Origin of the sequence: Microlunatus ginsengisoli (assembly GCF_039537205.1) — a bacterium.
Lineage (GTDB): Bacteria > Actinomycetota > Actinomycetes > Propionibacteriales > Propionibacteriaceae > Microlunatus > Microlunatus ginsengisoli.
In genome coordinates this window covers 1-56129 of record NZ_BAABAB010000013.1, presented here as the reverse complement: position 1 = coordinate 56129, position 56129 = coordinate 1, and the positions used below count along the sequence as shown (strand labels likewise).

The 56129-nt window shown below is 71.4% G+C and carries 52 protein-coding genes and 2 tRNA genes (1 of these 54 running past the window's edge); 24 read left to right on the top strand and 30 right to left on the bottom strand.

The features are described from left to right. The 4 genes in view from ABD747_RS09365 to ABD747_RS09350 are tightly spaced (at most 9 nt apart) and all read right to left on the bottom strand, a layout consistent with a single transcriptional unit that may run on beyond the window. Positions 1–91: the 5' end (the start) of an ATP-binding cassette domain-containing protein gene (locus ABD747_RS09365; protein WP_344803717.1), read on the bottom strand. Its footprint begins 581 nt before the window's first position; only the first 91 of its 672 coding nucleotides appear in the window; the start codon lies at positions 89–91; its stop codon lies beyond the left edge, outside the window. Then, entirely contained in the window at positions 88–1152 is a 1065-nt protein-coding gene (locus ABD747_RS09360) for a peptidoglycan-binding domain-containing protein (RefSeq protein ID WP_344803715.1), read from the bottom strand. Before ABD747_RS09360 ends, ABD747_RS09365 begins: the two co-directional genes overlap by 4 nt. Before the next feature lie 3 nt (positions 1153–1155). Next, positions 1156–1866: a hypothetical protein gene (locus tag ABD747_RS09355; protein WP_344803713.1), complete on the bottom strand. Its 711-nt coding sequence runs from the start codon at positions 1864–1866 to the stop codon at positions 1156–1158. 9 nt (positions 1867–1875) lie between these two features. Then, positions 1876–2373 (bottom strand): hypothetical protein, encoded by a 498-nt coding sequence (locus ABD747_RS09350; protein ID WP_344803711.1) that lies wholly within the window; start codon positions 2371–2373, stop codon positions 1876–1878. 186 nt (positions 2374–2559) lie between these two features. Here ABD747_RS09350 and ABD747_RS09345 point away from each other — a divergent pair, with 186 nt between their 5' ends. The 5 genes from ABD747_RS09345 to ABD747_RS09325 all read left to right on the top strand — a co-directional run bounded on the left by ABD747_RS09345 (position 2560) and on the right by ABD747_RS09325 (position 7308). Beyond that, positions 2560–3261, top strand: coding sequence for a response regulator transcription factor (locus tag ABD747_RS09345; RefSeq protein WP_344803709.1), 702 nt, complete (start codon positions 2560–2562; stop codon positions 3259–3261). Beyond that, positions 3258–4538 (top strand): sensor histidine kinase, encoded by a 1281-nt coding sequence (locus tag ABD747_RS09340; protein ID WP_344803707.1) that lies wholly within the window; start codon positions 3258–3260, stop codon positions 4536–4538. The genes ABD747_RS09345 and ABD747_RS09340 overlap by 4 nt, the downstream gene beginning before the upstream one ends. Positions 4539–4744: 206 nt before the next feature. Then, on the top strand, positions 4745–5044 hold the full coding sequence (locus ABD747_RS09335) for a hypothetical protein (RefSeq protein ID WP_344803705.1): 300 nt from the start codon (positions 4745–4747) through the stop codon (positions 5042–5044). 108 nt (positions 5045–5152) lie between these two features. Beyond that, positions 5153–5731, top strand: coding sequence for a TetR family transcriptional regulator (locus ABD747_RS09330; protein ID WP_344803703.1), 579 nt, complete (start codon positions 5153–5155; stop codon positions 5729–5731). Between the two features lie 83 nt (positions 5732–5814). Next, positions 5815–7308: a long-chain-fatty-acid--CoA ligase gene (locus ABD747_RS09325; protein ID WP_344803701.1), complete on the top strand. Its 1494-nt coding sequence runs from the start codon at positions 5815–5817 to the stop codon at positions 7306–7308. Positions 7309–7337: 29 nt separating this feature from the next. Here the strand turns inward: ABD747_RS09325 and treZ are convergent, their stop codons facing one another. The 9 genes from treZ to ABD747_RS09280 form a co-directional block, all read right to left on the bottom strand. After that, positions 7338–9149 (bottom strand): malto-oligosyltrehalose trehalohydrolase, encoded by a 1812-nt coding sequence (gene treZ, locus ABD747_RS09320; RefSeq protein ID WP_344803699.1) that lies wholly within the window; start codon positions 9147–9149, stop codon positions 7338–7340. Further along, positions 9146–10213, bottom strand: a complete 1068-nt coding sequence (locus tag ABD747_RS09315) for a UDP-N-acetylmuramate dehydrogenase (RefSeq protein ID WP_344803697.1) — start codon at positions 10211–10213, stop codon at positions 9146–9148. The genes treZ and ABD747_RS09315 overlap by 4 nt, the downstream gene beginning before the upstream one ends. A gap of 5 nt (positions 10214–10218) precedes the next feature. Then, positions 10219–10635: a MaoC/PaaZ C-terminal domain-containing protein gene (locus ABD747_RS09310; RefSeq protein ID WP_344803695.1), complete on the bottom strand. Its 417-nt coding sequence runs from the start codon at positions 10633–10635 to the stop codon at positions 10219–10221. After that, on the bottom strand, positions 10632–11066 hold the full coding sequence (locus ABD747_RS09305; protein ID WP_344803693.1) for an FAS1-like dehydratase domain-containing protein: 435 nt from the start codon (positions 11064–11066) through the stop codon (positions 10632–10634). The genes ABD747_RS09310 and ABD747_RS09305 overlap by 4 nt, the downstream gene beginning before the upstream one ends. Positions 11067–11107: 41 nt before the next feature. After that, a complete protein-coding gene (locus ABD747_RS09300) occupies positions 11108–11812 on the bottom strand; it encodes a sirohydrochlorin chelatase (RefSeq protein WP_344803691.1) in 705 nt (234 codons plus the stop codon). 202 nt (positions 11813–12014) lie between these two features. Then, positions 12015–12182 carry a 50S ribosomal protein L33 gene (rpmG, locus tag ABD747_RS09295; protein WP_344803689.1) on the bottom strand — a complete coding sequence of 56 codons (168 nt, stop codon included), beginning with the start codon at positions 12180–12182 and terminating at the stop codon, positions 12015–12017. 39 nt (positions 12183–12221) lie between these two features. Further along, positions 12222–12297 (bottom strand) — tRNA-Met (locus tag ABD747_RS09290). A gap of 94 nt (positions 12298–12391) precedes the next feature. Further along, positions 12392–12464 (bottom strand) — tRNA-Thr (locus tag ABD747_RS09285). A gap of 255 nt (positions 12465–12719) precedes the next feature. Beyond that, entirely contained in the window at positions 12720–14111 is a 1392-nt protein-coding gene (locus ABD747_RS09280; protein ID WP_344803687.1) for a glutamine synthetase family protein, read from the bottom strand. A gap of 12 nt (positions 14112–14123) precedes the next feature. On the opposite strand from ABD747_RS09280, the gene ABD747_RS09275 reads away from it, so the two are divergent. After that, a complete protein-coding gene (locus ABD747_RS09275) occupies positions 14124–15248 on the top strand; it encodes an amidohydrolase family protein (RefSeq protein WP_344803685.1) in 1125 nt (374 codons plus the stop codon). A 46-nt stretch (positions 15249–15294) separates the two neighbouring features. On the opposite strand, the gene ABD747_RS09270 is transcribed toward ABD747_RS09275, so the two are convergent. Then, positions 15295–16218, bottom strand: a complete 924-nt coding sequence (locus tag ABD747_RS09270; RefSeq protein WP_344803683.1) for a homocysteine S-methyltransferase family protein — start codon at positions 16216–16218, stop codon at positions 15295–15297. A gap of 100 nt (positions 16219–16318) precedes the next feature. On the opposite strand from ABD747_RS09270, the gene ABD747_RS09265 reads away from it, so the two are divergent. Beyond that, complete coding sequence (locus ABD747_RS09265; RefSeq protein WP_344803681.1) at positions 16319–16930, top strand: TetR/AcrR family transcriptional regulator; 612 nt, start codon at positions 16319–16321, stop codon at positions 16928–16930. A 114-nt stretch (positions 16931–17044) separates the two neighbouring features. On the opposite strand, the gene ABD747_RS09260 is transcribed toward ABD747_RS09265, so the two are convergent. Further along, positions 17045–19303 carry a glycoside hydrolase family 3 N-terminal domain-containing protein gene (locus ABD747_RS09260; protein ID WP_344803679.1) on the bottom strand — a complete coding sequence of 753 codons (2259 nt, stop codon included), beginning with the start codon at positions 19301–19303 and terminating at the stop codon, positions 17045–17047. 138 nt (positions 19304–19441) lie between these two features. On the opposite strand from ABD747_RS09260, the gene ABD747_RS09255 reads away from it, so the two are divergent. From ABD747_RS09255 to ABD747_RS09225, 7 genes are all read left to right on the top strand, one after another. After that, positions 19442–20515, top strand: coding sequence for a YncE family protein (locus tag ABD747_RS09255; RefSeq protein WP_344803677.1), 1074 nt, complete (start codon positions 19442–19444; stop codon positions 20513–20515). A gap of 139 nt (positions 20516–20654) precedes the next feature. After that, a complete protein-coding gene (locus ABD747_RS09250; protein ID WP_344803675.1) occupies positions 20655–22349 on the top strand; it encodes an alpha-keto acid decarboxylase family protein in 1695 nt (564 codons plus the stop codon). Positions 22350–22611: 262 nt separating this feature from the next. Beyond that, positions 22612–24144, top strand: coding sequence for an APC family permease (locus ABD747_RS09245; protein ID WP_344803673.1), 1533 nt, complete (start codon positions 22612–22614; stop codon positions 24142–24144). Further along, a complete protein-coding gene (locus tag ABD747_RS09240) occupies positions 24141–25751 on the top strand; it encodes an amidohydrolase (protein WP_344803671.1) in 1611 nt (536 codons plus the stop codon). The genes ABD747_RS09245 and ABD747_RS09240 overlap by 4 nt, the downstream gene beginning before the upstream one ends. Further along, on the top strand, positions 25751–26365 hold the full coding sequence (locus tag ABD747_RS09235) for a TetR/AcrR family transcriptional regulator (protein WP_344803669.1): 615 nt from the start codon (positions 25751–25753) through the stop codon (positions 26363–26365). The genes ABD747_RS09240 and ABD747_RS09235 overlap by 1 nt, the downstream gene beginning before the upstream one ends. A 173-nt stretch (positions 26366–26538) precedes the next feature. Continuing rightward, a complete protein-coding gene (locus tag ABD747_RS09230) occupies positions 26539–27558 on the top strand; it encodes a hypothetical protein (protein ID WP_344803667.1) in 1020 nt (339 codons plus the stop codon). Beyond that, positions 27555–28586, top strand: a complete 1032-nt coding sequence (locus ABD747_RS09225) for a carbohydrate kinase family protein (RefSeq protein WP_344803665.1) — start codon at positions 27555–27557, stop codon at positions 28584–28586. The genes ABD747_RS09230 and ABD747_RS09225 overlap by 4 nt, the downstream gene beginning before the upstream one ends. A gap of 24 nt (positions 28587–28610) precedes the next feature. Here ABD747_RS09225 and ABD747_RS09220 read toward each other — a convergent pair whose 3' ends face one another. Then, complete coding sequence (locus tag ABD747_RS09220) at positions 28611–29261, bottom strand: serine hydrolase (RefSeq protein ID WP_344803663.1); 651 nt, start codon at positions 29259–29261, stop codon at positions 28611–28613. 289 nt (positions 29262–29550) lie between these two features. Next, on the bottom strand, positions 29551–30018 hold the full coding sequence (locus ABD747_RS09215) for an NUDIX domain-containing protein (RefSeq protein WP_344803661.1): 468 nt from the start codon (positions 30016–30018) through the stop codon (positions 29551–29553). A 206-nt stretch (positions 30019–30224) separates the two neighbouring features. Here ABD747_RS09215 and ABD747_RS09210 point away from each other — a divergent pair, with 206 nt between their 5' ends. Beyond that, complete coding sequence (locus ABD747_RS09210) at positions 30225–31121, top strand: aminoglycoside phosphotransferase family protein (RefSeq protein WP_344803659.1); 897 nt, start codon at positions 30225–30227, stop codon at positions 31119–31121. 25 nt (positions 31122–31146) lie between these two features. On the opposite strand, the gene ABD747_RS09205 is transcribed toward ABD747_RS09210, so the two are convergent. Genes ABD747_RS09205 through ABD747_RS09185 form a run of 5 tightly spaced genes read right to left on the bottom strand, consistent with a single transcriptional unit; the run spans position 31147 to position 36829 of the window. Continuing rightward, positions 31147–31401 (bottom strand): anti-sigma factor family protein, encoded by a 255-nt coding sequence (locus ABD747_RS09205; protein WP_344803657.1) that lies wholly within the window; start codon positions 31399–31401, stop codon positions 31147–31149. Beyond that, positions 31398–32030, bottom strand: coding sequence for an RNA polymerase sigma factor (locus tag ABD747_RS09200; protein ID WP_344803655.1), 633 nt, complete (start codon positions 32028–32030; stop codon positions 31398–31400). The genes ABD747_RS09205 and ABD747_RS09200 overlap by 4 nt, the downstream gene beginning before the upstream one ends. A gap of 28 nt (positions 32031–32058) precedes the next feature. Continuing rightward, positions 32059–33243: a cation:proton antiporter gene (locus tag ABD747_RS09195; protein WP_344803653.1), complete on the bottom strand. Its 1185-nt coding sequence runs from the start codon at positions 33241–33243 to the stop codon at positions 32059–32061. A gap of 5 nt (positions 33244–33248) precedes the next feature. Then, positions 33249–35180 (bottom strand): thiamine pyrophosphate-binding protein, encoded by a 1932-nt coding sequence (locus ABD747_RS09190; RefSeq protein ID WP_344803651.1) that lies wholly within the window; start codon positions 35178–35180, stop codon positions 33249–33251. Continuing rightward, positions 35180–36829 carry a glutamate synthase-related protein gene (locus ABD747_RS09185; RefSeq protein WP_344803649.1) on the bottom strand — a complete coding sequence of 550 codons (1650 nt, stop codon included), beginning with the start codon at positions 36827–36829 and terminating at the stop codon, positions 35180–35182. The genes ABD747_RS09190 and ABD747_RS09185 overlap by 1 nt, the downstream gene beginning before the upstream one ends. 138 nt (positions 36830–36967) lie before the next feature. Between ABD747_RS09185 and ABD747_RS09180 the strand changes: the two genes are divergently transcribed. Continuing rightward, a complete protein-coding gene (locus ABD747_RS09180) occupies positions 36968–37612 on the top strand; it encodes a hypothetical protein (protein ID WP_344803647.1) in 645 nt (214 codons plus the stop codon). A gap of 32 nt (positions 37613–37644) precedes the next feature. Then, positions 37645–38529, top strand: a complete 885-nt coding sequence (gene mmuM, locus ABD747_RS09175; RefSeq protein WP_344803645.1) for a homocysteine S-methyltransferase — start codon at positions 37645–37647, stop codon at positions 38527–38529. On the opposite strand, the gene ABD747_RS09170 is transcribed toward mmuM, so the two are convergent. Together ABD747_RS09170 and ABD747_RS09165 are read right to left on the bottom strand one after the other, a co-directional pair. Further along, a complete protein-coding gene (locus tag ABD747_RS09170; protein WP_344803643.1) occupies positions 38526–39671 on the bottom strand; it encodes a serine hydrolase domain-containing protein in 1146 nt (381 codons plus the stop codon). The two genes, mmuM and ABD747_RS09170, sit on opposite strands and share 4 nt — an antisense overlap. 99 nt (positions 39672–39770) lie before the next feature. Continuing rightward, a complete protein-coding gene (locus tag ABD747_RS09165; RefSeq protein WP_344803641.1) occupies positions 39771–40394 on the bottom strand; it encodes a TetR/AcrR family transcriptional regulator in 624 nt (207 codons plus the stop codon). A gap of 110 nt (positions 40395–40504) precedes the next feature. Here ABD747_RS09165 and xylA point away from each other — a divergent pair, with 110 nt between their 5' ends. Next, complete coding sequence (gene xylA / locus ABD747_RS09160) at positions 40505–41683, top strand: xylose isomerase (RefSeq protein WP_344803638.1); 1179 nt, start codon at positions 40505–40507, stop codon at positions 41681–41683. A gap of 85 nt (positions 41684–41768) precedes the next feature. Here the strand turns inward: xylA and ABD747_RS09155 are convergent, their stop codons facing one another. The 3 genes from ABD747_RS09155 to ABD747_RS09145 are packed head-to-tail and all read right to left on the bottom strand — an operon-like array spanning position 41769 to position 46660. Beyond that, the gene (locus tag ABD747_RS09155) at positions 41769–43232 is read right to left on the bottom strand and encodes a sugar porter family MFS transporter (RefSeq protein WP_344803636.1); all 1464 of its coding nucleotides are present in this window, start codon (positions 43230–43232) and stop codon (positions 41769–41771) included. 58 nt (positions 43233–43290) lie between these two features. Continuing rightward, the gene (locus ABD747_RS09150) at positions 43291–45633 is read right to left on the bottom strand and encodes a glycoside hydrolase family 65 protein (protein WP_344803634.1); all 2343 of its coding nucleotides are present in this window, start codon (positions 45631–45633) and stop codon (positions 43291–43293) included. Positions 45634–45679: 46 nt separating this feature from the next. Further along, the gene (locus ABD747_RS09145) at positions 45680–46660 is read right to left on the bottom strand and encodes a carbohydrate kinase family protein (protein WP_344803632.1); all 981 of its coding nucleotides are present in this window, start codon (positions 46658–46660) and stop codon (positions 45680–45682) included. A 156-nt stretch (positions 46661–46816) separates the two neighbouring features. Here ABD747_RS09145 and ABD747_RS09140 point away from each other — a divergent pair, with 156 nt between their 5' ends. After that, complete coding sequence (locus ABD747_RS09140) at positions 46817–47995, top strand: ROK family transcriptional regulator (protein WP_344803630.1); 1179 nt, start codon at positions 46817–46819, stop codon at positions 47993–47995. 43 nt (positions 47996–48038) lie between these two features. On the opposite strand, the gene ABD747_RS09135 is transcribed toward ABD747_RS09140, so the two are convergent. Next, on the bottom strand, positions 48039–48701 hold the full coding sequence (locus ABD747_RS09135) for a PadR family transcriptional regulator (protein ID WP_344803628.1): 663 nt from the start codon (positions 48699–48701) through the stop codon (positions 48039–48041). A 183-nt stretch (positions 48702–48884) separates the two neighbouring features. Here ABD747_RS09135 and ABD747_RS09130 point away from each other — a divergent pair, with 183 nt between their 5' ends. After that, positions 48885–51137 (top strand): heavy metal translocating P-type ATPase, encoded by a 2253-nt coding sequence (locus ABD747_RS09130; protein ID WP_344803626.1) that lies wholly within the window; start codon positions 48885–48887, stop codon positions 51135–51137. Positions 51138–51180: 43 nt separating this feature from the next. Here ABD747_RS09130 and ABD747_RS09125 read toward each other — a convergent pair whose 3' ends face one another. Beyond that, complete coding sequence (locus ABD747_RS09125; protein WP_344803624.1) at positions 51181–51399, bottom strand: heavy-metal-associated domain-containing protein; 219 nt, start codon at positions 51397–51399, stop codon at positions 51181–51183. Between the two features lie 214 nt (positions 51400–51613). On the opposite strand from ABD747_RS09125, the gene ABD747_RS09120 reads away from it, so the two are divergent. The 4 genes from ABD747_RS09120 to ABD747_RS09105 are packed head-to-tail and all read left to right on the top strand — an operon-like array spanning position 51614 to position 54479. Then, positions 51614–51931, top strand: coding sequence for a putative quinol monooxygenase (locus ABD747_RS09120; RefSeq protein ID WP_344803622.1), 318 nt, complete (start codon positions 51614–51616; stop codon positions 51929–51931). A 4-nt stretch (positions 51932–51935) separates the two neighbouring features. After that, entirely contained in the window at positions 51936–53099 is a 1164-nt protein-coding gene (locus ABD747_RS09115) for an iron-containing alcohol dehydrogenase (RefSeq protein WP_344803620.1), read from the top strand. 38 nt (positions 53100–53137) lie between these two features. Then, positions 53138–54190, top strand: coding sequence for a zinc metalloprotease (locus ABD747_RS09110; RefSeq protein ID WP_344803618.1), 1053 nt, complete (start codon positions 53138–53140; stop codon positions 54188–54190). Beyond that, positions 54174–54479 (top strand): hypothetical protein, encoded by a 306-nt coding sequence (locus ABD747_RS09105; protein WP_344803616.1) that lies wholly within the window; start codon positions 54174–54176, stop codon positions 54477–54479. Before ABD747_RS09110 ends, ABD747_RS09105 begins: the two co-directional genes overlap by 17 nt. A 352-nt stretch (positions 54480–54831) precedes the next feature. On the opposite strand, the gene ABD747_RS09100 is transcribed toward ABD747_RS09105, so the two are convergent. Continuing rightward, positions 54832–55923 (bottom strand): glycoside hydrolase family 172 protein, encoded by a 1092-nt coding sequence (locus ABD747_RS09100; RefSeq protein ID WP_344803614.1) that lies wholly within the window; start codon positions 55921–55923, stop codon positions 54832–54834. Positions 55924–56129 lie beyond the last annotated feature (206 nt).

Sequence of the window (56129 nt, the reverse complement as noted above, 5' to 3'; positions counted from 1 at the left end):
GCTGCCCGGCGACCAGATCCAGGTCGAGCGGCGGGAACAGCGCCGGGGCACCGGGGAAGTGATGGCTGAGTCCGCGGGTGGAGACTCTCACGATCCCTCGCCGCACGCCGTGGCCGTGATCGCCGGCCCCAGATCGACCCGCCCCAGCGGAACCGCGGAGGTGACCAGCGAGGCACCCAGCCCCGACCCGACGATGCGGACGGCGACCACCTGCTCACCGCTCTCGACGCAGGCGTGCCGGCCCTCGATCCCGAACAACGCGGCCGGCGGCACCTTGAGCGTGTCCAGCGGGGTGCTCAGCCGGACGCTTGCCGTCGGGTCGCCGCCGTCGCGCTGCTGGGCCGCGAACTCTGGTGTCTTCGCCACCGCGGCGAGGAACTCCGGATCGGTCAGGGTGGCTCCGGACCCGGTGGTCCCGGACAGGGCGGTTCCGGACAGGGCGGTCCGCACCCCGTACAGCTCCGCCGTCCGCTTCCCCGGCAACAGTCCGGTGGGCAGCTGCAGGTCCACCCGGGACAGGCCGCCCTTGACCTTGGCCCAGCCGGCGCCGGCGATCGCCTGGTCGCCGACCCGGAGATCGCATGACGTCGGCGTCACCACGCGTCGAGGCAGCCAGACCAGCCGGTCCACCGCGATCCGACCGGTCGGGGCCAGCGCGCCCGCGCGCCGCTGCAGCGTGCGGACGGCGGTGGTCGTCATCGACCCGTAGTAGCCGGTGACGCGAACCTCGAACCCGAGCCGGGCGAGCTCCCGCTGCAACGAACGGACGTCGCGGCCCTTGGCTCCCGCCGCGAGGTCGCGATACAGCGGCATCGAGGTCGCCAGGGCCAGCACCGGAGTGTCGTCCAGCCGGCCGAGCGATCCACCGGATCGCAACGCCCGGCCCGGCCGGCAGCTGGTGGCGGTGACCCGGCCGGCTCCCGGGCTGCTCACCGTCGTGGTCCGGCTCAGCGTGAAGCGGACCGGCACGGTGTGCTGATCGGCGAACTGCTGCGCGGTCACCTCGGCCTGGTCGGGCACCGGTGCCGCGGCGAGGTCGGCGGGCGCGGCGAGCGGACGGACCGCGACGCCGACCAGCAGACCCAGCGCACCGCACACGACGGCCGCGAAGCCGGCGACGGGAAGGAGCCGGGCGAGACGCATCCTGGCCATCGCTCAGCCGATCCCGACCGCGATGCCGGCGTTGGAGAAGCAGGACTGCGCCTTCGGGTCCTTCGGGTCGAACGGTGGCGTCGTGCTCTGGGTCTCCAGCCAGCCCTTCAGCTGCGCCGCGGTGTACGTCGCCGGCGCGAGACCGGCCGAGACCAGGCAGCGGGCGGCCACCTCCATCGGATCCGACAGCAGCTCGGCGTTGCCCTGCTGGATCCGGTAGAGGCTCTCGATCACGATCAGGTTGCCGGTCGCGCACCGCTTGTCGGCGTCGGCCCAGGCCTCCATCCACTTCTGCGGGTCCTTGCCGGCCGGGGGCTGCGGGCTGAGCTGGTAGAGCCCGTTCGGCATCTTGGTGGCGCGGTCGCGGTAGCCGGCGTCCGTCATGCAGGAGGACCGCCGGTTGAACGCCTCCTCGTAGTCCAGCGCCGAGATCTTCCCGCTCGCCACCGCCCGGGTGAGCACGTCGCGCTCGAAGCCCGACAGCTTCGCCGAGTCGCGGTCGAGGGTCTGCTGGAACAGGGCCACCAGGCTCGGTGCGAGCTTCTGTCCCCCGCTCGGCGCCGATGACGGCCCGGCCGCACCGGACGGGCTCGAGCACGCGCCGAGCAGGGCGACGAGCGTGGCCAGCGCCGCGACCACCAGGGCGCGGACGGGCCCGCGCAACGGGCCCGATCGGCGAGCTCCGCCGTCGAACGCAGTCTTGTCCTCAGGCATCTCGTCTCCTCAGCGCTGGTTGTGGTCGGGGGGCTGGTAGTCGGGCACCGCCTTGGCGCAGGCGGCGCGGGCGGCCGCGACGTCCGGGGCAACCGCGTCCGTGCCGGCCCTGTCCTGGGCGCCGTTCGCCGACCCGGCCGCGGAGCGGTCCGGGGCACCAGCGCCGCCGGCGGAGACCGAGCCACCGTCCGCGGCGATCAGCACCTCGTCGCCGTTGGCGATCGCGTCGACCCCGTGACCGCGCAGGCAGTCGGCGAAGCGCGCGGCCGGGCTGCCCGCCGAGGCCGACGGCATGCCGGCGGCCCCCGTTCCGCTGGAGGCGCCCCCGGACGACGTACCGGTGCCGGTGGACGTACCCGAATCGGCGGAGGCGGCGGGCGGCGGCCCGGCGCTGTCGGCGCCGGAGCACCCGGCCAGTGGGAGCAGCAGCACGGCGGCCGCGGCCGCGAGGACCGCGCCACGGCGAAGCCCGCCGCGACGCATTGTTCCGGGACGAGAAAGAAGCATCGCTACCTCCGGGGTGTCGATTCGACTGGCCGGGACCGGCCTGGTTCTGTTCTAGGGAGTCCGCGGTGTGGTGCCGGTGTGAAACCGCCTCACCGGCGGCTCACCGGCCGCTCGGCATACTGGCCAGCACGGCCGGTCGGGGCGGTCGGGCAGCCTCGCCGTGACGACCTGAGAGGACCGGGCTCGATGCGTGTGCTCGTCGTGGAGGACGACCCGAATCTGAGGACGACCCTGGTCGAGGCGCTCCGCCACGAGGGCTATCTGGTGAGCGAGGCCGACGAGGGCGGCCAGGCGTTGTCCACGCTGGCGACGAGCGAGATCGACCTCGTGCTGCTCGACCGCGACCTGCCCGGAATGAACGGCGACGCGGTCTGCCGGACCATGGTCTCCATCCGGCACCCCGCCCGGATCTTGATGCTGACCGCGGCGGCCGACATGGCGCAGCGGGTCGCCGGGCTCGATCTCGGCGCCGACGACTATCTGGCCAAGCCGTTCGGCTATCCCGAGCTGCTGGCCCGGATGCGCGCACTGACCCGGCGGGACCGGGAGCAGCGGGTGCCGACCGTCTGGTCCGTCGGCGACCTCACCGTAGACACCGTGCGGCGGTTCGCCGAGCGAGGTGGCCGCCCGCTCCGGCTCACCCCCAAGGAGTTCGCCGTGCTGGACCTGCTGCTCGCTGCCGACGGAGGCTATGTCGACGTCGACGACCTGCTCGATCAGGTCTGGGAAGACCCGCTCGAGCAGAGTCGCGGCGTGGTCAAGGTGACGGTCTACGGCCTGCGCAAGAAGCTCGGCGCGCCGCCGCTGATCGAGTACGAGGCCGGCTTCGGTTATCGTCTGTCGGGCGATCCACCGGCCGCGGGCCGGGCGACGGCGAGCCCGGCGTGACCGGCGGCGGCCAGCCGAGTCGCCGCGGCCTCCGCGGCAAGCTGACCTTCCGGGTCCGGCTGACCGCGTCGATGATGGCGCTGGCGGTGATCGGTGGCTCCGTGCTCGTCGGGGTGCAGTACCTGGTCGTCCAGGGCGCCTTCCGCGCCGAGGTGCGGGCGGTCCAGACGGGCAACGCGGCACCGCCGGACCAGGGGCAGGCGCCGACCCGGTTGCCGCCCGATCCGACTCCGGGAGCACCGTCCGGCGGCGGGACCGGGGAGCACCCCGGTGAGTCGAGCGGGACCGTGACCGCAGTCCAGGACAGCGTGCTGAGCACGATGTCGATCGCCTCCGGCGTGCTGCTGGTCTGCTTCGCTTTGATTGCCGGGGTCGTCGCCTGGTGGCTGGCGGGCCGGGTGACCAGACGCGTCGCAGCGATCACCGCGCTGACCCGGGATCTGTCCAGCCGGGACCTGCACGCCCGGCTCGCGCTGTCCGGGCCGGACGACGAGATCCGCGAGCTCGGCGACACGATCGACACGATGCTCGCCCGGCTCGAGGACGCGTTCGAGCGGCAGAGCAGGTTCATCGCCAATGCGTCGCACGAGTTGCGGACGCCGCTGACCGCGACCCGGGCCGCGCTGGAGGCACCCCTGGTTCAGGGGCGGTTCCCGGCCGACGTCGAGCCCGCGATCCGGCGCGCCCTGGAGGCCACCGAGCGCGGGAGCATGCTGCTCGCCGCCCTGCTCGATCTGGCGCGAACCGAGGCCGACCCGGCGCAGCGCTCGGCCGAACGACTGGATCGGGTCGTGGGCCAGGTCTGCGACCGGTTCGCCGCTCGGGCGGCCGATCGCGGTATCTCCCTCGACCTCGACACCGTCCCGGTCTCGATCGAGGCATATCCGGTGCTGCTCGCGCAGGCCGCGGACAACCTGGTCGGCAACGCGGTGCGCTATGCGCCGGGTGGCGGCTCGATCAGCATCTCGGTGCGCGAGGAGGGCAGTCCTGATGCCGCCGGCCGGGTGGCGGTGTTGGAGGTCGGCAACGCGGGCGAGATGTTCGACGACGAGGAGCTCCGCCGGCTCGCCGAGCCGTTCCACCGCGGGCGTGAGACCCGGCTCGCCGGCGAAGGCTCGGGTCTGGGTCTGGCACTGGTCGACGCGGTCGCCCGACGCCACGACGGCCGGCTGGAACTGCACGCCCGGCCGCACGGCGGCCTGATCGCCAGGCTGGTGCTTCCGCTCCGCCCGACCGCGGAGCCCGCGGTCGAGGCCCCGGTCGCCGCCAGCCGATGAACTCCACGGAAATGTTCGTGCGAAAAGCGTAGAAAAGGGTTTACAACGAGTCGCGCCGATGGCTACGTTGCTCACTCGGAGATTCACTGACTGACGAGTCAGTGACGAGGGGGCCCTCCATCACTCCTGCACACCACGTCCGGGCCGCAGCGGTCCGGGTGCTGGTGCGCGCTCATCACTCGTCGCACACGACAAAGGAGATTCACATGACCACTCAGCAAGCACGTCCGCGGCGCTGGGGCCGTCGGGCGCTGGCCACGGCGGCCCTGACGACCGCCGCTGGCCTGGCCTTCACCGTCCCGGCAGAGGCGACCGTCTACTACTCCCTGCACGCCTGGTACGACTACTCGCGGGCCAGCGCCAGCTCCACCGCGGGCGAGTGGACCCAGTCGTGGGCCGTCCACGGCAACCGTTCGGCGGTCTCCGGCTGGGGCAACGTCTCCAGCTACGCGTACGCCGACTCCGGCTGGTCCGGGTACTACGGTGCGGGCGTCCGGATCGCCTGACCCCCACCGACGGCTCGGCCTGGCCCCCGGCACCGGTTGCCGCGGGCCAGGCTGCGGCCGTACGTTGACCCCTGGACACCACCGGATGTGCGGGATCTCAGGGGAGACGTGGGGCGAGCTGAGCAGGCGGAACGCACCCGCGCCGCGCTGCTGCTGGCTGCGGCCGCCGAGTTCGAGCAACGCGGCTTCGCCGCCACCTCGCTGACCGACGTCAGCGATCGACTGGGGTTGGTCCGGGCCACCGTGCACTTCCATTTCGCCACCAAGAAGGCGCTGGCCCAGGCTCTGGTCGCGCACCTGGACCAGGTCTGGCACCAGATCCGGGATCGGTCGGCCGACGAGGTCGGCCGCGCTGGGTCGAACGACGAGGCGGGTGTGGGACTCGCCCGCCTGCGCTGGGAGTCCGAGCAGGTCCTCGACGGCTACCGGACCGACGCGCGCCAGCGAGCTGGACTGCGCCTGGCGATCGAGCCGGAGCTGGCCGCGGAGACCCCGGATCTGGCCGCCGACTGGGTCCGGCACGTCGGTGAACTGCTCGCGCCGGCCGGCCGGTCGGGTGCGGCGCCGATGATCGTCCAGACCTTCGCCGGAGTCGTCATCTTCTCGGCCCGGGAGACCGAGATCGCCACCCGCGAGATCGCGCAGCGCTACTGGGCCGGGCTGGCCGCGGCGGTCGGGCCGACCTAGCCGGTCGCGAGCGCCGGATTCGTGCGGAGAACGATTCATCCGCGAGCCTCCCGCCGGCCCGACTCAGCCCGTAATCTCGCTGCATGACCGGAGCCAACATCGCCGTCTGGCTCAGTGACCGGGCGGCCAGCGATCCAGACCTTCCTTCGATCAAGCAGGGCGACACCGTGCTCAGCTTCGGTGCGCTCGACACCGCCACCCAGCGCTTCGCGACGGTGCTGGCCGAGCACGGCGTGCGGCCCGGTGACCGGGTTGCGCTGATCATGCCGAACGTCGCCTACTTTCCGGTCGCCTACTACGCGATCCTGCGGTCCGGCGCCGTCGTGGTCCCGATGAACCCGTTGCTGAAGGCCGGCGAGATCGCGTACGCCTGGGGCGACGCCGGAGTGCAGGTCGCCGTGGTCTTTGCGATGTTCGCCGAGGAGGCGGCCAAGGCCGCGCACACCACCGGAACCGACATCGTGGTGGTCGCGCCCGGCGATTTCGAGTCGTTGCTGGCCGCGGCCGAGCCGACGTCGGGTGTGGTGGAGCGGGACGGCTCGGACACCGCGGTGATCCTCTACACCTCGGGGACGACGGGCAACCCGAAGGGCGCCGAGCTGAGCCACGACAACCTGCGGACCAACGTCGTCACCTCGGTCGAGACGCTGATGCCGAGCGGGCCCGGCGACGTACTCTTCGGCGGGCTGCCGCTGTTCCACTCCTTCGGCCAGACCTGCGCGATGAACTGCGCCATGTACTCCGGCGCGTGCATGACGCTGCTGCCCAAGTTCGACCCGGAGACCGCCCTGCGGATCTGCTCCGACGACCGGGTGAACATCTTCCTCGGCGTGCCGACGATGTACATGGCGCTGCTGTCGGTGCCGGACAGGGAGCGGTTCGACACCTCGCCGATGCGGATCGCGGCGTCCGGGGGCGCGTCGCTGCCGCTGGAGGTGCTGCACGGGTTCGAGCAGGCCTTCGGCGTGCCGATCATCGAGGGGTACGGGCTGTCCGAGACCTCCCCCGTCGCGTCGTTCAACCACCCGGACCGGCCGACCAAGCCGGGTACGGTCGGCACCCCGATCCGTGGGGTCGAGTTCGACCTGCGCGACCTGGACGACAATCCGGTGGCCGACGGCGAGATCGGCGAGATCGTGATCCGCGGCGAGAACGTGATGAAGGGCTACTGGAACCGGCCCGACGCGACCGCCGAGGCGGTCCGCGACGGCTGGTTCCACACCGGCGACCTCGGCACCCGCGATGCGGACGGCTTCTACGCGATCGTGGACCGGAAGAAGGACATGATCATCCGGAACGGCTTCAACGTGTATCCGCGCGAGGTCGAGGAGGTCATCTACTCCCACCCGGCGGTCGCCGAGGCCGCCGTCTTCGGCGTGCCGGACGCGCTGCACGGCGAGGAGATCGCGGCCCTGGTGAAGCTCAAGGACGGCGAGTCCGTCTCCGCCGAGGAGCTGCAGGGCTTCGTCAAGGAGCAGATCGCGAGCTACAAGTACCCCCGCTACATCCGCTTCGGCGAGCTACCCAAGGGCCCCACCGGCAAGATCTTGAAGCGCGAGATCAAGATCGACATTTGATCGAGGCGGGCTCGCGCGCGCTGGCCGTTTCAGGCGCGCACCGTGCGCGAGCCCACAAACGCGCTGAACGGTCCCAGCCAGACGATCTCGTCGGCGTGCTCGGCGTCGCCGACGGTGAGCAGCACCTCCACAGGGCCGGCCACGGCCGCCCGGGCCGGCACGTCGCGGACGTTGATCACGAAGAAGACCGAGCCACGGTCGACGACCAGGGTCCCCTCGTCGTCGTCTGCCGTCGCCTCCCCCAGGCCGAAGCGTGGATCGGTGAAGTCGGCATAGGTCCGGCGCAGCCGCAGCACCTCGGTCTGGAACGTCAACAGCTCCGCGTGCACGCCCTCCCCGGCCTCGCTCCAGTTCAGCTTCGACCGCAGATACGTCGCCACGTCCTGGGGGTCCGGTACGGAGTCCAGGTCCCAGCCCATCTTGGCGAACTCCTCGGTCCGCCCGGTGCGTACGCTCTCGGCCAGTTCGGGCTCCGGGTGGGAGGTGAAGAACTGCCACGGCGTGGACGCGCCCCACTCCTCCCCCATGAAGATCATCGGCGTGAACGGGCTGAGCCCGGTGACCAGTGCGGCCAGCTTCAGCTGGTCCGGGTTCAACACCTCGAACAGCCGGTGGCCGTCGGCCCGGTTGCCGATCTGGTCGTGGTTGTCGGCGCAGACCACGAGCCGCCAGCTCGGCGTGCGCCGGGTGTCGAGCGGGTTGCCGTGCGAGCGGCCGCGGAACGAGGAGTGGGTTCCGTCGTGGAAGAAGCCGTTGTCGAACACCTTGGCCAGTGAGCCGAGGGAGTCGAAGTCGGCGTAGTAGCCGCTGGTGTCGCCGGTCAGCGCCACATAGAGAGCGTGGTGGAAGTCGTCGCTCCACTGGGCGGTCAACCCGTAGCCGCCGCCGTCGCGCCGGGTGATCAGCCGCGGGTCGTTCAGATCCGACTCCGCGATCAGCGAGAGCGGACGTCGAAGGTGCACGCTGAGAGCCGAGGTCTCGATCGCCAGTTCCTCGAGCAGGTGGGTCGCCCGGGTGTCGGTCAGCGCGTGCACGGCGTCCAGCCGGAGCCCGTCGACGTGGTAGTCCCGCAGCCACATCTGGGCGTTCTCGATGATGAACCGGCGCACCTCGTCGGAGTCCTCGCCGTCGAGGTTCACCGACTCGCCCCAGGTGTTCGCGTGCGCGGAGTGCATGTATGGCGCGAACTCGGCCAGGTGGTTGCCGCTCGGACCGAGGTGGTTGTAGACGACGTCCTGGAGGACCGCCAGACCGCGCTGGTGGCAGGCGTCGACGAAAGCCTGGTAGGCCGCGGGACCGCCGTACTCCTCCTGGACGGCATACCAGAGCACGCCGTCGTAGCCCCAGTTGTGCACCCCGTTGAACGCGTTCACCGGCATGATCTCGACGAAGTCGACACCGAGCGCGACCAGGTGGTCGAGCTTCTCGATCGCCGCGATCAGCGTGCCCTCGGGGGTGAAGGTGCCGACGTGCAACTCATAGATCACTCCGCCGGCCAGCTGCCGGCCGGTCCAGGCCTGGTCGCCCCAGCGATACGTCGCCGGGTCGTACGTCCGCGACAGTCCGTGCACCCCGGACGGCTGGCGGCGCGAACGCGGGTCGGCGATCGGCTCGCCGCCGTCGAGGGAGAACCCGTAGTCCACCTCGCCCGCGGCCCAGTCCGGCAATGCCTCCGCCGGCTGCCACCAGTCACCCGGATCGCGGGCCAGCTCGATCTCGACCCGATCGTCGGAGTCCGGGTCCGGATCGGCCAGCACCAGGCTGATCCGCTGCGGCCGCGGCGCCCACACGGTGAACGGAATCGGAACCCCCGGCGGCAGGCTGCCCAGTCCGCCCGTCATAGCGCGCACCCGACCAGGACGGGCTCGGGCTCCAACCCGACGCCGTACGTCTGCCGCACCCCGTCGCGGATGGTCCGGGCCAAGCTCAGCAGATCCTCGGTGGTGGCACCGCCCCGGTTGGTGAGGGCCAGGGTGTGCTTGCTGGACAGCCGGCAGGGGCCGGCACCGAAGCCGCGGCCGAAGCCGGCGCGCTCGATCAGCCAGGCGGCGCTCGTCTTCACCGCGTCGTCGGGCATCGGCCAGCGGGGTGCGTCGGCCGGCAGCCGCTCGGCATCGGCGGCACTGAGGACCGGGTTGGTGAAGAAGGAGCCGGCGCTCCAGGTGTCGTGGTCGGCCGCGTCGAGCACCATGCCCTTGCCGGACCGCAGCCGGAGCACCGCGTCCCGCACCTCGCGCGCCGGTGGCCGGGCGCCCGGGTCGACGCCGAGCGTCCGGGCCAGTTCGGCATAGCGGATCGGCGCGGACCGGCTCGCCATCCGGAACTGGAAGGTGACCGCGGTGATCAGGTAGCGGCCGGGCTTGGCCTTGAACCGGGACGTCCGGTAACCGAAGCCGCACGCCGCCAGCGGAAACGTGGCCCGCTGCCGGGTGCGCCGGTCCCAGGCGTGCACGGTCTGCACGGTGTCGGCGACCTCGCCGCCGTACGCACCCACGTTCTGGATCGGAGTGGCGCCGAGCCGGCCGGGGATGCCCGACAGCATCTCGATCCCGCTCCACTCCTGCTCGACCGCGTAGGCCACGAAGGCGTCCCAGTCCTCGCCGGCCTCGACCCGGACGATCGCCCCGGTGCAGCCGTCCTCGTCGGCGCCGATACCCCGGGTGGCGACCTCGACCACGGTGCCGTCGAAGCCCTCGTCGGCAACCACCAGGTTCGATCCACCGCCCAGCACGAGCACCGGCTCGCCGGCCGCATCGAGGGCGAACACCGTCTCGACGAACTCCTGCTCGCCGGTCACCCTGACCCAGTCACGGGCCGGACCGCCGAGCCGCAGCGTGGTGTGCTCGGCCAGCGTCGGGACACCGCTCCGGCCGGTCTCGGCTGCGGTTTCGGCGGCGGCACTCATCGCGGTCAGCCTCCGAGCCTGACCTCGACCCGGGCGGCACCGAGCACCTTCACCCCGGCGCAGACCGCCTCGACCGTCACCGTGACGACGTCCTCGGAGACTGCGCTGACCGTGCCGCTGAAGCTCACCTCGGCACCGGTGTCGTCGTCGGGCACGAACACCGGCTTGGTGAACCGGGTGGAATAGGCGACCACCCGGGCCGGGTCGCCGATCCAGTCGGTGACCACCCGCAGCGCGGTTCCCATGGTCAGCATGCCGTGCGCCAGCACGCCCTCCAGGCCGAGCGCGGTCGCGGCCCGGTCCGACCAGTGGATCGGGTTGAAGTCGCCCGACGCGCCGGCGTAGCGGACCAGGTCCGCCCGGGTCAGGTGCACGGTCAGCGGCGGCAGTTGGGTGCCGACCTCGATCGCGTCCGCGCTCATGCGGCGGCTCCGGCCGCGGCGTGGGTGTGGTAGAAGGTCGAGGCGGCCGAGCAGACCCGCTCGCCGTCGACCGTGGCGACCTGCACCGATACCCCGATGATGTCGACCTCGCCGCGGACCCGGACTTTCTCGATCGAAAGCACCGCCCGGACGACGTCGCCGGCCCGCAGCGGACGGACGTAGTCGAAGCGCTGGTCGGCATGCACCACCCGGCGGAGCGCGAGGTCGAGCTCCCGGTCGCCGAACAGCGCATCCCAGGATGCTGCGGCGATCACCGCGACGAACGTCGGCGGAGCGATCGGGGCGTCGCCGCCGTAGGCCGGGTTGTCGTCGCCCAGCGCGCGGGCGAACTCGGCGATCTTGGCGGCGGAGACCTCGTACGGCTCGGTCGGCGGATAGGTCCGGCCGACGTGCTGCTCCGAAATCGGCATAGGCCCAACCCTATCGAGCCGGTCCGCCGTCGCGAATCGTCTCAGCCCAGCGCGGCGGTCGCCCGCGCCGCGACGACCGGGGCCAGCCGGTGTCCCAGCGGCGGGGTCAGCGGGTAGCCCCGGTCACGGGCCAGGCAGGCCAGCGGGTCCAGCAGCAGGCCGGGCGAGACGAAGAGCGGCACCAGCGCGACCACACCGCCCTCCGGCGCGTCCGAGACCAGCTCGGGCAGCACGGTCTGCGGTCGCGGGTCGGTGGTGCCGAAGGCCGCCCGGGCCGCGGTGCCCCGGCGCCCGCCCAACCGGTGCGCGAAGGCCTCCACCGCGGCGTTCGCGGAGTCGTCCGACGAGCCCACCGCGTACAGCAGCACGGGCAGGTCCGCCGCGATCCCCGCTTCGTCGACGATCGACTCGACCACGCTCAGCACGTCGTCGCCGGTGCCCAGGATGTCGGCGGTGACCAGGTCGCACCCGCGGTCGGCGCCGGCGGCGGCGACCGTGGCGGGAACGTCGGTCCGCGCGTGGAAGGCGTTGGTGAACAGCAGGGGGACGATCGCGGCCCGCTCGATCCCGTCGGCGACCAGCTCACCGACGACGGTGTCCAGGCCCGGCTCGGTCAGGTCGAGGTAGGCCGCCCGCGCGGGCGCTCCGGCCAGCTCGGCGGTGGCGGCCATCAGGTCGTCGATCGGGCCGCGGACGCCCGGGTGGCGGCTGCCGTGCGCCAGACCGACGATCGCGGTGCGCGTCATTCGGCCGACACCCCGGCTGACGTTGGTATGGCCCGTGCGCGCTCGCACAGGCGATAGGCCATGCGAGCTGGCACCGGGTAGGCGAACTTTCCGCGCCGGCCGGGCTGCCGGCCCGACGTCCGGGGACGCGAAAAGAGCCGCCCGCCGATGGCGGACGGCTCTGTCTGGGTCGTCACCACAGACCCCGACCCCGGAACGAGAGTCAGCGGGTCTCGCGATGCGGCGTGTGGGTCCGGCAGCGCGGGCAGAACTTCTTCAGCTCGAGCCGGTCGGGATCGTTGCGCCGGTTCTTCTTGGTGATGTAGTTGCGCTCCTTGCACTCGGTGCAGGCGAGCGTGATCTTCGGCCGGATATCGGTCGTCTTGGCCATCGTTCTACGTCCCTTTAGTGTTCGTACGGTCGCTTGCGCTGGTAGCGGGAGCGGGATTCGAACCCGCGACACAGCGATTATGAGCCGCTTGCTCTACCGCCTGAGCTATCCCGCTGCGGGCTCGTGGGCCGGTTAGCCCGGCCGGAGCAACGCCGCCTCGCGGTGGCGTTATTCCGCCGGCGCGCGGTTCGCGCCGGCCACAGCACCCGAGCCCCCATGCGGAATCGAACCGCAGACCTTCTCCTTACCATGGAGACGCTCTGCCGACTGAGCTATAGGGGCCTGTGGCGCACTCTCGCGAGCGCGCCGACGCACAAAGATACATGCCCCGGCGCCGCCGCGCGAATCAGATCGGGCCGTCGGCATCGGACCGTCGGCGACACACGATCGGGGCTCCGGGTCGCAGCGGATGGACTCGTCGTGGGACGAACGCCGAGAAGTCCATCCACCGATCGGGCGGGGCCGGTCCCCCGCGGGGCGGACCGACGGGGTGATCACGCCGGAGCCGGCGGCGGTCGGCTGACCGGACGTCCCCGCTCAGTGCACCCATCGGGTCGCCGCGGCGATCTCCGCGGGCGTGGCGCCGGCGAACCGCTCGATCTCGGAGCTGCGGACCGCGACCACCGCGTCGGCCAGCGACGGCCCGAGCGCCGTCCTGAGCACCTCGTCGACGGCGAAGGCCTGCACCGACTCGCCGAGCGAGGCGGGCAACCGGCGGATGCCCCGGTGCTCCAGTTCCTCCGGCGGCAGCGCGGCCGGATCGACGACGACCGGCGGCGGCAGGACCGCGCCGTCGGCCAGGCCCGCGGATCCGGCGGCGAGCAGGCCGGCCAGCAGCAGATACGGGTTGGCGGTCAGATCGACGCACTTCACCTCGAGGTTGGCGGACCAGTCGCCGCTGCCGGTCGAACCGGCGATCGTGCGCAGCGCGGCCTCCCGGTTCTCCGGTCCCCAGCAGGCGTACGCCCCCGCCCAGTGGGACGGGATCAACCGCAGGTACGACGCCACCGACGGTGCGCCGAGCGTGAGCAGGGCGGGCAGCCGGTTCAAGATCCCGGCGGTGAAGCGGGCGCCCTCGGCCGCCATCGACGTTCCCGCCTCCGAGCCGCCGCCGGGAGCACCGCCGGACATCAGATTCCTGTCCTCGCGCCACAGACTCAGATGGACGTGGCCGCCGTTGCCGACCCCATCGGCAGCGACCTTGGGCGAGAAGGACGTCCGGAATCCGTGCCGCAGCCCGACCGCGCGGATCGTTGCGCGCACCAGGACCGAGGTGTCAGCCGCGTCCACCGGAGACTCCGCGGCGACGGACAGTTCGAACTGGCCGGCCGCGTACTCCGGATGGAACTGCTCCACCTCGACCTTCTGCGCCAGCAGCGCGTCCACCACCTCGCGCGCGTAGTCCGAGGCCCCGGCCAGCCGGGCGAGGCCGTACGCCGGTCCGGTGACGCCCGGCACCAGGTCGTCGCTGTCCCGGCCGATCACCCACTCCAGCTCGATCGCGGCCCTCACCTCGAGCTGGCCCGCCGCCAACGCGTCGACCGCGCGCCGCAACGCCGCGCGGCTGCAGCCCGGATGCGGCTCGCCGCCCTGATCGAGCCGGTCGCCCGGCGTCCAGGCCCAGCCGGGTTGGGCGACCAGCGGGACCACCCGGTGCAGGTCGGGCAGGATCCGCAGGTCCCCGACCGGCCCCTCGCCCGTCGCCGGTGCCGCCAGCCAGTCGTCGAACCGGAAGTAGTCGAAGCTCGGCGAGAAGCCCGCGCCCCAGGCGGCGAGGTGTGGCAGCCGGCGGATCGGCACCGACTTCATCCGGGCGATGCCGGCGTTGTCCACGAAGGTGGTGGCGACCAGCGAGACGCCGCGCCGCTCGAGGTCGGGCACGATGGCCCGGGCCTGGGCACTGCGGGTCTCCCGTTCGGCGATGTCCACGAGCCACACACTATGAACCCGGACACTGTGAACAGCGAGCACACCACCGGAGGAGCCGTGGAGCTGATCGACCATCACTGCCATCCGGTCGTGCTGGCCGCCCTGGAGCGCCCGGAGTTCGAGGGTCTGCTGAACGAGGCGGCGGGACCGGCGGCGGGGACGTCGCTGTTCGACTCGATGCTCGGGCTGGCGATCCGGCGCTGGTGCGCGCCGGTGCTCGGGCTGGCGCCGAACGCGGACCCGGACGAGTATCTGCATCGCCGGCGCGATCTCGGCCCGGAGGCCAGCCGGCGGCTGCTCGCCGAGGCCGGGCTGACCCACCTGCTCGTTGACACCGGAATCGCGGACCCGAGGCTGTGCGACCTCGACCAGCTGAGCGGGTTGGCCGGGGCGCGGACGTACGAGGTGCTGCGGCTGGAGACGCTGGTCGAGTCCCTGCTCGCCGCCGGCACGGACGTCGTCGATCTGCCGGGCCAGGTGGAGCGCACCCTGCGTGACACGACGGCGGTCGCCGCGAAGAGCATCGCGGCCTACCGGGTCGGCCTCGACCTGCCCGACCGCAAGCCAGCGGAGCCGGCTCTGGTCGCCGCCCTGAGCCGGTGCCGCGCCGCCGGGCGGACCCGGCGCCTCGCGGATCCCGTGGTGAGCGGCTGGCTCGCCTGGACGGCGCTCGAGGCCGGCCTGCCGCTGCAGCTGCACACCGGGCTCGGCGACGCCGACCTCGATCTGCATCGCGCCGACCCGCTGCTGCTGACCCCCTTTCTGCGCGCCACCGAGGCGCTCGGCCCGGCCGTCCTGCTGCTGCACAGCTATCCGTTCCAGCGCTCCGCGGGCTATCTGAGCCAGGTCTACGGTCACGTGTTCTGCGACGTCGGGCTCGCGGTGCACAACACCGGTGCGTTCTCGGCCACCGTCATCCGGGAGCTGCTGGAGGTCGCACCGTTCGGCAAGGTGCTGTTCTCCACCGACGCGTACGGCCTCGCCGAGCTGTTTCTCGTGGGCTCGTTCCTGTTCCGCCGCGGGCTGGCCCTCGTGCTCGGCGAGCTGACAGCGGCCGGCGAGCTCGATCCGGCCGACGCCGAGCGGATCACCGGCATGATCACGAGCGAGAACGCGCGCCGGGTCTATCGGCTCTGATCACCCACTCCCCCACGCCCAGCACGCTCTTCACCCCTCCCCACCTTCACCCGACTCCCCACAGGGACGCGACGTGGCGGCGGTCGGTGCCGCAGCAGCCGCCGAGCACGGTCAGTTCGGGCAGCGCGCCGCGGACCGCCGCATGCTCCGCGCCGAAGCTCGCCGGGTCGCCCTCGTCCAGCTGCTCGGCCTCGTCCAGCTCGGCATGGCTGCGTCGCGATGCGTTCGAGCGCAGCCCTTTCACCCGCGCCCGCCACGCCCCCGGCGCGTCGAGCGCCGGCTCGAGGTGGCTGGGGTGCGCGCAGTTGACCAGGAAGTAGTCCGGCGGGGACGCCGCGTCGACCGCGTCCACGGCAGCCGCCAGCGGCATCCCGTCGGGCAGCCGTCCGTCGGTCTCCACCGTGAACGAGACGGCGATCGGCAGACCGACCGCTCGCGCCGCCCGGACGATGCCGATCGCCTCGGCCTGATCGGTCAGCGTGTACGCCACCGCGCACTCAGCCCCCGCCTCGGCGAACGCGGCGAGCTGCCAACCGTGGTAGTCGGCCGCCTGGTCCGGATCCATCCGGGATCCGGCCGCATAGCCGTCACCGCGCGGGCCGACCGTCCCGCAGACGACGATGTCGCTCACCGAGCCGGCGTAGCGCCGGCCGAGCTCGCGGAGGTAGCCGATCGCCTCGCTGTTCACCCGCCGGATGCCGTCCCGGTCATAGCCCAGCTTCTCGCCCCAGTCGGCACTGGCCCGCCAGGTCGGCGCCTCCAGCATCAGGCCGGCATCGGCGGCGGCGGCGATCTCGGCATAGCCGGTGTAGTAGTCGGTGAGCAGGGACCGACCGCGATCGCTGTCCAGCAGTGGGAAGGCGGCGAACTCGGGCAGGTCCACGCCCTGGTGAAAGATCAGGTCGGTCTCCAGGCCGCCGTCGGTCACCATCGGGCGTCCGTCGAGTTGCGGCAGCGTCGGATTCGTCATCAGGTTCCCCTCCCACCGGCGGTCGCCGGGTCGGCCGACGGATCGTTCCAGACCGTTCAGTCTGTTTGTATCAGACCGTTCAGTCTGATACAAGAGTTTTGTGCCACGAGACGGAGCCCCGACCAGGGAACGCATCCTCTCCGTCGCCGAGCGGCTGGTGATCGAGAACGGCTTCAGCGCGACGCCGGTCGAGCGGGTGATCGCGGAGTCGGGCACGTCCAAGGGCGCGTTCTTCCATCACTTCGACTCCAAGGTCGCACTGGCCCGCGCGCTGGTGGACCGCTACGTCGCCGCCGACCTCGGCCACCTGGACCGTGCCCTGGCCACCGCGCAGGCCGAGCACGACGATCCGGTCGAGCGGGTGATCGCGTTCGTCCGGCTGTTCGAGGAGGAGGCGGACGCGCTGATGGCCGAGCAGTCCAGCTGCCTCTATCTCGCCGTGCTGACCGAGCGTCAGCTGGCCGACGTCGGCACGGCCGAGCAGATCGCAGCGGCCGTCGTCGGCTGGCGCGACGCCGTCGCCGCGATGATCCGGGAGGCGTACGCGGCCCTCGAGTCGGCCCCGACGATCGACCCGGCCGCGCTGGCCGACCACCTCTTCGTCACGTTCGAGGGCGCGTTCCTGCTCTGCCGCTCGACCGGCGACCCGACCCACATGCGCCGCCAGCTCCGGGTGCTGCGGGAGCTGGTGGAGTCGCTGCTGCGCCGCTGAACTCGACTGAGCTGCGAATCAGCGGCGGAACCGCCCTTCGACAAGCTCAGGGCACGTTGTCTTGGACAAGCTCGGAGCACGGATGCCTTCGACAAGCTCAGCGCACGGGTGCGCTCAGCCGGTGACCTCGAAGCTGGCGGTCAGCGACGCCTCGGAGTCGGCACCGACGTACACGTCGAAGGTGGAAGTGTCGAGCACCCAGTCGCGGACGGCGGCGTTCCAGTAGCGCCGCTCGTCCGGGCCGACGACGAACTCGACCGTCTGCGACTCCCCCGCCTCGAGGGAGATCCGGCGGAACCCCTTGAGCTCGCGAACCGGCCGGGAGGCCGTGCCGTGCCGCTGGTGCAGGTACAGCTGGACGACCTCCTCCGCTGACCGGTCACCGGTGTTGGCGACCTGCACCGAGACGGTGGCGGAGTCCTCGGCACCGACGGTGGTCCGGTCCAGGGCCAGGTCGGCGTACTCGATCGAGCCATAGCTGAGCCCGAAGCCGAACAGGAACAGCGGCGTGCTCTCCTCGTCCCAGTAGCGCTTGGCCTGGTTCGCCGGCTCGTGCGAGATGGTGTAGGTGTAGATCATCGGCACCTGGCCGACGGTGCGCGGCCAGCTGAACGGCAGCTTCCCGCCGGGCGCCACGTCGCCGAAGACCAGGTTGGCGACCGCGCTCCCGCCGCGGCTGCCGGGATACCAGATGTCGAGGATCGCCGGCACGTTCTGCGCCGCCCAGCGCAGGTCGAGCGGCCGGCCGTTCATGACCAGGGCGACGGTCGGCGTACCGGTGGCGACGACGGCCTGCAACAGCTCCAGCTGCCGGCCGGGCAGCTCCAACGACGAGCGGGACGCGGCCTCGCCGATCATGTTCTGCCACTCCCCGATCACGACGACCGCGACGTCGGCTCCGGTGGCCAGCTCGACCGCTCGCTGCAGTTCGGCCGAGTCGTCGAACGACTCGCCCGGATCCTCCGGCGCATTGCCGGGGAACATGTCGAACATCGACGCGAAGTGCCGCTGCGCCGGCCGGATGCCCGGGGCGAAGTCGACCCGCACACCGTCGCCGGCTCGCTGCCGCAGGCCCTCCAGCACGGTCACCGTCTCGTCCAGGTCGAAGTCGAAGCACCACGGACCGAGCGTGTCGCGCTTGGAGTCGGCCAGCGGGCCGAGCACCGCGATCGAGCCGATGTCGGCCGGCAGCGGCAGCAGGCCGCCCTCGTTGCGCAACAACACCGCGGAGCGCTCGGCGGCCACCCGGGCTACCTCTCGATGGGCCGGATCGGACAGCACCTCGGCCGCCCGGTCCTCGTCGACGTAGGCGTTGTCGAACAGGCCGAGCAGCAGCTTGGCCCGCAGCACCCGTCGGACGCAGGCGTCGATCGCCTCCTCGGCGACCAGGCCGTCCTCGACCGCCTTCGGCAGGTAGCCGTACGCGGGATCGGCCATCGCCATCTCCAGGTCGACGCCGACCTCCACCGCGCGGACGCCGGCGTCGGTCAGGTCCGCCGCGAATCCGTGCGTCATCAGGTTGCGCACCGCGTTGGCGTCGCTGACCACGAAGCCGTCGAATCCCCAGAGCTTGCGCAGCACGTCGACGAACAGCCAGCGGTTGCCGGAGGCGGGAATCCCGTTCAGGTCCATGTACGCGGTCATGATGTTGCCCGCGCCGGCCTCGACCGCCGCCTTGAACGGCGGCAGGTAGACGTTCCACAGGTCGTAGTCGGACAGGCTCACCTCGTCGTAGTCGCGGCCGCCGATCGCCGCGCCGTAGCCCGCGAAGTGCTTCGGACCGGCGATGATCCGCTCCGGCGTGCCGAGGCCGGCGCCCTGGAAGCCGCGGACCTGGGCGGCGGCGACAGCCGAACCCAGATAGGGATCCTCACCGGCGCCCTCGATGATCCGGCCCCAGCGCGGATCGCGGGCGATGTCGACCATCGGAGCGAACGACCAGTGGATGCCGACCGCCCGCGATTCGCGCGCGGCGACCGCCTGACCGTGCTCGATGGTCTCCGGGTCCCAGGACGCCGCCATCGCGATCGGGACCGGCAGGATCGTGCGCAGTCCGTGGATGACGTCGAAGCCGAACAGGGCCGGAATACCGTGCCGGTTGCCCTCCAGCGTGAGCCGCTGCAACCGGTTGATCTCGGCCGGGTTGGTGACGAACAGCAGCGAGCCGGCTTCGCCACGCGCGAGTGCGCCCTCGACCCCTCCGATGGTGTTCTCCGAAGCGCTGGCGAGGTCGCCGTGGTCGCGGTCCACCGCCGCACCGAAGTAGAAGTACTGGGTGAGCTGGCCGGCCTTCTCGGCCAGGGTCATGGCGGCGAGCAGGTCGTCGATGCGGGCTTCGATGGCGGCGTCGGTGCCGAGGTCGGTGCTGGTCACCTGCGCAACAGTATGTGTGCCCTTCCCGCCGTCGCAGAGTGGTGCGGGTTTCGGAATTGAAGCTCGGTTCAACCGGAATTGGAGTGCTGACCGGCAGAGTCTGCGGCGAGCCACATTCGACCAGCAGAAAGGCACCTCATGTCCGTCCACCGCCGGATCGTCGCGAGCGCGGCCGCCGGGGCGATCGCCCTGTCCGTCGCCGTGACCGGGACCGCATCGGCCGCTCCCGCCATGCCGACCGCCGCCGCGGCGGCCAAGGCACCAGCCGTCCATACCGTCGGAGTCGGCAGCAATCCATACGCCGTCGCCGTCTCGCAGAGCCTCGGCAAGGCCTTCGTGGTCAACGACGGCAGCGTGTCGGTGGTCAGCCTGCTCACCCACCGCGAGCTCACCGAGTTCGGCACCGGCAACAACCAGTACCAGAACGACATCGCCCTGATGCGGAGCAATACCCAGGGCTACATCACCGACAACGCCATGAAGAACCTCACCGTGATCGACACCGAGACCTACAAGGTGGCGAAGCAGATCCCGGTCGGCTACGGCGCGATCGGGGTGGTCAAGGCCAACACCTCGGCCGGGCAGCGGGCGTACGTCATCACCGCTGCTCACGCCGGTCCGCAGGGCTCGGGAGCCAGGAACGAGCTGGTGGCCATCCAGACCAGCACGGGCAAGGTGGTGGCGCGCACCAAGCTTCCCCAGTCCCCTGGCGCGGTGGTCGTCGCACCCGGCGCCAAGAGCGTCTGGGTCGGCGGTGACGTGGACGGCAAGATCTTCCAGGTCAGCACCAAGACCGGCAAGATCACCAAGACGTGGAAGCCCACCAAGGCCGGTCCGATCACCGCGCTCGCGTTCGCGCCGGGTGGCAAGAAGGTCTGGATCACGGGCCTGGCCGGGGTCTCGGTGATCAGCGCGAAGAGCGGGAAGTCGGCCAAGTTCATCACCGCGCCGAAGATCTTCCCCGGATTCATCGTCCCGAACGACGTCGTGCTGAACGCGTCCGGGAAGTACGCGTTCGTGGAGAACTCCGTCCAGAACGCTCAGGGCGACGTCAGCGCGGTCGCGGCGATCAACACCAAGACCTACAAGGTGGCGTGGCGGGTCAAGACCGGCTCCCAGCCGGAGGGCATGGCGCTGGACAAGACCCGCGGCGTCGCGTACGTCCCCAACTACGACGACGACACGGTGAGCTACTTCTCGGTCCCGAAGTAGCCGATTCCGCGAGCGGCGGCGATCCGCCCGTCCTCCGATCGGGGGACGGGCGGATCGACCGGTGGTTCGGCCGATCGGCCGCTGCCGTCGTCGGGTCGCGGGCGACGATGGCAGCACACGAATCACGAAGGGCATCTCGATGGACATCACGACCCGCGACGAATCGACGTACGTCGTCGCCGACTACCTCCTCGACCGACTGGTCGAGCTCGGCCTGGACCGGATCTTCGGCGTACCGGGCGACTACACCCTCGGCCTGCTGGACCACGTGGTCGGCAACGGCCACCTGACCTGGACCGGCTGCACCAATGAGCTGAACGCCGGCTATGCCGCCGACGGCTACGGCCGGCTGCGCGGGATCGCCGCGGTCTGCACCACCTTCGGAGTGGGTGAGCTCAGCGCGATCAACGCCATCGCCGGCAGCTACGCCGAGCATGTGCCCGTGGTGCACATCGTCGGCGCGCCGGCAACGGTCGCGCAGCGCGAGGCGCGTCCCGTGCATCACACGCTGGGCGACGGCCGGTTCGCCCACTTCATGGACATGCACGCCGAGATCACCTGCGCCCGGGCGGCGCTGACCGCGGAGACAGCGGCGGCCGAGATCGACCGGGTGCTGCTGGCCGTCCGCGACGCGCACCTGCCCGGCTATCTGCTGCTGCCGTCCGACGTGGCCCAGGCTCCCGTCCGGCGGCCGGCGCGGCAGCTGCCGGCCCGCACCGACACCACCGATCCGGAGGCGCTGGCCGGCTTCCTGATGGACGCCGAGCGGGTCCTCCGGGCGGCCGGCTCCGACGTCGCGCTGCTCGGCGGGCTGATGGTGCACCGGCTCGGCGCGACCAAGGAGCTCACCGCGCTGATCGAGCACGGCCGGCTGCCGTTCGCCACCACGGTCTGGGGCAAGAGCCTGGTCGAGGAGAGCACGCCGGGCTTCCTCGGCATCTACACCGGGGAGAGCAGTGACGAGACCACCCGGCGTCTGATCGAGCACTCCGCGTGCCTGATCATGGCCGGCGTCCAGTTCACCGATCTGAACAGCGGCCTGTTCACCCAGCAGATCACCCGCTCGCGCACGGTCGAGGTGAACGCGCGGACGGCGTCGGTCGGCGCGGCGACGTATGCGCCGATCGAGCTGCCGACCGCCCTCGCCGCGCTCTCCGACCTAATCGGGGCGATCACCCCGGCGAACAAGCCGGTCCTGCAGCTCGCCGATCGCGAGCCGGCCGTCCCGCTGCGCGGCGACGCACCGCTGGACCAGGAGACGCTCTGGGAGAGCGTGCGCCGGCACCTTGGCGACGGCGACATCGTGCTGGCCGACCAGGGCACAGCGTTCTACGGGATGGCACCACGCCGTCTGCCGGAGGGGGTCACCTTCGTCGGCCAGCCGCTGTGGGCCTCGATCGGCTACACCCTGCCGGCCCTGCTGGGCGCGTGTACGGCCCAGACCGGACGGCGCGGTGTGCTGCTGATCGGTGACGGCGCCGCCCAGCTCACCGCGCAGGAGCTGTCGACGATCATGGCGGTGCAGCTGCCGGCGTTGATCGTCGTGGTCGACAACGACGGCTACACCGTCGAGCGGGCCATCCACGGGCCGAACGAGCCGTACAACGACATCGCCCACTGGGACTGGACCCGGTTGCCCGCAGCGCTCGGGGGCACCGGCGTGATCACCGCCCGGGCCGGCACCGTCGGCGAGCTCGGTCGGGCGCTGGAGCTCGCCGACGCGAACCCCAGCGCGATCACCGTCGTCCAGGCGTTCGTGCCGGCCGACGACGTACCGCCGCTGCTGGCCAGCCTCACCCGGGTGCTCGGCCGGGCCGCCACCCGGACCGCCTGAGCTGCACCGGCTCCCGCCTCCGGACGGGAGCCGGCGGCCGGGGCCGGCACTCCCTCCCCGTGACCCCCGGCCCACCTCGGAAACTGTGCAGCTCTCGCAGCGACACGCCGGTCGCCGTTGCAACAACCGCACAGTTTCCGGGAGGCGCGTGGGATCGGCGGGTGGGCCTTGACAGCTGCGGGATCGGTCCCGCATCATTACCGAAACCGAATCTGTTTCGGTTAATGTCGAGCCCGCCACCCCACCGAGAGAATGTGACCCGATGACCGTCGCCGCACCCGACGCGCCGCCCGGCGCCACCGAACACCTCAAGACCGACGCCCTCGGCGCGACCAGCATCGCCTTCCTGGTGATCGCCGCCGCCGCGCCGCTCACCGTGATGGCGGGCGTCGCCCCGGTGGCGATCATGATCGGCGGCATCGGCGCGCCGGTCGGCTACCTCGCCGCCGGCGCCGTGCTGGCGCTCTTCGCAGTCGGCTTCATGGCGATGACCAAGCACACCGGCGGCGCCGGAGCGTTCTACTCCTACATCACCCTCGGCCTGGGCCGGCGGCTCGGGATGGGTGCCGGCATCCTGGCCGTGGTGGCCTACAACGCCCTGCAGATCGGTGTCTACGGCCTGCTCGGGCAGCAGGTGTCCGACGCGGTCGCCACGCTGGCCGGCATCCAGCTGCCGTGGTGGCTGTTCGTCTTCGTCGCGATCGCGGGGGTCTGGGCGATCGGCCGGCGCGGCATCGACGTCGGCGCCCGGATCCTCGGCGTGCTGCTGATCGCGGAGACGGCGATCCTGGCCCTGCTTGTGGTGGCGGTGATCGTCCAGGGCGGTGCGAACGGTCTGAGCGGCGCGTCCTTCACCCCGTCCGCGGTCTTCGCCCCCGGCATGTTCGGTGTGCTGGCGTTCGCGTTCGCGGCGTTCATGGGGTTCGAGTCGACCGCGCTCTATCGGCCCGAGGCCCGTGAGCCCGGCCGGACGATCCCGCGGGCGACGTACGGCGCGGTGATCTTCATGGCCCTGTTCTATTGCCTGGTGGTCTGGGCGGTCATCCAGGCCTACGGCAACACCGCCGTGGTCGAGGCCGCGAACAACGACCCGGCCACGCTGTTCTTCGTCGCCATCCAGACCTACGTCGGCGACTGGGCCAAGGACGTGATGTACGTCCTGATCATGACCAGCGTCTTCGCCTCTCAGATCGCCTTCCACAACGCGATCAACCGCTACACCTTCACGCTGGCCCGGGACGGCCTGCTGCCGGCCAGGCTGGCGCACACCCATCCGCGCTACGGCTCCCCCTCGTTCGCCGGCGCGGTGCAGAGCGCGCTCGCGGTGATCATCGTCGGCGTTGTCGCGGTGCTCGGTCTCGACCCTTACACGGACCTGCTGCTCAAGGTGAACACGCCCGGCGTCGTCGGCATCATCACCCTGCAGGCGATCACCTCGGCCGCCGTCGTCGCCTACTTCGTCCGGCGCCGGCACACCGTGCGAGCCCGCGTCGCCGTTGTCTGCGCCCTGCTGGCCACCGTGCTCCTGACCCTCGCGGTCGTGCTGCTGGTCTCCCACATCGGCCTGCTCACCAACGCCGCCGGGATCACCAACGTGATCTTGGTCGGCATCGTCCCGGTGACCCTGCTGATCGGGATCGTCGCCGCCGGCGTGCTGAAGAACCGACGGCCCGCGGTGTACGCCGGCATCGGTGGCGTGCACCCCGAGGACGGGCACGTGCCGCCGGCCGAGCCCACCGACGAAGCGGTCGAGTCGTCGGCCGAGACCGCACCGCAGCCGGGGGCCGCACGATGAGCGCCGCCGACCTGATCGTGCAGGCCGACCGGATGCACACCATGGACCCGGCCCGGCCCAGCGCCGAGGCGGTCGCGATCAAGGACGGCGTGATCGTCGGCGTCGGAGACCGCACGTCGGCCAGGACCTGGCGCGGCGCCGGCACCGAGGTGATCGACCTGGGCGACGCCACCGTGACTCCCGGGCTGGTCGACGGCCACATCCATCCCGTCCTCGGGCTGGACCTGGCCCGCGGGGTGGAGCTCAGCCACGTCCGATCGGTGCCGCAGTTGATCTCCGAGCTGCGCGAGCGCGGCACCGGACCCGGTGGCTGGATCCTCGGCTGGGGTCTCGACCCGAACGCGTTCGGCTCGACCGCGATCACCCACGCGCCGCTGGTCGAGGCCCTCGGCGACGTACCTGCGCTGGTCGTGCTGTTCGACGCGCACTCCGCGATCGCCAGCCCGGCAGCCCTGCGGCTGGCCGGCATCACCGGCGCCCGCGCGTTCGACGGCGCGGCGGAGGTCGTCTGCGCCGACGACGGAACCCCGACCGGGCACCTGGTGGAGCTGCCGGCGTACGAGCTCGTCCGGGCCGTCGTCCCGACCGAGTCGCTGCCCGAGCGCCGGAGCCGGCTGCTCGCGCTGTTGCGGGGCATGGCCGCCACCGGCATCACCGCCGGCAACGCGATGGACTTCGACGGCGACGCCGAGCCGCTGGTCGCCGGGCTGGCCGAGGAGGCCGATCTGCCGATCCGGCTCCGGTTCGCACCGATGTGCATGCCCGGCGCCGGTCGCGCCGAGCTGGACCACCTGCTCGACCAGCAGCGACTGCGCGGCCGGCGCTGGCAGGTCGAGGGGGTCAAGTTCATGATCGACGGGACGATCGACGGCGGCACCGCCTGGCTGGAGCAGCCGGACCGGTTCGGCGAGTCGACCGCCCCGTTCTGGCCCGAACCGCGGGCGTACACCGAGGCGATCCGGCGGCTCGCCGCCGCCGGGGTGCCGACCGCAACCCACGCGATCGGGGACGCCGGGATCCGGTACGTCCTCGATGCCCTGCGGGAGCTGCCGGCGGCGCCGACCCGGGTCCCGCACCGGATCGAGCACATCGAGACGGTGCCGACTGAGCTGATCGCGCGGTTTCGCGAGCAGAACGTGACCGCGAGCATGCAGCCCACCCACTGCACCCTCTACACCAAGGCCGATCACAGCGACAACTGGTCGCACCGGCTGGGCACCGAGCGGGCGAACCGGGCGTTCCGGACCCGCGACCTGCGGGCCGCGGGCGCGCGACTGGCGCTCGGCTCCGACTGGCCGGTGGCGCCGTTCGATGCCCGCGCGGTGATCGCCGACGCCCAGCTCCGCCGCCCGCACGGGCAGCCCGAGGTCGAGCGGGTGCTGCCCGATCAGGCGCTGACCGCGCGAATGGCACTGGAGGGCTACACCACCCATGCCGCGGCCGCGGCCGGGCTGGAGTCGGTCTCCGGTCGGATCGCCGAGGGCCTCCGCGCCGATCTGAGCGCCTTCGGGCTGGACCCGCTCTCTGCGCCGCCGGACGAGTTCGCCGACTCGCCGGTGCGACTGACCGTGGTCGAGGGCTCGATCGTCCACCGGGCGGCCGCCTGATGGCACGGCCGCACCGGCCGATTCTGTCCCGGGAGCTGATCGCGGCCGCGGCGCTGGAGCTGGTCGATCGCGACGGCCGGTTCACCGTGCCCGAGCTGGCGCACAAGCTGGGGGTCAGCGTGTCCTCGCTGTATCACCACGTCGACGGCCGCGCGGACATCGTCGAGGGGATCCGTGGCCTGCTCACCCGGCCGCTGGCCGCGGCCGAGCCGGCGGCGGACTGGCAGGAGGCGGTCCGTCGCTGGGCGACCGCCTATCGAGACGGCTTCGCCGCGCACCCCGCGGCGATCCCGATGCTGGTCGGCCAGACCGTCGGCAACCCCGACACGCTCGCGCAGTACGACCGGCTGGCCGCGATCCTGGAGGACCAGGCCGGGCTGTCGGGCGACGACCTGCTGGTCGCGATCACCATGCTGGACACCCTCTGCCTCGGGGCGGCGCTCGACCTGGCGGCGCCGGCCGAGGTGTGGACCGCGGACGGCCGGGACACCGCGCTGACCCGGGCCCTGGCGGGCGCGCCCGACCCCGAGCGGGACCGCTCCCGGCGATCGTTCGAGCGACAGCTCGAGTTGATCATCGGCAGCCTGGCCCGACAGGTCGGCCCCCGGCCCTGATTCGCCCCGGCCCTGATTCGCCCCTGCCCTGATTCGCCCAGCCCTGATTTTCTCCCTCCAGTGCCGGTTCGACCGCCGATCCGGGCCCCCTAGGCTGACCGGAGGGACAGAATCAGGGAGGCTGCACGAACCACGTGCCTCCAGCACCAGACCCGAGACGACAAGGCAGGACAGTGACGACCAGCGACGCCGCCGCACCCACCCGCAGCCTCGATCGCAAGCTGGCGAGCATCCTGGCGGGGACGTACACCCCCGACGACTTCGTGATCGCCGACGCGAAGGACGGCGACATGGCCTTCGGGATCACCTCGGCCGGGCCGCTGGTCGACGACCCGTCCGGGCTCGCCGGCCCGGGTCAGTACGGCACCCGGGAGAGCTATCTCGACGCCATGCGGGCGCTGCTCGCCGCCGGAGCGGTCGACATCATGCTGACCTCGGCCGCCAACGGTGAGCGGCTGGCGATGGCTGGCTCGATCGGCGATCAGGCCACGCTGGCGGTCCGCGGCAACGACACCACCGACATCTGGAACAGCCGGTTCGCCGACTATCCGACCCACCCGTCCCGGCCGTTCCGGACCGCGAACCTGGCCGCGATCCGTCCGTTCTGCGATCTGGTCCTCTACTCGGCCACGTTCAACGCCGACCTCGACCGCGACCTCGCCACCGCGGAGGCGTACGCCCGGTTCCGCGGCGACGCGGCAGCGGCCGGCATCCGCCACTTCCTGGAGGTGTTCAACCCGAACGCGGCGCAGCGCTTGGCCCCCGAGCACGTCGGTGCGTTCGTCAACGACAGCATCGTGCGGACGCTCGCGGGCGTCACCGCGGCCGAGCGTCCGCTCTTTCTCAAGGTCGCCTACAACGGCAGTGCCGCGCTCACGGAGCTGACCGAGCACGACCCGTCGCTCGTGGTCGGGATCCTCGGCGGCTCGAGCGGCACGGTCCGCGACACGTTCGAGCTGCTGCACCGGGCCGAGGCGAGCGGTGCCCGGATCGCCCTCTTCGGCCGCAAGATCCAGCGGGCCGAGTCCCAGCTCGACCTGGTCCGGCTGATGCGACCGGTGCTGCGCGGCGAGCTGTCGCCGGCCGACGGGGTCAAGGCCTACCACGAGGCGCTCGACCGGGCCGGCAGGACGCCGAAGCGGAGCCTGACCGAGGACCTGCAGGTGACCGAACCCGCGCTGCTGACCGAATGAGCCACCGCAGCCCCGACCGCGCCGGGGTGCTCTGCGCCGGCTCGGTGATGGTGGACGTGTCGAAGGTGATCGACAGCTATCCCGCGCGTGATCACGTGGCCCGGATCGAGAGCGTCTCGATCAGCTCGGGTGGCCCAGGTCTCAACCTGGCGGTCGATCTGCGCCGGCTGGGCGCCGAGTTTCCGGTCGCCCTGGCCGGCGTGATCGGCGATGACGAGCACGGCGACCTGGTGGTCGAGGAGTGTCGGCGGCTGGGGATCGACGTCGCTCGGCTGACCCGGGTCCCCGGCGGCCGGACCGCCTTCACCGACGTGATGGTGGAGAAGATCGGTGGCCGCCGGACGTTCTTCCACCACGCCGGCGTGAACGACGCGATGGACCTGTCGACGCTGGACCTTTCGGCGACGACCGAGCGGATCTTCCACGTGGGCGCACCCGGCCTGCACGAGACGATGGATGCGCCGCTGCCGGACGGTGGCAACCGGTGGGCGCGGCTGCTCGACGCGGCCCGCTCGGCCGGTCTGCAGACCAACCTCGAGCTGGTGTCCCTGCAGGCGGATCGGTTGCGCGAGGTGGCTCTGTCCTGCCTTCCCCGGCTGGACAGCATCGTGATCAACGAGGTCGAGGCCGCGGCGATGACGGGGGCCGAGATCCCGGCCGGCGACGACGTGGACTGGCCGGCGATGGAAGATCTCGCGCGGAAGCTGCTGGCCCTCGGCGTACGCCGGGTCGCCGTCATCCACTTCCCCGCCGGTGGGGTCGCCGTGACCGCCGACGGCCGGTCCTGGCGGCACGGCTCGGTCCGGCTGGCGCCGGAGCAGGTGGTCAGCACGCTCGGCGCCGGCGACGCGTTCGCGTCCGGGGTGATCCTCGGCCTGCACGAGGGCTGGCCGATGGAGCGGGTGCTTCGCTTGGCCGTGTCCGCGGCAGCAGCGTGCGTGCAGAGCTTGGGTACGTCCGACGGCATCCGTTCGGCCGAGACGTGTCTCGCCGCCGCCGAGGCAGCGGGATTCCGGCCGGTTCCCTGAACCCCGGTTCCCGAGTCCGGTCGCTCAGCGAGAGCGCTCGAACGCGAGCCGCTCGGCGAGCAACGCGGCCAACCGGTCCATCGCCTGTACGTGAGCGGAGTCGCCGTCGGTCTGCCGGCGGGCGGGGCCGGCGGTGGTGATGATCGCGACGGCGTAGCCGTCGACGAGCCCCAGCTGCCGAGTCGCGGTGTCCGCCCGCAGCCAACCGCCCTTGTACGCACTCGCGCCGATCCGGCCCAGGCCCCAGGCGTGCGCCGGGATCGGCCGCATCGCCTTGCGCAGAAAGGAACTCGCGGCGCGGGAGACGACTCGGCCGTGCGCCATCGCGGCCATGAACCGGACCTGCTCGAGAATGCTCCAGCGCATCAGTCCCTGGTACGTGTCGGGCGGGCTGGTCGTCCTGTCGCCGATCGCCCGCAGCACTCGGGTCATCGCCGGTCCCGGCCGGCCCGGGATCTGGTCGCGCAGTGCGTTCACCGCCTCGCCGTCTGAGGCGGTCAGCGCCTTCGTGATCAGCTGCCGGTTCCGCGCGGTGATGGCGTCCGGATCGCCGCCGGCGACGCCGTCCAGGAACGCGGCCACGATCAGCACCTTGGAGGTCGACCAGGCCTGGGTCGCGCCGACCCGGCCCTCGACCGTGATCTCGTCCGGCTCAGTCAGCGCCGCGAACGCCATCGCCCGGCGGCGGTCGCCGGCCAGGCTCAGTCGCGCCGGCGTTACACGCGGCCGTGCACGTGGCGTGGCCGTCGTCGGGCCGACTCCGGCCGAAGCCGACGTAGGCATGGCCGGTCCGGGCTCCGGCGAAGCCGACGATTCGGCGGGAGCCTGTTCGTCGGCGACGGTCGCGCCCGGCGAACCCGGCGCCGCGCGATCTCTCGGCGCTGGGCGATCTCTCGACGTTGGGCCGCAACCGGCCGCGACCGCTCCCGCCGCGGTCAGCAGCACCGCGCGCCGGCTCAGCCGGTCAGCGCGACTCATCGGGCCAGTTCCACAGCCTGAGCCGGTCCTGCCCGCCGGCGGCGATCGTCCCGATCGCCTCCGCCATGAACCCGACGGTGTCCGCGGGCAGCTCCCCGACCGGCGCCCAGACCAGCTCGACGGCCTTGTCCGGCTCGCCGATCCGCGGCTCGCCGGCCCACCGGTCCACGGTGAAGTACAGGTCGACGTAGGTATCGTCGCCCGGCCGTTCCGGCCCGGCGTGACCGGTCAGCGCCAACCTGCAGTCCCGCGGACGTACGTCCACCCCGAGCTCCTCGGCCAGCTCCCGGACGATCGCGGCCAGCGCGCTCTCGCCGGCGTCCACGTGCCCGGCCGGCAGCGCGAGCTCCCCGTCGTGGAAGCCGGAGCCCGCCCGGCGCAGCAGCAGCACCCGGTCGCCGCGACGCAGCAGCCCGTAGACCGCGACCGCCGCCTTGAACCGTTCGCCCGCCACCGCAGCAGCGTAGTGCTGCGGCTGCCGGGTGGTCAGACGCTCAGCGCCACCGAGCCGGTATCGCTTCCTCCTCGGCCGCGCGGGCACGCATCCGTTCGCGGACTGTGTGTCGCGGTGTCACGCTGTGCGCCGCCCGATCACCCGGCGAGCGGGCCCGATCGCCGACCGTGGTAGCAATCACCGAGGCGTGTGCGAGAGTCGATGCGATGCGACTGCACGACGACGAGGTGCCGATCGACCTCGAACTGGTCCGGCGGCTGCTGCGGGGCCAGGCCCCCGACCTGGCCGGGCGCGACCTCCGGCCCGCGCCGGCCCAGGGCACCGACAATCTGATGTTCATCCTCGGCGGCGACCTGGTGGTCCGGCTCCCGCGCAAGGCCGCGGCCGTGGACGGGCTGCTGGTCGAGCGCCGCTGGCTGGCCACGCTGGCTCCGAGACTGCCGCTCGGCGTGCCGCTGCCGGTCGTCGACGGCGAGCCGACCTCGGACTACCCGTTCCCCTGGGCGGTCTGCCGCTGGCTGCCCGGTGCCCCGGTGGCGCCGGGCGGGCTGCGAACCGAGGACGTACCGCGGCTGGCGGAGTTCGTCCGGGCGCTGCGCGCGGCCGACCCGACCGGCGGCCCACCGGTCCCGCCGGGTCGGCGGGCCGGCCCGCTCAGCGCGTACGACGCCGTCTTCGAGCGAGCGCTCGGCCCGGCCGCGCGAGTGGACCCGGGCCTGGTCGACCAGCGCCGAGCCCGCGCCGTCTGGCACGCGGCACGGGACGCGCCCGCATGGTCGGCGCCCGGCGTCTGGGTGCACCGGGACCTGTACGGCGGCAACCTGCTCACCGCCGGCGGCCGGCTCAGCGGTGTGATCGACTTCGGCGGCCTGGCCGTCGGGGATCCGGCCGGCGACGTCATGGCGGCCTTCCATGTCGTCACTTCCGAGGATCGGGGCGCCTTCCGGGCGTTGCTCGCCGTGGATGACGACACCTGGGCGCGCGGCCGGGCTTGGGCGCTGGCGCAGGGCCTGGAGGCGCTGCCCTACTACCTGGACACCCACCCCGGGATGGTCGCCATGGCCCGCCAGGCCGTCGCCGCCACGCTGGCCGACCAGGGCTGAGCGCCGGCGGACCGTCTCGGCCGGGTCAGCTCCCGGAGCGGCGCCCGAGTCCCCGGAAGGCGTTGCGCAGCTCTGTCCAGGCGTCGTCGGAGAGAGTCTCGTCCGAGACCGTGCCCAGCGCCTCCGACGTCGCCCGGATCTGCTCGACGTAACGCCCGCACTTCCCGCATGCGGCGAGGTGCTCCTCGAACAGCCGGGTCTTCTCCGCCGGGAGCGCTCCCTCGAAATAGTCCGTGACCAGCTCCACGATCTCGGCGCAGGGGACGTCGACACCGTTCATGCCGTGCTCCCTTCCGCCGTGTAATAGTCGGCCAGTCGTTCCCGCAGCATCGCCCGCGCCCGGTGCACGAGCACGCGGACATTACCCGTCGTGGTGCCCAACAACTCGGCGACCTCATCGGTCGGCACTTCGTGGATGTCGCGCAGCGCGATCACGTGGGCGTAGCGGTCGGGCAAGGCTTGGATCGCCGCTGCGAGCGTCCGGCGGGCCTCCTCGCTCAGCGCGTGACTCTCCGGTCCCCAGTCGGCCGGTTCGGCGCCGGGCTTCCAGTGCCCCGGATAGGGGTCCTCCGGCCCCCGGAATCGGCCCGGGTCGACCGTCGGCCCGTCGGTCGGCGCACCGATCGGGACGCTGCGGCCCTCGCGTGCACCCGAACGTCGCGCCACGTTGGCACAGATCCGCAGCACCCAGGTCTTCAGCGCGGCCCGGCCCTCGAAGCCGGCGAGATGTGTCACGACCGCCAGCCAGGTCTCCTGGACGACTTCCTCGGCGACCGCACCGGATCCGACGTGATAACGAGCGACCCGCAGCATGGCCGGGGACCAGGCCCGGACGACGGTGGCGAAGGTCTGCTCGTCCCCGGCCAGCAGCCCGGCGAGCAGTGCCTCGTCGGCAGGCAGAGCGGCCACAGCGGCACCATAGCGAAGCCGTACGTCCTCATGGGACGCCCGCCGCGAATGACCGGCGGCCGAGACCGACGGCGACCGTCGGCAGCACGACCACCGACAACACGCCGGTCAGCGCGAGCGCGCCGGCCTGGGCATGGTCCAGGAACTGGCTCGACTCCCCGATCTCGGCGGCGACGAGCAGGAACGGCAGCGACGTCGCGAGCAGCAGCCCGGCGGTGAGGACGTCACGCGCGGGCAGAACCGGGCGGTAGGCCAGCGCGGCGGTGCCACGGACTGCCAGCAGGAGGATCAACAGAACCGGCACGACCAGCACGGCACGCGGATCCGCGAGAACCGGTCTCAGATCGAGGCGCAGCCCGCTGGTGACGAAGAACACCGGGATCAACAGACCGAAGCCGAGCGCGTCGAGCTTGATCAGGAAGCCCGGGTGAGTGGTCTCCGGATCGGGGTCCACCAGCCGCGCCAGGCCGCCCGCCAGGAAGGCACCAAGCACGGCTTCCAGACCGAGGGTCGAGGCGAGCAGAGCGAATCCGGCCACCGCGAGAACGGCCAGCCGGACCCTGGCCTGACCTCCGCCGTCTGCCTGGGCGAGCACCGCAGCCCGGATCCGAGGACTACGCGCGACGAACGCGAACACCCATGCCGTGAGCGCACCGAGCGCGAGGATCACCCCGAGCAGCGCCAGCGAGGCCAGCGGTGTCCGGGCCGCGCCGAAGCCGACCGAGATCGCCACGATCGCCGCGATCTCCCCGAGCGCCGCTCCCGCCAGGGTCAGCCGGCCGACCCGGTGCGTCGCCAGACCGGAGTCACGCAGCAGCGGGCCGACCAGTCCGACCGACGTCGCCAGCAGCGCACACGCCACCAGGCCGGCGGCGCGCAGATCCCAACCGATCAGCCAGAGCACACCCGTGGCGATCGGCGCGAGGACGAGGGAGATGACGAGCCCCGTTCGAGCCGGTCGCTCACCCGGGCCCACCAGCCCGCGGACGTCCAGCTCGTAGCCGGCGAGGAACAGCACGAACGACATCCCCAGCACCGAAACTGCCGACAGCAGGGGGTCCACCGGAACGAGACCGAACACGGTCGGACCGAGCATCAGCCCGCAGAGCAACTCGAGCAGCGGTCCCGGCAGGGGCAGCCGGGGCAGCAGTCCACGGACCAGACTGACCCCCGCCGCGACGGCGAGGACGATCACCAAGCCGGTCGACGTCATGATCGCTACACCAGCTCGGCATCCTGCACGACGTGCAGCAGGTACGGCCCCTCGGCCGCCAGCATGCGTGCCATCGCCGGCTCGATCTCGCCGCGGGTGCGGACCGTCTCACCACCCGCACCGCACAGCCGGGCGTACGCGGCGAAGTCCGGGTTCACCAGACTCACCTGCCACTCCGGGAACTGCCCGGCGCGCTGCTCCTTGCCGATCTTGCCGAGCGAGCCGTTGTCGAACAGCACATGCTTGATCGGCATCCGGTACTTCACCGCGGTGGTCAGCTCGGCCAGGTACTGACCGAAGCCGCCGTCGCCGGTGACCGCGATCACCGGCCGGCTCGGATCGGCCGCCCACGCGCCCATCGCGGCCGGGAAGCCGAAGCCGATCGAACCGAGATAGCCCGACATCAGCACCGGCTGCCCCTTGGACTCGAGATAGCGACCGAAGGAGTACGCGTGGTTGCCGACGTCGACGGTGAACACCGCGTCCGCCGGGGCGAGCCGGGACAGCACGTCGAACACGGCAGCGGCCGGCAGCCCGCGACCACGGTCGTCGGCGGCCCGGCGCTCCTTCTCGGCCCGCCACAGCGCGCGGCGGGCCGCGACGTCGGAGCGCTGGTCGACCGCCGCCGGGTCCGCGCCGATGGCGGCATCGAGGGCCGTCAGCCCGAGTCCGGCGTCGCCGAGTACGCCGACGGCGACCGGGGTGAACCGGCCGATCGCCGCGGGATCGTCGTCGATCGCGATCAAGGTCTTGTAGCTCGCGATTCCGGTGTGGTTGGAGAACGAGGCGCCGACCACGATCACCAGATCCGACTCGTTCATCAACCAGGACGCGACCGGCGTCCCGCTGCGGCCGAGCACTCCGGCCGCGAGCTCATGATCATCGGGGATCAGCCCCTTGGCCTTGAACGTGGTCAGCACCGGCGCGCCGAGGCGTTCGGCCAGCGCGGTCAGCGGTCCGACCGCGGCCCGGGCGCCGTGACCCGCGACGATGATCGGACGTCGCGCGCCGCGGACCAGCACCGCCGCGTCGGCGACCGAGTCCGGCGACGGCTGCGTGCGCCGGTTCGCGAGCCGGCCGTCCGGCCTGCCGGGCTCGGCGTCGCTCGGCTGCACCTGCACCTCGTCGGGCAGCACCAGGTGGGCGACGCCGCGCCCGTCGAGTGCATGCTTCACCGCAGCGGAGATGAGTTCGCCGTGATCACTCGCGGCATGCAGGGTTGCCGTGGACACGGACACGTCGCGGAAGGCAGCGTTGAGATCGAGGTCCTGGAAGGCGCCGCGGCCCAGGGCGGAGCTCGGCACCTGGCCGGACAGCGCGATCACCGGCGCACCGTCGACCTTGGCGTCGTAGAGCCCGGTCAGCAGGTTCGTCGATCCGGGTCCGGCGATCGCGAGGCAGGCCGCGGGGCGACCGGTCAGCTTCCCGTATGCGCTGGCCGCGAAGGCGGCGGCGCCCTCGTGCCGGATCCCGACGTAGCTCAGCTCCCCCCGTTCCTCCGCCCGCCGCATGGCCTCGGCGACGCCGAGGTTGGAGTGGCCGACCATGCCGAAGACCCGGTCCACTCCCCAATTGATCAAGGTCTCCACCACGACGTCGCCGACCGTGCGCACGTGAGCCGGCAGATCGGGCAGCGCGACCCAGGTTCCGTCCGCTCGCTCCTCGGTGGGGAAGGCGGCCGGGGCGTCGGAGAACCCCTCCGGCGGTGTCCCGGTCAGCGGGTCGTAGTCGTACCCGTGCCAGGGACAGCGCAGCCAGCCGTTCTCGATCGATCCCTCACCGAGCGGGCCGCCCTGGTGCGGGCAACGGTTTTCCAGCGCGCCCAGCCGCCCACCGCAGCGGGCCAGCGCCACCGACCGGCCGTCCACTACCGCGGTCCGCACCCTGCCCTCACCCGGTACGTCGGTGGTGGCCACCCGGTGCCAGCTCGTCGACATCACGCCCTCCCCACACCGGCGTAGGAGACCCCGACGAGGTCGGCCACGTCGCGCCGCCACGAGGTGAGGTCGTCGGCGCGGAAGTCCGACAGGCTCGCGTGGCCGCAGGCCCGGGCTAGCACCGTCATCAGCTCGACACTGCTCTGCAGATACCGCTGCAGCTGGTCGGCGGCTCGCTCGACCGGGAGCCGGGCTCTCAGGTGAGGCTTCTGGGTGGCGATCCCGACCGGACAGTTGTCCGTATGGCACGCCCGCATGCCCACACAGCCGATGGCCTGCAGCGCGGAGTTGGACACCGCGACCGCATCGGCACCGAGCGCCATCGCCTTGATCACGTCCGCGGGGCGGCGGATGCCTCCGGTCGCGACCAGGGTCACCGACCGGCCCACACCATGATCATCCATCCAGCGCCGGGCCCGGGCGAGGCCGGCCATCAGCGGCACGCTGATGTTGTCGCGCAAGATCAACGGTGCCGCGCCGGTGCCGCCGCCCCGACCGTCCAAGATCACGTAATCGACGCCGAGGTCCAGCGCGACCGCGAGGTCCGCCTCCACGTGTTGGGCCGACATCTTCACCCCGACAGGGATTCCACCGGTTCTCGCGCGAACCAGGTCGATCACGCCGAGCGCGTCCCGGGCCGACGACCACTCCGGGAACCGGGCCGGACTGATCGCCGGCTGCCCCTCGGCCAGCCCCCGGACCTCCGCGATCCGGCCGACGACCTTGCTGCCGGGCAGATGCCCGCCGGTGCCGGTCTTCGCCCCCTGGCCGAGCTTCAGGTGCACGGCCTGCACGCTCGGCAGCACGTCCTCGCTGAAGCCGAACCGGGCCGAGGCGATCTCGTACAGATAGCGGGAGCACTCCGCGTGCTCCTCGGGCAGGATGCCCCCTTCGCCGGAGCAGATCGCTGTGCCCGCGCGCTCCGCGCCGCGGGCCAGGGCCGTCTTGGCCTCCTGGGACAGCGCGCCGAAGCTCATGTCGCTGACGAAGACCGGGATGTCCAGCCGCAGCGGCCGGGCCGCGTTCGGCCCGATGATCACCTCGGTTGCCACCGGCTCGTCGTCCAGCAACGGCAGCCGGGCCAGCTGTGCGGCCAGCAGCTGCAGGTCGTCCCACTTCGGCAGCTCGGTGCGCGGCACTCCCATCGCGGCGACCGGGCCGTGGTGGCCGGTGCGGGTCAGACCGTTTCGGGCCAGGTCGTGGATCTCGCCGACGAACGGTTCCTCGTCGGTGGCCTGGTGCGGATCGGCGTAGAGCCGGTCGTACACCTCCGTCGGACCGGCCAGCGCACGCTCCCGGACGAACGTGGCCAGCTCGACCGGGTCCAGCTCGATCCCGCCGTCGGCGGTGATCGTGTGCCGGAACTTGTGCAGCCGCTGACTCGGGTCGTACGAGCTGATCCCGGTGTCCAATCGGTAGTCCCAGCCGTGCACACCGCAGACCAGGTCGTCGCCGATCACCGAGCCGTCGGCCAGCAGCGCGCCGCGGTGCTGGCAGCGGCCCTCGAACACCGCGACGTCGTCGCCCCGGCGGACCAGCACCAGGTCGACACCGTCCAGCTGGACGCCGTGCGGCGTGTCCGTCACCAGATCGGTCAGGCCCACCTCGAGTCGGCGAGCGGTTTGCGCCGGATCCACCAGCGTCGTCATGTAACACCTCCGCGCTCGGAGCACTCTGATCGGATGTCGCGGCGGCCGGCCACCGCGTCGTCCACCCGACAGATCCCGTGACCCCCACCGGCGTTACGCCGGAGTGCGGGACGAGAAGTGACGAGAGAGGCGAAACCGATGACCACCCTGCAGGACGACGCCGACCTGAAGACCTTGATCAACACGCGCCGATCGCTGCACGCGATCGCCGAGTGCCTGCTCGCCGGACCCGAGTTCCGTGCCAGCGGCGAGATCGCGCTGCGCATCACCCCCGGCGGCTTCGGCACCACCGCCGGCCCCGGAATCCGTTTCGAGAACGGCGATCTGGTCGCGACCGACGGCGAGCACGTACCCGCGTCCGGGACCTACGGGGCCGTCGCCGAGACTCTCGGCATCGCGTTCGGCGCACCGGAGATCGGCTACGCCGACGGCAGTGGCGCGAGCGCGGAGCAGCGGATCGAGCTGGCCCCCGGGCACGCCCGGCGGATCACCGACTGGTTCGCCCTCGGCGATGCCGCACTGCGGCTGTTCGCCCCCGATCAGACGCCGGTGCTGTGGCCCGAGCACTTCGATGTCGCCGTAGTGGTGGCCGGCCACTCGTTCGGCTGCTCGCCCGGGGACGACAGCTACCAGCGACCGTACGCATACGTGAGCGCGCGCGACAACGACGGCAGCGAGTTCTTCAACGTGATCTTCGGGGCCCTGCGCGATGCCGACGAGCTGCCGACCACGGCAGACCTCGTCGCCTTCTGGCGCGAGGGGCTCAGCCGGCTGGCCGGCTGACCCGCTGCCGCCAGGTCGGCCAGACTGGTGCCGTGCCGACACCCGAGGTCGTCCTGCTCGACGGCGGAATGTCCAATGCGCTCGCCGACCGCGGCCAGGATCTGTCCGGCGAGCTGTGGACCGCGCGGCTGCTCCGTGACGCCCCCGACGAGATCGCCGCGGTGCACCGGACGTACTTCGCGGCGGGCGCGCGGGTTGCCACCACGGCCAGCTACCAGGCCAGCGTGGACGGCTTGGTCCGGCTCGGTCTGGATGCGACCGAGGCGGCCCGGCTGATCACGCGGAGCGTGACGATCGCCCGCGCGGTGCGGGACGAGCTGGCCGGCGACGGGGTCGAACGGTTGGTTGCGGCCTCGGTCGGGCCGTACGGCGCCGTGCTGGCGGACGGGTCGGAGTACCGCGGCGGCTACGGGCTGACCGCCGCCGAGCTGCGCGACTTCCACGCGCCCCGGCTGGAGCTGCTGGCGTCAGCCGGTCCCGACCTGATCGCGATCGAGACCATCCCCGACGTCGACGAGGCGGAGGTCCTGGTCGGGCTGCTCGACGAGTTCGCGCTGCCGGCCTGGGTGAGCTACTCGATCGTGGCCGACCGGACCCGGGCTGGCCAGCCGTTGCACGACGCGTTCTCGGTGGCGGCCGGTTCCGGCCGGGTGCTCGCGGTCGGGGTGAACTGCTGCGCGCCGGCCGACGTCGCCTCGGCCGTGTCGGCGGCGGTCGCGGTCACCGGGCTGCCAGCCGTCGCCTATCCGAACCGGGGCGAGGCCTGGGATGCCGCGAGCCGCTCCTGGGCAGGATCGGGCGCATTCGACGTCCGGCTGGCTCAGGACTGGGTGGCCGCCGGCGCCCGGTACGTCGGCGGCTGCTGCCGGGTCGGGCCGGACGACATCGCGGCGCTGTCCGCGGTGCTCGGGGTCTAGCTCCAACCGGCGGCGTACGTCCAGAACTCGCGCATCACCGGCGGCGGGCTCGGCGAGGTCATCTCGACCTGGGTCAGCAAGACGGTGGCGGTCCCGCTGGCCGGCTCGACGTGCCAGGCGGTCCCGCTGCCGCCGACCCAGCCGTACCGGCCGGGGACCGTCCACGGCTCGGTCGGGGTCACGTCGACCGAACCGCCGTAGCCCCAGCCCTGTCCCTCCAGGAAGATCTCGCCGCCGGCCCGCTGCTCGGCCGTCAGGTGGTCGGTCGTCATCGCGCCGACGGCAGCGGCGGACAGCAGCGTGCGGTCGCCGACCGTGCCGCCGGCCAGCAGCAGCCGGGCGAACGCGAGCAGATCGTCGGCGGTCGACAGCAACCCGCCGGCGCCCGAGGCGAACCGAGGCGGGTGGGTCCAGTGCTCCGACGCCGCGTCCACCTGGTCCAGTCCGCCCGCCTCGGTCGGCGCGTAGAGCGGGCCCATCCGGCCGAGCTTTGCCGGCGGCACCCAGAACCCGGTGTCGGTCATCCCGAGCGGACCGAAGATCCGCTCGGCGAGGAAGTCGGCGAACGACGTCCGGCTCGCCCGGGCGACCAGCAGGCCCTGCAGGTCGGAGCAGGTGTTGTAGAGGAAGGCCTCGCCCGGCTGGTAGAGCAGCGGCGTCCCGGCCAGCCGGGCCAGCCAGTCGTCGGTGGCCGGCAGCGCGTCCCCACGCGGGGCCCCGCCCAGACCGAACAGCGGTTGCACCGCGGGAAGGGAGAAGTCGGCCGCATAACCCCAGCCGGCGCGGAAGCTGAGCAGGTCCTCCACGGTGATCGCCCGGTCGGCCGGGACCACGTCGTCGATCGGGCTCTGCGGCGTCCGGACCACCGACGGCTCGGCCAGCTCCGGCAGCCAGCGCCGGATCGGGTCGTCCAGGCCGACCAGCCCGTCCTCGACCACCATCAACAGTGCGGCCGCCGTGATCGACTTGCTCAGCGACGCGATCCGGAACACCGTGTCGCGGGCGATCGGCGTCGAGCCGTCGACGTCCAGGCTTCCGGCCGCCGCGAACTCGATCTCGTCGCCGTGAGCCACCAGGGCGACCGCCCCCGGCAGCGTGGGGCTCTCCACCTGCCGACCTACGAACTCCTGCAGACTCGTCATCGGTCCTCCCCTCGCATCGCGTCACGCAGGGCATCGCGTCACGCTGGACATCGCGTCACGCTGGACTGACCGGTCCCGGACCGCAGACTGATCGCCCGATCAGCTCTGAGCCACGCCGGACAGTGCCCGGCCGAAGAGGGCCGCCCACTCGGTCGGCAGGTCGACCCGCTCGGGATCGCGGAGCCAGCGCAGCTGGAGCCCGTCCATCATCGCGATCACCTGCCGGCCACGGACGACCGGGTCGGGGTGCAGGTCGGAGCGAGGGCTGCCGAAGAAGGCGATCACCCGCGCCTCGCGCGCGACGAAGTAGTCGTGCGCCGGGTGGGCCGGGGTGAGCGACTCCGCGTTCAGCACCGAGTAGAGCCGGACGATCTCCGGCTGCTCGGCATTCCGGGCGACCACCGCGGCGCACACCTCGGCCAGCGGCAGGCCCCGGACGGCCTCGTACAGCCGGTCCGGCTCGATGCCGAGCCGGCGGGCCAGCGAGTCGTCGTCGACCTTGTCGCGCCGTTCGAGGACGGCGATCAGCAGCGCGTCCTTGGTGCCGAAGTGGTGCAGCAGTCCGGCGTCGGTGATCCCGCAGGCGGCGGCGATGTCGTGCACCGAGACACCCCAGAAACCGCGCTGGCCGATCAGCCGGGTGGCCGCGTCGATGATCTGGGTCCGCCGGTCACCGGGCGCGAGGCGCTGCCGCTTGGCGCGTTCCGCACTGGCCAGCCGCACGACCCGATCCCCCTCGTACCTGTCTTGACGCTCGATTTCGGTGGTCGCTATCGTAGCAGTTACCTAGTAACCACTAAGTACTAAGTCCACCAACACACAGGAGTGTCGCGATGGTGCGCAAGCCCACCCCGGAAGACAAGTTCTCGTTCGGCCTCTGGACCGTCGGCTGGACCGGCACCGACCCGTTCGGCGGCCCGAGCCGGCCGGCGCTGGATCCCTGGGAGTACTCCGACAAGCTCGCCGAGCTCGGCGCCTGGGGCATCACCTTCCACGACAACGACGTGTTCCCGTTCGGCTCTGACGACCCGACCAAGAAGGAGATCGTCGGCAAGCTGACCGACGCGACCGAGAAGGCCGGTCTGGTGATCGAGATGGTCACCACCAACACCTTCAGCCACCCGGTCTTCAAGGACGGCGGGCTCACCTCCAACGACCGCGCGGTTCGCCGGTTCGGGCTGCGCAAGATCCTCGACGCGGTGGACCTGGCCGCCGAGGTCGGCGCCTCGACGTTCGTCATGTGGGGCGGCCGGGAGGGCAGCGAGTACGACGGCTCCAAGGACGTCTACGCGGCGATGGAGCGCTACAAGGAGGGCCTGGACACCATCGCCGGCTACATCAAGTCGCAGAACTACGACCTGGTGATCGGCCTGGAGCCCAAGCCGAACGAGCCGCGCGGCGACATCTTCCTGCCCAGCGTCGGCCATGCGCTGGCCTTGATCGCCGAGCTGGAGCACGGCGACATCGTCGGGCTGAATCCCGAGGTCGGGCACGAGCAGATGGCCAACCTCAACTACACCCACGGCATCGGCCAGGCGCTGTGGTCGGGCAAGTTGTTCCACATCGACCTGAACGGCCAGCGTGGGTTGAAGTACGACCAGGACCTGGTCTTCGGCCACGGCGACCTGATCAGCGCCTTCTTCACCGTCGACCTGATCGAGAACGGCTTCCCGGGCTACCCCGACGGCCCGCGCTACACCGGCCCGCGGCATTTCGACTACAAGCCGTCGCGGACGGAGTACCTGGACGGCGTCTGGGCGTCGGCCGCGGCCTGCATGTCGACCTACATCGGGCTGGCCGAGAAGGCCAAGGCGTTCCGCGCCGACCCGCGGGTGCAGGAGGCGATGCGCTACGCCGGCGTCTACGACCTGGCCGAGCCGACGATCGCCGACGGCGAGTCGCTGGAGGCCTTCCGCAGCACCGACGACGGGTTCGACCCGGAGAAGACGGCCGAGCGGGACTACGGCTTCGTCGCGCTGCAGCAGCTGGCCGTGGAGCACCTGATCGGCTGAGCCTCGCACCCCGAGCCGAGCACGGCCCGCGATCCCGTCCGGATCGCGGGCCGTGTGCTGTCGTCCGGCCGAGGAGGTCGCGGTGTCAGCGTCGAGCCGCGTCCTGCCGGTGCGGGACGTCGGCGTCCATGTCCTCCAGCGCCTTGCCCTTGGTCTCGCGGATGAACCGCGCGACGAAGAACAACGAGAGCAGCGCGAACGTCGCGTACAGGCCGTACGCCAGGGCGAGCGAGACGTCCTTCAAGCCGGGGAAGGTGACAGTGATGATCCAGTTCGACACCCACTGGCCGCCGGCGGCCACCGAGAGCGCGGCGGCTCGCATCCGGTTCGGGAACATCTCCCCCAGCAGCACCCAGGTGACCGGGCCCCAGGACATGCCGAAGGCGACCACGAACAGGTTGGCAGCCACCAGCGCGATCGGCCCCTGAGCACCTTCCAGCACGGGCGTCCCGTCGACGACGGGTGCCGTGCCGAAGACGAACGCCATCGTGGCCAGGGTGATCGTCATCCCGATCGATCCGATGATCAGCAGCGGCTTGCGGCCGAACCGGTCGACGGTCGCGATCGCGATCAACGTGGTCAGGATGTTGATCGTGGCGCCGATCACGGTGATCACGAACGCCTGGCTCTCCTGGAAGCCGACGGCCTCCCACAAGATGTTCGAGTAGTAGAAGATCACGTTGATGCCGACGAACTGCTGGAACATCGACAGCAGCAGCCCGACCCAGACGATCCCGGCCACGCGCCCGCTGGGGCCCTTGAGATCGTGCCACGACGGCTCGGTCTCGCGTTCCATCGTCTCCCTGATCCGCGCGATCTTCAGCTCGATGTCGGTCTCCCCCAGCAGCTTCGACAAGATCGCGGTGGCCGCTGTGATCTTGTGCTTGGAGATCAGGAAGCGCGGCGACTCGGGGATGGTCAGCGACAGCAGGCCGTACAGCACGGCCGGCACCGCCATCGCGAGGAACATCCACTGCCAGGCGTCCAGGCCGAACCAGAACGGCTGGTCCGAGCCGCCGGCCGCCCGGGCGAACAGGAAGTCGACCAGCAAGGAGATGAAGATCCCGGTCACGATCGCCAGTTGTTGCAATGAGGCCAGCCGACCGCGGATCCTGGCCGGGGAGATCTCCGCGATGTAGGCGGGGGCGATCACCGACGCCATGCCGACCCCGAGACCGCCGATCACCCGGAACACCACCAGCACCCACAGACTGGGTGCCAGACCCGCGCCGATCGCGCTGACCACGAACAACACGGCGGCGATCCGCATCACCGCGAGCCGGCCGACATGGTCGGCGATGCGACCGGCGGCCAGCGCTCCGGCGGCGGCACCGAGCAGCGCCGAGGCCACCGCGAAGCCGAGCGATGCGGCGTCGGCATCGAACTCCTTCGCCACCGCGGAGACGGCGCCGTTGATCACCGCGCTGTCGTAGCCGAAGAGGAAGCCGCCGAGAGCGGCGACCGCAGCGATCCGGACGACCCCCTTCCCGCCGGCCGCATCGTCGTAGATGGAGGCCTCCGTCGAGGCGGAGCCACCCTGTCCGACCATGATCGTTTCCTTTCGTCCTGAGAAATCGGCTGTCCGGATCGCGACCGGCCAGAGCTGTTCAGGCCAGTGCGACTCGTCGTTCTTCTCCGGCGACGAGTCGCACCGGACTGCCCGCGACGCACACCTGCACGACCTGATCGGCGGGCGCGTCGAGCGTCAGAGTGACGGCGCCGTGCTCAACGGTCACGTCGATCGCATGTCCACGCCAATGCAGCCGGAACCGGATTCCCTGCCACTGGTCCGGCAGCCACGGGTCGAAGTGTGGCTGTCCGTGCCGCACCCGGAATCCGCCGAAGCCGCAGACCAGCGCCTGCCAGGTTCCGCCGGCCGAGGCGATGTGGATCCCCTCGTGGGTGTTGCCCTGGTTGTCCGCGAGGTCGACGAAGGCGGATCGCCGGAAGTACTGGACGGCCCGCGCGGCATCACCGACCTCGATCCCCATGATCGCGTGGATTGCCGGACTGAGCGACGACTTGTGCAGCGTTCGCGCCTCGTAGAACTCGAAGTTGGCCAGCTTGGTCGCTCGGTCGAAGTCGTCCGGGAGCATGTGCAGGAGCATGATCACGTCCGGCTGCTTGAGCAGCATGGTGTCTTCGCAGTTGAAGTGGTGATAGCCCGCGGGATAGCGCGGCATGTCGTTCTCGTCCCAGCTGGTGATCGGCACGTCCAGCCGGTCGAAGTAGCCGGCGAACTGCTCGATCACCGGGTCGGCGACGTCGATCTCGAGCCGGAGCCCCTCGGCCACCCGCAGCCACTGCTCCACCTCGACCGGCTGCAACCCGATCCGGCTCGCGATCTCGGCCAGCCGGTCGGGTCGGTCGGCCGACAGCTCGCGGTACACCCGAGCCGCGTGCTCGAGATTCCACTGGGCGAGCCGGTTGGTGAACGCGTTGTCGTCGACGTGGGAGTGGAACTCGTCCGGTCCCATCACCTGTGTGATCGAGCACCGTCCGGTGACGCGGTCCGGCTCGGCCCGATCGTGCCAGAATCTTGCGCTCTCGAACAGGATCTCGGCGCCGTAGTGGAGCAGGAAGTCGACGTCCCCCGTCGCGTCGACATAGCTCACCACCCCGTGCGCGACATCGGCCGTGACGTGGATCTCCTCGTCTCGGCTCCAGAACCGGAAGCTTCCGTCGTTGGTCCAGATCGGGCACTCCTCGCGCCCGGTGTCGGCAGACTCCCAGGGATATCTGGCGCCCCGAAGTCCGCTCTCCTTGGCGAGCTCGCGCGCGGCCGGCAGCGTATGGTGGCGATAGCGCAGCAGCGTCCTGGCCGTCTCCGGTCTGGTGAAGACGAAGAAGGGCAGCAACAACACCTCGGTGTCCCAGAAGACGTGCCCGCGATACCCCTCGCCGGTCAGCGACTTCGCGCCGATGTTCACCGTGGGGTCGTGCGGGTTGGCGGCGATCAGCAACTGATAGATGCCGAACCTCACCGCCTTGGTCGCGTCCGGGTCACCGATGATCGAGCAGTCGCAGTCGCGCCACAGGCGCTGCCAGGCACGTTCGCTGTCGGCGATGCACGCGTCGAAGCCTCGTTCCCGGTGCCGGTCGAGCGCCGCCCGGCTTCGAAGACCGGGCTCCGGGCTGTCCCGGGAGGTGTGGATCGTGACGAGCTTGTCCAGGCACAGCGGCTCGCCCTGGGCGAGCGCATACCGCGACCGCAGCGCGATCCACTCCGAGCGCTGCTCGATCCAGCTGTCGGCGGCTTCGTGGGTCGGGCTGGCCGTGCTCGCCGCATAGCTGAGCAGGATCCGGCTGTCGATGGTCTGCATCTCCAGCTCGAGCCGATCCCCGGCGCCGCGACGACCCACCTCGACGAGATGCTTGCTGTGCGCCCACTTGTCCCAGCGGACGTCGGGATCGAACGCCGTTCCGTCGGCATAGACCGGGAGCCGGTCGAGGTTGCGCCGGTAGCCGTCCAGCGCGCTCTCCACGACGATCGGGCTGCTGTGGTTCTCTGCGGTGACCTCCATCCGCACGGCGCACAGATGCGGGTCATGCATGCTGGCGATCCGCAGCGACTCCAGCCGCGTGCGGCGACCGGCGGCGTCGACGAAGATCGTCTGGCGCCACAGCAGCCCGCGCCGCAGATCCAGCGCCCGCTCGTGCGAGACGACTGAGCAGGTCTGGATGTCGAGCCGGACGCCGTCGACGAAGACGGCGAGGGACAGCCAGTCCGGAGCATTGACCAGATCGATGACCGCCGCGTCGTAGCTGTCATAGACACCGGCGAGGTAGGTCCCCGACAACTCGCCGCGGTGCCCTTCCTCCAGGGCGCCGCGGGTCCCGATCAGCCCGTTGCCGACGGTGAACAAGGTCTCGAAGGTGTTCAGCCGGCCAAGGTCGAGTCCCGACTCGGTGATCAGCCACTCCTCGGCGCTGAGAAGATCGCGCAACATGGCGCCCTCGCTTGGGTGTTGGTGGTGGGGTCTCGGCAACGGCGGGTCAGGCCGCGTAGGCCAGCGCGATCTGCCGCTCGGTCTCGGCCAGCGGGCGATAGATCGCCAGCTCCGAGCCGGCACAACGCTGGGCACCCATCGCGTTACCGAAGCGGGCGGCCTGGACGATGTCGTGGTAGCGCAAATAGCCGAAGGCCATCCCCGCCGCGAAGGAGTCACCGCAGCCGGTGGTGTCGACGACGTGGTCGACGGGAAGCCGGTCGATGTGGTGCTCGACCAGCCGACCGATGGAGTCCAGCTCGAAGACCGCGCAGCCGTGCTGGTCGAGCGTGACGCAGACCGAGCGGACTCCGCGCGCCAGGCAGTGGCGCGCGAAGCCGGGCAGTTCCGAGGTCGGCAGCGGCCGGCCCGTGGTCGTCCCCCCGGGCGCGTCGCCCGGCGGAAACCAGCTGCAGCCGGCTTCCTCGAGGTTCATCTTCAAGATGTCGACGCTCGGCAGCCAGGAATCACGCTCGGCCCAGAGCCGGTGGAACCGCTCGCCGCCGCGCGTCAGGGAGTTCGTCGGCCCGTGCGCGTCGAGAAGGACCAGACCGGAGCTGTTGCCCTTGATGAACTTGAGCGTGTCCAGGCCGACCTCGTAATCGGTGATCGGGACGCAGACGAACGCGTCGGCGTCCAGCACACCAGCCAGGTCGATCGGCGTGATCGGGGCCATGAAGCCGGTCTGCCGCTCGACCCGGGTGTTCTGGTCGACGTAGTTCAGCTCGACGACGTCCCCGCGGTCGGTGTGCGACCTGATACCGGACACGTCGACGTTGCCGAACGGCTCCAGCAGCCGCTTGATCGGCACTTCGTCCTGGCGGCGGACATGAACGATCGGGCAGATCACGTCAGCCGGATCGAGCAGAGTCGCCAGCGCGACCGTCGTGTACAGCGCGCAGCCGTACTTCTCCAACACCTGACCGCGGTGGGTGGTAATGCGGTCGTACGGGATCGGCCCCAGTACAGCGATCTTGAGATTCGACACACTGCCTCCGCCAGCTCGTGAAGATCAACTCAGTCCGGATTAGACACCAGCGGACGGGTCGTCGAATAGTGCACGCTTCTTGACTTAATCTGGTTACAGGTATTAGAGTGTCCTATTAAAGTTGCATGACCGGATATAAGAGCGTAAGCTCGGGCAATGCCCACCGTCGAGCAGCCCTCCGCCCGAAGATTTCGATCCCGCCAGAGGCTGTTGGACATCATTCGACGGGAGAGCGGCGTGACCCGCGCCGATCTCAGCCTGATGACCGGCCTGTCCCGCAGTGCCATCGCGGAGGCGGTGCAGGACCTGCTGAACGACCACCTGGTCGCGGAAGACGTTCTCGAGCCCGGGGGAAAGGGGGCCGGCCGCGGCCGGCCCTCCGCCCTCCTGGTCGCCACCCCGCCGCGCGGCGTGGTGGTCGGCGTGGACTTCGGCCATGATCACGTCGGCGTCGCGGTGGCCGACACCGAGGGCACGGTGTTGGCCGAGCAGACGTCGGCGGTCAACGTGGACGGACAGGGACGCGCCGCACTGGACGCGGCGGCCGGAATGGCCTCGCGCCTGCTCAGCCAGCTCGGGCTGGGTCGCGACCAGGTGCTGAGTGTGGCGGCCGGCATCCCGGCACCACTGGACGTGCAGAGCAACCGGATCCGGGCCGTGTCGATCATGCCGGGCTGGACCAGGCTCAACCCCGCGGACGAGCTCTCCGGCCTGTTCGGCCGTCGGGTGATCACGTTCAACGACGCGGAGCTGGGCGCCCAGGGCGAGATGCGCTTCGGGGCGGCCCGCGGTCTGCGCGACTTCGTCTACATCAAGGCGTCGGAGGGCATCGGGGCAAGCCTGGTGCTGAACGGCTCGGTCTATCGCGGATCACTGGGCCTGTCCGGCGAGATCGGCCACACCCGACTGAGCGATCAGAGCCAGGGGCTGTGGTGCCGGTGCGGCAATCGCGGCTGCCTCGAGACCGTGGTGTCGTCGGTGCTGGTGGCGGAGCGGATGCGCGAGGTCGGCCTCGTCGCCGCGGACGAGATCTTCCCGCTCGCGGCCGCCGGTGCGGACCCGGTGACCTCGGCCATCGTCACCGAGGCCGGACGCACCCTCGGGCGCGTTCTGGCGGATCTGTGCAACTGGCTGAATCCCGCCGGCGTCGTGCTCGGCGGTGCACTCGGCTCGGCCGGGCAGCCGTTCGTGGACGGTGTCCGCGAGTCGATCAACAGGTACGCCCATCCCAGCGCCGCGGAAGCGGTCGAGGTCAAGACCGCCCAGCTCGGACTGCGATCCGAGCTGCTGGGCGCGGTGGCCGTGGCCTGCCACGAGGCCCTGTACGTCGGCTAGGACCCCGGCGGCACGCGAACGGCCGCCGAGGTCCTCGGGGTGATCACTCGTCGGCGCTCTCGCCGGCCAGGATCAGGTAGAGCGAGCGCTTGGCGCCGGCGAGCACGGCCTTGGCCGCCTCGACCTGCTCCGGCGTACCGCTGATGGCGACCTGGCGGACCGCGCCGTGCAGCTCCTTCATCGGCTCGTGCAGTCCGGCCCCCGCCGGCGCCTGACCGAACTCGGCGAACGGATCGCCCAGCCGCTCCTTGCGCTCGGCGACGTAGCTGCGGCCCTCCTCGGTCAGGCTGACCAGCTTGCGGCCGCCCTCCTCGCGGGTGGTCACCAGGCCCTCGTCCTCCAGCTGCGCGATGGTCGGGTAGACCGCCCCCGGGCTGACCCGCCACGCACCGCCGGTGCGCTCGTTCATCGCCTGCATGATCTGGTAGCCGTGCATCGCCTCGTCGGCGACCACGAGCAGGATGGCGGTCCGCACGTCGCCGCGCTGCGCCCGACCCCGTCCGCGACCTCCGCCGCGACCAGCCGGACCACCGCGACCCGGACGGCCGTCGCGGAACTCGCGACCCGGACCGTCGGCGCCACCGAGGCCGCGGGGATCCGCCCCGGGACCATGCGGCGGCCGGCGCAGCGGACCGCGCCCTCGACGATGACCGCCGCGGGCTTCGCGGCGGTCGAAACTCTCCACATCGCTATCGATGTACCTCATGTCAGTTCTCCTCTTCCGTACTCGTACGTCTCTTCGTACGATCTGACATGTAGATGCTATCACGATATATCGTGATACTGTCAAGAGTGACTCGGAAGCGTCGCGCGATGGAGACGGATCGCGTCGCGCATTGGTACCCTAGGGGGGTATAAGATTGCTCTGAAACGGACCACGAGGGAGATCATGGGAACGACGGTCGAGTCGCCGCTCGACACCGCCAGGATCGAGTTGTCGATCGGCGGGATGACCTGCGCGTCCTGCGCCGCCCGAATCGAGAAGAAGCTGAACCGGCTGCCCGGCGTCACGGCCTCGGTGAACTTCGCGACCGAGAAGGCCTGGGTCGCCTGTCCCCCGACCCTGGCTCCGGCCGACCTGGTCACGGTCGTCGAACAGATCGGCTACTCCGCGGCGGTTCCCACTACCGGCACGGATCGGTCCGCGACGCAGGACGACACCGCGCTCGGGCTTCGTCGACGACTCGTCGTCAGCGCCGCGTTGAGTGTCCCGATCGTCGCGTTGGCGATGGTGCCGGCATGGCAGTTCCCGTCTTGGCAATGGCTCTCGCTGCTGCTCGCGACGCCGGTCGTGCTCTGGGGCGGCTACCCGTTCCACCGTGCCGCCTGGACCAATCTGCGTCACCGCGGCGCCACCATGGACACCCTCGTCTCCCTCGGCACCCTGGCAGCCTTCGGCTGGTCGGTGATCGCCCTGCTCGTGGGCACAGCGGGCGAGCCGGGGATGCGGCACCCGTTCTCCATCGCGATCGCTCCGGGCAGCGGGCTGGACGAGATCTATCTCGAGGCGGCCGCCGGCGTGACCACACTGCTGCTGCTCGGGCGCTATCTGGAGGCGCGGGCAAAGCGTCGCGCGGGCTCAGCCCTGCGGTCGCTGCTGGAACTCGGGGCGAAGGAGGCGGCGTTGCTGCGCGACGGACGGGAGCTTCGGGTCCCGACCGAGCAGCTCGCGGTCGGCGACCGGTTCGTCGTCCGCCCCGGTGAGCAGATCGCCACCGACGGCGTCGTGGTCGACGGTACGTCCGCGGTGGACAACTCCATGATCACCGGCGAGTCGTTGCCGGTGGACGTCGCAACCGGTGATCGCGTCACCGGCGCGACGCTCAACCGGGGCGGCCGGCTGGTGGTCGAGGCGACCCGGGTCGGCAGCGAGACGCAGCTTGCCCAGTTGACCCGGCTGGTCGAGTCGGCGCAGAACGGCAAGGCACCGGTGCAACGGCTGGCCGATCGGGTCTCTGCAGTGTTCGTCCCGGTCGTGATCGTGCTGGCCCTCGGCACACTCGGATTCTGGCTGCTCGCCGGCGCCGGTGCGGCGAGCGCGTTCAGCGCCGCGGTCGCGGTGTTGATCATCGCCTGCCCGTGTGCGCTCGGTCTGGCCACCCCGACTGCGCTGATGGTCGGCACCGGTCGCGGCGCCCAGCTGGGCCTGGTGATCAAGGGGCCCGAGGTGCTCGAGTCCACCCGGCGCGCCGACACGGTCGTCCTGGACAAGACCGGCACCGTGACCACCGGCGAGATGTCATTGCAGGACGTCGTGGCGATCGGCGCCGCCGGTCCGCAGGAGGTGCTGCGCCGGGCGGGTGCGCTCGAACACGCGTCCGACCACCCCATCGCCCGGACCATCGCACGCGCGGCGATGCGAACGGGAACGTTGCCGGCCGTGACCGGGTTCGCCGACTTGCCGGGCCTGGGCGTCGAGGGCGTGGTCGACGGCCGGCCGACGCTGGTCGGCCGGCCCCGGCTGTTCGCGGACCGCGGACTCACCCTGCCGACCGAGCTCCGGTCCGCGGTGGAGGAAGCAGAGGCTCGTGGTGCGACCATCGTGCTGGTCGGCTGGGACGGCGCGGCGCACGGTGCCCTGGCGGTCGCCGACACCGTCAAGGGCGACTCCACCGAGGCCGTCCGGCTGCTTCGCGGCCTCGGGCTTCGGCCGATTCTGCTGACCGGGGACAACTCGGCCGCGGCGCGGACCGTGGCGCGGCAGGTCGGGATCGACGACGTCGACGTGATCGCCGGCGTGCTGCCGGCGGATAAAGTCGACGTGGTCGGCCGGCTGCAGGCCCAGGGCCGGGTCGTGGCCATGATCGGCGACGGAGTCAACGACGCCGCCGCGCTGGCTCGGGCCGACCTGGGGATCGCGATGGGGACCGGGGCGGACGTCGCCATCCAGGCGAGCGACCTGACCCTGGTCCGCGGCGACCTGCTCGGCGCCGTGGACGCGATCCGGCTCTCGCGCCGGACCTTGCGGACGATCAAGCAGAACCTGTTCTGGGCCTTCGGCTACAACGTCGCCGCCATCCCGTTGGCCGCCGCCGGGATGCTGAACCCCATGATCGCGGGTGCCGCGATGGCCTTCTCGTCCGTGTTCGTGCTGGCGAACAGCCTGCGGCTGCGCCGCTTCCGTTCGGTCACCGCAGCCTGAGGCCGGCAATCGAGCAGATCGTTCGGGGAGTACCCCGGAGGATCTACTCCGATCCGGCCGGGACGGCTTGGTAGCCCGCCTCGTCGACCGCGGCCAGCACCGCGTCACCGGCGATCGGCTCGTCGCTGGCGATCACCAGCCGGCCGGTCGCCGCGCTCACCTGCACCGCCCGGACGCCGGGTAGCCCGCGAATCTCGGTCTCGACGGCCCGCTCGCAATGGGCACAGGTCATCCCGGTCACGACGTACTCGGCGGTAGGCATGCACTTACTCTACCCCCGTAGGGTATTTGTCTCCCTGGTCCTGCTCCTCCGCGCCCCCGGGAGTTCGCAGAGGTTGCACCGGCTCGCATGACCTATAGCCTGCGCGAACGCCCACACGGTATGCGAAGACTTTCGGGTCGCGAGCCGAACCGGACGCGGCGGCGCCGGCAAGCCCGGCGTCGGCCCACGGACCAGGTCTTCTAAGGTCGTAGACGTGTCGAACAGCCTGCTGATCGTGCATGTCGACGTTGCCGTGGTGCCCGATCGGATCGAGGAGTTCATGGCCGCGACCTACGCCAACGCCACGGCCAGCCGGAGGGAGCCCGGCATCGTCCGGTTCGACGTGATCGCCGACCGGGCCGACCCGGCTCACGTCGTCCTGGTGGAGATCTATCGCGACGACGCGGCGGCCGGGGCCCACAAGGAGACCGCGCACTACCAGACCTGGCGCGACGCCGTCGCGCCGATGATGGCTCGACCCCGGGCGGCGGTCCGGTTCGTCAACATCTCGCCGGACGACGACGGCTGGTGAGCCGATGACCGGGCGCCGGTTCGACCTCGCCGTCCCCGCCGACATCCGGTTCGGCGCGGGCCGGGTGGCCGAGCTGCCGGCGGCACTGGCGGCTCTCGGCACGACCCGGGCGTACGTGGTCACCGGCCGGTCGAGCGAGCGGGCCGATGCGCTCCGCGCGGAGCTGGCCGCGGCGAAGATCGAGAGCGCCGTCTTCGCGGTGCCGGGCGAGCCGACCATCGAGATCTGCCGCGCCGCCGTGGCCGGACTCCGACAGGCGGGCTGTGACGGCGTGGTGGGGTTCGGCGGCGGCAGCGCGCTGGACGTCGCGAAGGCCGTCGCCGTGCTGGCACCGTCCGGATCGGATCCGCTCGATCACCTGGAGGTGATCGGGGCCGGCCGGCCCATCGTCCGGCCCGGTCTCCCCTGTGTCGCCGTGCCGACGACCGCCGGTACCGGATCGGAGGTGACCCGCAACGCCGTGCTCTCCGGCGACGGGGTCAAGGCCAGCCTGCGCAGTCCGCTGATGCTGCCTCGGGTCGCGATCGTCGACCCGGACCTGCTCGCCGGTGTGCCGCGCGGCACCATCGCGGCCAGCGGGTTGGACGCGCTCGCGCAGGTGATCGAGCCGCTGCTGTCGCGCCGGGCGAACCCGTTCACCGATGCCCTGGCCCGCGACGGCATTCGTCGTTCGGCGCGGTCGCTGCGGACGGCGTACGCCGAGGGGATGGTCGAGCCACGAGTGCGCGAGGACCTGGCACTGGCCAGCCTGTTCGGCGGGCTGTGCCTGGCCAACTCCAGTCTCGGCATCGTGCACGGGCTGGCAGCCGCGCTCGGCGCGCGGCTGTCGGCGCCGCACGGGGCGGTCTGCGCGGCGACGCTGGCCGCCGCGGTCGACGTCAACGGCCGGGCGCTGCGGGCGCGACAGCCGGAGAGCCCTGCGCTGGACCGGCTGGACGAGCTAGGCACCCTGCTGACCGGCGACCCGGCCGCTCGCGCGGCGCAGGCGGTGGACTGGTTGGCCGCGCTCACCCGAACGCTGGAGGTGCCGGGACTGCGGACGTACGGACTGGTGGACGAGTCCGTGGACGCCGTGGTCGCCGCCGCGCAGCGGGCGAGCAGTACGAAGGGCAACCCGATCGATCTGACCGACCGGGAAGTGTCCGAGATCGTCCACCGCGCACTCTGAATGGGTAAGCACATCGACGTCGATGCGAGGGAGCAGCCGTGAGCACCAACGATCCGTCCGACCAGACCCCGACCGTGCGCCAGTGCGCCACCATGACCGTGCACCGGCGGCTGCTGTCCACCAGTCCGGAGTATGTCCGCCGCCGCAGCCTGATCGAGAACCAGACCAGCCGGAAGGTCGCACGGGGAGCCGGCCGCGAGGGCGTCACGCTGGTCCCCGTCGTGGTCCACGTGGTCTGGAACACCGAGGATCAGAACATCTCCGACGAGCAGATCGCCTCTCAGATCGACGTGCTCAACCGAGACTTCCGCCGGACCAACCCGGACGCCGACTCCACACCGGCGCCGTTCCTGCCGCTGGCCAGTGACGCCCGCGTCACCTTCGAGCTGGCCCGCACCGCTCCGGACGGGTCGGCCACCAACGGCATCCAGCGCCGGCAGACGAGCGTGACCAGCTTCGATTCCGACGACGCGGTCAAGGCCGAGGCAACCGGCGGCCTGGACGCCTGGCCCGCGGAGAACTACCTGAACCTGTGGGCCTGCCCGCTCGGCGGCGGCCTGCTGGGCTACGCCCAGTTCCCCGGCGGGCCGGCCGAGACCGACGGCGTCGTGATCCTGCAGTCGGCGTTCGGCACGACCGGCACCGCCGCGGCGCCGTTCGACCTGGGCCGGACCGCCACCCACGAGATCGGCCACTGGCTGAACCTCAACCACATCTGGGGCGACGACGGCACCGGCTGCTCCGGCACCGACAACGTGGACGACACGCCGAACCAGGCCGGCCCCAACACCGGCAAGCCCGCCTTCCCGCACGTCAGCTGCAACAACGGTCCCGACGGCGACATGTTCATGAACTACATGGACTATGTCGACGACGCGGCGATGTTCATGTTCTCCACCGGCCAGGTGGCGCGGATGCAGGCCTGCCTGGACGGTCCGCGGAGCTCGATCGGCACCGCCTCTCCCGAGGCGCCGGTCGAGCCGGTGACGCCCGATCAGCCGGACCAGCCCGGATCCGACAGCGACGACGACGGTGAGACCGGGGCCGGCGGGCCGCGTCCGGATCCGAGGGCGGATGACAACGACTGGTGACCCGCATCCGCCGGGGGGCAGCTGGACGCACTCCTTCGAGGAGGACGCCGACGGGCTGGAAATCTATCGGCCGACGCTGGACTATCCCTTTCCGCCGGCCCGCCGCCCACGCAACCGGTTGATCTTCGGCGACGGGAGTGTGGTCGAGGCCGAGCCCGGCCCGGACGATCGGCCGCGGCCGAGCGGCGCCCTCTCGGCGGCCGGGCCCCGCCGGTTCGCCGGACCCGGCTCGGGCGGCATCGAGATCGTCGACTCCAGCCCCGAGATCATCCGGATCCGCCGGTTCTGAACCGGTCCCCGGCCGGGCGGAAATCTCGATTGGTTTTCTCCACCTGGACGGGTGGAGGTTGTCATGGGGGCGATCCACTGGTCGACCGACCTGAGCCGCGGCTGAGTCCAGCCGAGTTCGCATACGTTGGGTGAGCCCGCACAGGCTATCGGGTGCGCGAGCTCATGCAACTTATGCGAAAATCCGGAAGGCCCGGAGCGAGGCGTGCCGAGCGGAGCAATCAGCACCGACGCTGCGCGCCGGGGAGTGCAGGAGCGGTCGGTGAAACACGCCTTTCGATTCACCGGACGCGACGAACGAGCCGGCCGGGAGCGCAGCGGAGCGCGGGAGCGAGGCTTGCCGAGCGGAGCGATCAGAGCGGCGCGCCGCCGCTGCCGACGTGGATCTCCATCGAGTCGGCGTCGGGCGGCGCGGGCCGGTGGGCGACCGGACGATCGAGGTAGAAGTACGCGGTCGAGGCGATGTCTTCGTGCAGCGGCAGATAGCGATGACCGCTGCGCCAGCCGAGCGCCTGGATCTCGACCCGCAGCCGGGTCGCGAAGAAGATCGGGTCGAGCACGTGGAAGCGATAGAGCCCGAACCTCTGGTGGGCCAGATAGAGACCGTCCGGCCGGATCACCTGCGGCAGCCCGAGATAGGACGTGGAGAACTCGGTATAGCCGAGGCCGGGCACGTCGAAATTCCAGGCACCGCCGAAGTAGTCCTCGGTGCCGGTGCCGCAGATGCTCGGATAGTCCTCGTCGTCGTCGAGATAGAACTTGATCTCGCCCTCGCCCCACCAGCCGTCCGCGTGCACACCCCAGGCGAGATAGGTGCCGACATACTGACCGGCGCCGTGCACTCCCTCGACGAGGGTGTGCGGGGTCCGGTCGGCCAGCGGGTTGCTCCGCCGCCACTGCGCGTGTAGATAGCCGTCAGTTCCATGATCATCGCCGAGCTCGTAGGTGATCTGGAAATAGACGGTGGCGACCCGGTCGGAGGTGTTCTGCACGGTCAGCCGGGCGCCGGCGCGGAACGGCATCGGCCAGTAGGAGTTGAAGCCACCGTTCGGATTCGCCGTGATCGGCTGAGCGCTGACCTGGGCGAACCGCCCCCAGCCGCTGCAGAAGAAGTCGCCGTACGGCACCTCGATCGCCGGCTCCTCGGCGCCGTCCCAGTACGCCCGAAGCACGAGCCGCCGCCAATGGTCCGGGTGGGTGGTGATCCAGATGTGGGTGATCTTGCCCGGCCCGTCGATCTCGCCGAGGACGTACGTCGAGCCGGGCTGGACGTCCACGCTCGGCGAGATCTTCCAGCCCGGTCCGAGGTCCCGGGCGGCATGCGCGCCGGTGCCCTCGGTGGCCCGGGCGCCACCGCCCGCCGAGCCGTCGGGATTCTCCGGCGAGATCGACCGGGTCCGCACCCGGCGCAACCGACCGAGCCCGCCCAAGCCGTTGTCGATCATGAACCGCACCCTACGCGCCGTGGGCTTGTCGAAGAGCGAGAGTATCTGCCCTTCGACAAGCTCAGGGCGCGTCAGGCTACAGCTATCCGACCCACGCCGACGCCGCGCGCCGGGGAGTGCAGGAGGTTCTGGTGAAACACGCCAATGGGGGTGTAACAGGTGCCGGTGCGGCAGTCTGTTGCCCAGATCCCGTCGGCGGGTGAGCA

What these genes read in the sequence shown, in the direction of transcription:
- ABD747_RS09195 (WP_344803653.1), bottom strand. Translation starts at nt 33,243, where the DNA reads ATGACGTCGACCGGCTTGGTGATCGTCCTCGCCGTCGCGGCGGGGGTC.
- ABD747_RS09180 (WP_344803647.1), top strand. Translation starts at nt 36,968, where the DNA reads ATGACCACCCTGCAGGACGACGCCGACCTGAAGACCTTGATCAACACG.
- ABD747_RS09325 (WP_344803701.1), top strand. Translation starts at nt 5,815, where the DNA reads ATGACCGGAGCCAACATCGCCGTCTGGCTCAGTGACCGGGCGGCCAGC.
- ABD747_RS09125 (WP_344803624.1), bottom strand. Translation starts at nt 51,399, where the DNA reads ATGCCTACCGCCGAGTACGTCGTGACCGGGATGACCTGTGCCCATTGC.
- ABD747_RS09255 (WP_344803677.1), top strand. Translation starts at nt 19,442, where the DNA reads ATGTCCGTCCACCGCCGGATCGTCGCGAGCGCGGCCGCCGGGGCGATC.
- ABD747_RS09205 (WP_344803657.1), bottom strand. Translation starts at nt 31,401, where the DNA reads ATGAACGGTGTCGACGTCCCCTGCGCCGAGATCGTGGAGCTGGTCACG.
- ABD747_RS09210 (WP_344803659.1), top strand. Translation starts at nt 30,225, where the DNA reads ATGCGACTGCACGACGACGAGGTGCCGATCGACCTCGAACTGGTCCGG.
- ABD747_RS09150 (WP_344803634.1), bottom strand. Translation starts at nt 45,633, where the DNA reads ATGTTGCGCGATCTTCTCAGCGCCGAGGAGTGGCTGATCACCGAGTCG.
- ABD747_RS09220 (WP_344803663.1), bottom strand. Translation starts at nt 29,261, where the DNA reads ATGGCGTTCGCGGCGCTGACTGAGCCGGACGAGATCACGGTCGAGGGC.
- ABD747_RS09310 (WP_344803695.1), bottom strand. Translation starts at nt 10,635, where the DNA reads ATGAGCGCGGACGCGATCGAGGTCGGCACCCAACTGCCGCCGCTGACC.
- rpmG (WP_344803689.1), bottom strand. Translation starts at nt 12,182, where the DNA reads ATGGCCAAGACGACCGATATCCGGCCGAAGATCACGCTCGCCTGCACC.
- ABD747_RS09345 (WP_344803709.1), top strand. Translation starts at nt 2,560, where the DNA reads ATGCGTGTGCTCGTCGTGGAGGACGACCCGAATCTGAGGACGACCCTG.
- ABD747_RS09250 (WP_344803675.1), top strand. Translation starts at nt 20,655, where the DNA reads ATGGACATCACGACCCGCGACGAATCGACGTACGTCGTCGCCGACTAC.
- ABD747_RS09155 (WP_344803636.1), bottom strand. Translation starts at nt 43,232, where the DNA reads ATGGTCGGACAGGGTGGCTCCGCCTCGACGGAGGCCTCCATCTACGAC.
- ABD747_RS09240 (WP_344803671.1), top strand. Translation starts at nt 24,141, where the DNA reads ATGAGCGCCGCCGACCTGATCGTGCAGGCCGACCGGATGCACACCATG.
- ABD747_RS09115 (WP_344803620.1), top strand. Translation starts at nt 51,936, where the DNA reads ATGACCGGGCGCCGGTTCGACCTCGCCGTCCCCGCCGACATCCGGTTC.
- treZ (WP_344803699.1), bottom strand. Translation starts at nt 9,149, where the DNA reads ATGACGGGCGGACTGGGCAGCCTGCCGCCGGGGGTTCCGATTCCGTTC.
- ABD747_RS09225 (WP_344803665.1), top strand. Translation starts at nt 27,555, where the DNA reads ATGAGCCACCGCAGCCCCGACCGCGCCGGGGTGCTCTGCGCCGGCTCG.
- ABD747_RS09170 (WP_344803643.1), bottom strand. Translation starts at nt 39,671, where the DNA reads ATGACGAGTCTGCAGGAGTTCGTAGGTCGGCAGGTGGAGAGCCCCACG.
- xylA (WP_344803638.1), top strand. Translation starts at nt 40,505, where the DNA reads ATGGTGCGCAAGCCCACCCCGGAAGACAAGTTCTCGTTCGGCCTCTGG.
- ABD747_RS09270 (WP_344803683.1), bottom strand. Translation starts at nt 16,218, where the DNA reads ATGACGAATCCGACGCTGCCGCAACTCGACGGACGCCCGATGGTGACC.
- ABD747_RS09305 (WP_344803693.1), bottom strand. Translation starts at nt 11,066, where the DNA reads ATGCCGATTTCGGAGCAGCACGTCGGCCGGACCTATCCGCCGACCGAG.
- ABD747_RS09245 (WP_344803673.1), top strand. Translation starts at nt 22,612, where the DNA reads ATGACCGTCGCCGCACCCGACGCGCCGCCCGGCGCCACCGAACACCTC.
- ABD747_RS09360 (WP_344803715.1), bottom strand. Translation starts at nt 1,152, where the DNA reads ATGGCCAGGATGCGTCTCGCCCGGCTCCTTCCCGTCGCCGGCTTCGCG.
- ABD747_RS09235 (WP_344803669.1), top strand. Translation starts at nt 25,751, where the DNA reads ATGGCACGGCCGCACCGGCCGATTCTGTCCCGGGAGCTGATCGCGGCC.
- ABD747_RS09105 (WP_344803616.1), top strand. Translation starts at nt 54,174, where the DNA reads ATGACAACGACTGGTGACCCGCATCCGCCGGGGGGCAGCTGGACGCAC.
- ABD747_RS09140 (WP_344803630.1), top strand. Translation starts at nt 46,817, where the DNA reads ATGCCCACCGTCGAGCAGCCCTCCGCCCGAAGATTTCGATCCCGCCAG.
- ABD747_RS09335 (WP_344803705.1), top strand. Translation starts at nt 4,745, where the DNA reads ATGACCACTCAGCAAGCACGTCCGCGGCGCTGGGGCCGTCGGGCGCTG.
- ABD747_RS09300 (WP_344803691.1), bottom strand. Translation starts at nt 11,812, where the DNA reads ATGACGCGCACCGCGATCGTCGGTCTGGCGCACGGCAGCCGCCACCCG.
- ABD747_RS09315 (WP_344803697.1), bottom strand. Translation starts at nt 10,213, where the DNA reads ATGAGTGCCGCCGCCGAAACCGCAGCCGAGACCGGCCGGAGCGGTGTC.
- ABD747_RS09355 (WP_344803713.1), bottom strand. Translation starts at nt 1,866, where the DNA reads ATGCCTGAGGACAAGACTGCGTTCGACGGCGGAGCTCGCCGATCGGGC.
- ABD747_RS09100 (WP_344803614.1), bottom strand. Translation starts at nt 55,923, where the DNA reads ATGATCGACAACGGCTTGGGCGGGCTCGGTCGGTTGCGCCGGGTGCGG.
- ABD747_RS09130 (WP_344803626.1), top strand. Translation starts at nt 48,885, where the DNA reads ATGGGAACGACGGTCGAGTCGCCGCTCGACACCGCCAGGATCGAGTTG.
- ABD747_RS09135 (WP_344803628.1), bottom strand. Translation starts at nt 48,701, where the DNA reads ATGAGGTACATCGATAGCGATGTGGAGAGTTTCGACCGCCGCGAAGCC.
- ABD747_RS09185 (WP_344803649.1), bottom strand. Translation starts at nt 36,829, where the DNA reads ATGACGACGCTGGTGGATCCGGCGCAAACCGCTCGCCGACTCGAGGTG.
- ABD747_RS09350 (WP_344803711.1), bottom strand. Translation starts at nt 2,373, where the DNA reads ATGCTTCTTTCTCGTCCCGGAACAATGCGTCGCGGCGGGCTTCGCCGT.
- ABD747_RS09275 (WP_344803685.1), top strand. Translation starts at nt 14,124, where the DNA reads ATGAACCCGGACACTGTGAACAGCGAGCACACCACCGGAGGAGCCGTG.
- ABD747_RS09190 (WP_344803651.1), bottom strand. Translation starts at nt 35,180, where the DNA reads ATGTCGACGAGCTGGCACCGGGTGGCCACCACCGACGTACCGGGTGAG.